36 protein-coding genes (2 of these 36 cut by a window edge) are annotated in these 57,671 nt (G+C 47.5%); 16 read left to right on the top strand and 20 right to left on the bottom strand.

Annotated features, from left to right (window positions below; genetic code table 11):
* The 13 genes from BUC01_RS02600 to dxs form a co-directional block, all read right to left on the bottom strand.
* Window positions 1-602, bottom strand: partial view of a complex I subunit 4 family protein gene (locus BUC01_RS02600; protein ID WP_073312629.1) — the beginning only. It extends 880 nt beyond the left edge of the window; the window shows 602 of its 1,482 coding nt (coding positions 1-602); it begins with the start codon at window positions 600-602; its stop codon lies beyond the left edge, outside the window.
* Window positions 603-651: 49 nt separating this feature from the next.
* Complete coding sequence (nuoL, locus tag BUC01_RS02595; RefSeq protein ID WP_025834893.1) at window positions 652-2,541, bottom strand: NADH-quinone oxidoreductase subunit L; 1,890 nt, start codon at window positions 2,539-2,541, stop codon at window positions 652-654.
* A gap of 78 nt (window positions 2,542-2,619) precedes the next feature.
* Window positions 2,620-2,928 carry an NADH-quinone oxidoreductase subunit NuoK gene (gene nuoK, locus BUC01_RS02590; RefSeq protein WP_025834892.1) on the bottom strand — a complete coding sequence of 103 codons (309 nt, stop codon included), beginning with the start codon at window positions 2,926-2,928 and terminating at the stop codon, window positions 2,620-2,622.
* Window positions 2,929-3,037: 109 nt separating this feature from the next.
* Window positions 3,038-3,553 carry an NADH-quinone oxidoreductase subunit J family protein gene (locus BUC01_RS02585; protein ID WP_025834890.1) on the bottom strand — a complete coding sequence of 172 codons (516 nt, stop codon included), beginning with the start codon at window positions 3,551-3,553 and terminating at the stop codon, window positions 3,038-3,040.
* Between the two features lie 179 nt (window positions 3,554-3,732).
* Window positions 3,733-4,221 (bottom strand): 4Fe-4S binding protein, encoded by a 489-nt coding sequence (locus tag BUC01_RS02580; protein WP_025834888.1) that lies wholly within the window; start codon window positions 4,219-4,221, stop codon window positions 3,733-3,735.
* An 89-nt stretch (window positions 4,222-4,310) separates the two neighbouring features.
* The gene (gene nuoH, locus BUC01_RS02575) at window positions 4,311-5,387 is read right to left on the bottom strand and encodes an NADH-quinone oxidoreductase subunit NuoH (protein WP_025834886.1); all 1,077 of its coding nucleotides are present in this window, start codon (window positions 5,385-5,387) and stop codon (window positions 4,311-4,313) included.
* Window positions 5,388-5,559: 172 nt separating this feature from the next.
* Window positions 5,560-7,152 carry an NADH-quinone oxidoreductase subunit D gene (locus tag BUC01_RS02570; RefSeq protein ID WP_025834885.1) on the bottom strand — a complete coding sequence of 531 codons (1,593 nt, stop codon included), beginning with the start codon at window positions 7,150-7,152 and terminating at the stop codon, window positions 5,560-5,562.
* Between the two features lie 7 nt (window positions 7,153-7,159).
* On the bottom strand, window positions 7,160-7,759 hold the full coding sequence (locus BUC01_RS02565) for an NADH-quinone oxidoreductase subunit B (RefSeq protein ID WP_009131728.1): 600 nt from the start codon (window positions 7,757-7,759) through the stop codon (window positions 7,160-7,162).
* Complete coding sequence (locus BUC01_RS02560) at window positions 7,750-8,100, bottom strand: NADH-quinone oxidoreductase subunit A (protein WP_007666958.1); 351 nt, start codon at window positions 8,098-8,100, stop codon at window positions 7,750-7,752. Before BUC01_RS02560 ends, BUC01_RS02565 begins: the two co-directional genes overlap by 10 nt.
* Window positions 8,101-8,214: 114 nt before the next feature.
* Entirely contained in the window at window positions 8,215-8,595 is a 381-nt protein-coding gene (locus tag BUC01_RS02555) for a hypothetical protein (protein WP_025834881.1), read from the bottom strand.
* Between the two features lie 102 nt (window positions 8,596-8,697).
* Window positions 8,698-10,149, bottom strand: a complete 1,452-nt coding sequence (locus BUC01_RS02550) for a TrkH family potassium uptake protein (RefSeq protein WP_025834879.1) — start codon at window positions 10,147-10,149, stop codon at window positions 8,698-8,700.
* 7 nt (window positions 10,150-10,156) lie between these two features.
* Window positions 10,157-11,497 carry a Trk system potassium transporter TrkA gene (trkA, locus tag BUC01_RS02545; RefSeq protein WP_025834877.1) on the bottom strand — a complete coding sequence of 447 codons (1,341 nt, stop codon included), beginning with the start codon at window positions 11,495-11,497 and terminating at the stop codon, window positions 10,157-10,159.
* Between the two features lie 55 nt (window positions 11,498-11,552).
* Entirely contained in the window at window positions 11,553-13,451 is a 1,899-nt protein-coding gene (gene dxs / locus BUC01_RS02540; protein ID WP_073312674.1) for a 1-deoxy-D-xylulose-5-phosphate synthase, read from the bottom strand.
* 293 nt (window positions 13,452-13,744) lie between these two features.
* Here dxs and BUC01_RS02535 point away from each other — a divergent pair, with 293 nt between their 5' ends.
* The 6 genes from BUC01_RS02535 to BUC01_RS02510 all read left to right on the top strand — a co-directional run bounded on the left by BUC01_RS02535 (window position 13,745) and on the right by BUC01_RS02510 (window position 23,125).
* Window positions 13,745-14,413 carry a LexA family transcriptional regulator gene (locus tag BUC01_RS02535; RefSeq protein ID WP_025834876.1) on the top strand — a complete coding sequence of 223 codons (669 nt, stop codon included), beginning with the start codon at window positions 13,745-13,747 and terminating at the stop codon, window positions 14,411-14,413.
* Between the two features lie 10 nt (window positions 14,414-14,423).
* The gene (locus BUC01_RS02530) at window positions 14,424-15,407 is read left to right on the top strand and encodes a GSCFA domain-containing protein (RefSeq protein WP_073312627.1); all 984 of its coding nucleotides are present in this window, start codon (window positions 14,424-14,426) and stop codon (window positions 15,405-15,407) included.
* A complete protein-coding gene (locus BUC01_RS02525) occupies window positions 15,383-17,920 on the top strand; it encodes a bifunctional UDP-N-acetylmuramoyl-tripeptide:D-alanyl-D-alanine ligase/alanine racemase (protein ID WP_073312625.1) in 2,538 nt (845 codons plus the stop codon). The genes BUC01_RS02530 and BUC01_RS02525 overlap by 25 nt, the downstream gene beginning before the upstream one ends.
* A 134-nt stretch (window positions 17,921-18,054) precedes the next feature.
* Window positions 18,055-18,273 (top strand): Sec-independent protein translocase subunit TatA/TatB, encoded by a 219-nt coding sequence (locus tag BUC01_RS02520; protein ID WP_025834874.1) that lies wholly within the window; start codon window positions 18,055-18,057, stop codon window positions 18,271-18,273.
* Window positions 18,274-18,854: 581 nt separating this feature from the next.
* Window positions 18,855-19,676, top strand: coding sequence for a twin-arginine translocase subunit TatC (gene tatC, locus BUC01_RS02515; RefSeq protein WP_025830860.1), 822 nt, complete (start codon window positions 18,855-18,857; stop codon window positions 19,674-19,676).
* Window positions 19,673-23,125, top strand: coding sequence for an AAA domain-containing protein (locus BUC01_RS02510; protein ID WP_394363896.1), 3,453 nt, complete (start codon window positions 19,673-19,675; stop codon window positions 23,123-23,125). The genes tatC and BUC01_RS02510 overlap by 4 nt, the downstream gene beginning before the upstream one ends.
* Window positions 23,126-23,512: 387 nt before the next feature.
* Here the strand turns inward: BUC01_RS02510 and BUC01_RS02505 are convergent, their stop codons facing one another.
* Window positions 23,513-25,030, bottom strand: coding sequence for an MFS transporter (locus BUC01_RS02505; protein ID WP_073312623.1), 1,518 nt, complete (start codon window positions 25,028-25,030; stop codon window positions 23,513-23,515).
* Window positions 25,031-25,331: 301 nt separating this feature from the next.
* On the opposite strand from BUC01_RS02505, the gene BUC01_RS02500 reads away from it, so the two are divergent.
* From BUC01_RS02500 to BUC01_RS02470, 7 genes are all read left to right on the top strand, one after another.
* Window positions 25,332-26,552 (top strand): glycoside hydrolase family 88/105 protein, encoded by a 1,221-nt coding sequence (locus tag BUC01_RS02500; RefSeq protein WP_073312621.1) that lies wholly within the window; start codon window positions 25,332-25,334, stop codon window positions 26,550-26,552.
* 4 nt (window positions 26,553-26,556) lie between these two features.
* Window positions 26,557-27,525, top strand: coding sequence for a pectinesterase family protein (locus tag BUC01_RS02495; RefSeq protein ID WP_025830862.1), 969 nt, complete (start codon window positions 26,557-26,559; stop codon window positions 27,523-27,525).
* Between the two features lie 214 nt (window positions 27,526-27,739).
* Window positions 27,740-29,506 carry a pectinesterase family protein gene (locus BUC01_RS02490; RefSeq protein WP_073312619.1) on the top strand — a complete coding sequence of 589 codons (1,767 nt, stop codon included), beginning with the start codon at window positions 27,740-27,742 and terminating at the stop codon, window positions 29,504-29,506.
* Between the two features lie 43 nt (window positions 29,507-29,549).
* Entirely contained in the window at window positions 29,550-30,866 is a 1,317-nt protein-coding gene (locus BUC01_RS02485; protein ID WP_025830863.1) for an acetylxylan esterase, read from the top strand.
* 282 nt (window positions 30,867-31,148) lie between these two features.
* Window positions 31,149-34,490: a SusC/RagA family TonB-linked outer membrane protein gene (locus BUC01_RS02480; protein WP_073312617.1), complete on the top strand. Its 3,342-nt coding sequence runs from the start codon at window positions 31,149-31,151 to the stop codon at window positions 34,488-34,490.
* 38 nt (window positions 34,491-34,528) lie between these two features.
* Window positions 34,529-36,658, top strand: a complete 2,130-nt coding sequence (locus tag BUC01_RS02475) for a RagB/SusD family nutrient uptake outer membrane protein (protein ID WP_073312615.1) — start codon at window positions 34,529-34,531, stop codon at window positions 36,656-36,658.
* 83 nt (window positions 36,659-36,741) lie between these two features.
* The gene (locus BUC01_RS02470) at window positions 36,742-37,887 is read left to right on the top strand and encodes a dienelactone hydrolase family protein (RefSeq protein ID WP_025830865.1); all 1,146 of its coding nucleotides are present in this window, start codon (window positions 36,742-36,744) and stop codon (window positions 37,885-37,887) included.
* Between the two features lie 160 nt (window positions 37,888-38,047).
* On the opposite strand, the gene BUC01_RS02465 is transcribed toward BUC01_RS02470, so the two are convergent.
* Both BUC01_RS02465 and BUC01_RS02460 read right to left on the bottom strand, forming a co-directional pair.
* Window positions 38,048-42,466 (bottom strand): hybrid sensor histidine kinase/response regulator transcription factor, encoded by a 4,419-nt coding sequence (locus BUC01_RS02465; protein WP_073312670.1) that lies wholly within the window; start codon window positions 42,464-42,466, stop codon window positions 38,048-38,050.
* Between the two features lie 21 nt (window positions 42,467-42,487).
* Complete coding sequence (locus tag BUC01_RS02460; RefSeq protein ID WP_025830866.1) at window positions 42,488-43,642, bottom strand: dienelactone hydrolase family protein; 1,155 nt, start codon at window positions 43,640-43,642, stop codon at window positions 42,488-42,490.
* Between the two features lie 85 nt (window positions 43,643-43,727).
* On the opposite strand from BUC01_RS02460, the gene BUC01_RS02455 reads away from it, so the two are divergent.
* A complete protein-coding gene (locus tag BUC01_RS02455) occupies window positions 43,728-48,182 on the top strand; it encodes a hybrid sensor histidine kinase/response regulator transcription factor (RefSeq protein ID WP_025830867.1) in 4,455 nt (1,484 codons plus the stop codon).
* A gap of 4 nt (window positions 48,183-48,186) precedes the next feature.
* Here the strand turns inward: BUC01_RS02455 and BUC01_RS02450 are convergent, their stop codons facing one another.
* A complete protein-coding gene (locus BUC01_RS02450; RefSeq protein WP_073312613.1) occupies window positions 48,187-49,779 on the bottom strand; it encodes a pectate lyase in 1,593 nt (530 codons plus the stop codon).
* A 6-nt stretch (window positions 49,780-49,785) separates the two neighbouring features.
* Complete coding sequence (locus BUC01_RS02445) at window positions 49,786-51,291, bottom strand: family 43 glycosylhydrolase (protein WP_025830868.1); 1,506 nt, start codon at window positions 51,289-51,291, stop codon at window positions 49,786-49,788.
* A 299-nt stretch (window positions 51,292-51,590) separates the two neighbouring features.
* On the opposite strand from BUC01_RS02445, the gene BUC01_RS02440 reads away from it, so the two are divergent.
* Window positions 51,591-51,938, top strand: coding sequence for a cupin domain-containing protein (locus tag BUC01_RS02440; protein WP_025830869.1), 348 nt, complete (start codon window positions 51,591-51,593; stop codon window positions 51,936-51,938).
* Between the two features lie 10 nt (window positions 51,939-51,948).
* A complete protein-coding gene (locus tag BUC01_RS02435; protein ID WP_025830870.1) occupies window positions 51,949-53,082 on the top strand; it encodes an aldose epimerase family protein in 1,134 nt (377 codons plus the stop codon).
* Window positions 53,083-53,275: 193 nt separating this feature from the next.
* Here the strand turns inward: BUC01_RS02435 and BUC01_RS02430 are convergent, their stop codons facing one another.
* Together BUC01_RS02430 and BUC01_RS02425 are read right to left on the bottom strand one after the other, a co-directional pair.
* Window positions 53,276-55,417: a RagB/SusD family nutrient uptake outer membrane protein gene (locus tag BUC01_RS02430; RefSeq protein WP_025830871.1), complete on the bottom strand. Its 2,142-nt coding sequence runs from the start codon at window positions 55,415-55,417 to the stop codon at window positions 53,276-53,278.
* 31 nt (window positions 55,418-55,448) lie between these two features.
* Window positions 55,449-57,671 carry the 3' portion of a SusC/RagA family TonB-linked outer membrane protein gene (locus tag BUC01_RS02425; protein ID WP_073312668.1) on the bottom strand. The gene runs 1,059 nt beyond the window's last position, so 2,223 of the gene's 3,282 nt are visible here — the last part of the coding sequence; its start codon lies beyond the right edge, outside the window; its stop codon occupies window positions 55,449-55,451.

The following is a 57,671-nucleotide window of genomic DNA, read 5'->3' as shown; positions in this document are numbered from 1 at the left end:
AATGCGGCAATGTCCAGCAGGTTCATGCTTGTGGCACCGGCACCGTAATAGATACCGAGGATGCCAATCAGCAGGAAGGCGGAACCACCCATCAGCATCAGCGTCAGTTTCATGGCTGAATATTCTTTGCGTCCGCTACCCCATACGCCGATAAGCAGGTACATCGGGATAAGCGCTACTTCATAGAACATGAACATGGTGAACAGGTCCGTGGAAATGAAGAAGCCGAATACTCCGAGGGAGAGCAGGGTGAACCAAAGGAAATATTCTTTCGTCAGCGGTTGCAGACGCCAGGAGGCAAATGTTCCGGTGAAGACGATGATGGCGGAAAGCAACAACATGGCTACTGAGATGCCGTCTACACCGACAGAATAATGTATGTTAAGTGCCGGATACCAGGGTACATCTGCGCGGAAAAGCATTTCGGCAGTGTCTCCGGCGGCACGGGCTTGCAGGTAGGCAATGGTCAGACCTACTGCGGCCAGCACCAGTGCCGATGCACCTACCACCATCACCGTGCGTATCTGCTTGAGATTGCGGCTCAGCCAAAGGCCAAGGAGCATCAGCAGGGGGATGAGAACAAAAATACTTAATATGTTCATCTTTATATTGCGTTTTTACTATTTACGAATTACGATTGACATTTCTCTACTACAGCACCAACAGCAGAATCAGTGCCAATGTACCCAACAGGAATACATAGGTGTATTGTTGAATCTGTCCGCTTTGCAAACCGCGTATCTCATCACTGGTGGCATTGGCACTCCAGGCAAGGAAGTTGAAGAAGCCGTCCACTACGTGGCGGTCGAACCAGGCGATGGGGCGGGAGATGCAACCGAAGATAATCTTGTGGGTGATGAACTGGTATATATCATCAATGTAGAAACGATGATAAGCAGCCGTCCACAACCCACGGAAGCGGCGGGCAAGTGCATTGGCAACGGGTTGTTTCGCCCGTGCATACATGGCCGTGGCAATCGCGATGGAGACAACGGCTACGGCAATACTGGTACCCGCTACCGCCCAATCGAGATGAATCTCGTAGGCTGTGCCGTTGGAAGAAATGAACTTTCCGAAGGGGATAAAACCTGCCACGATAGTTACAACGGCAAGGAACATCAACGGGAAAGTCATCGCTAACGGGCTTTCATGGGGCGTGTGCTCAGCATGGAGTTCCTTGTTCTCTTTACCCCAGAAGATACCGTAGTAAAGACGGAACATATAGAACGCCGTCATTGCCGCAATCACTGTCATAATCCAACCCATGACAGGGCTGAACTGGAAGCATGCCGTCAATATCTCATCTTTGGAGAAGAAACCGGAGAACGGGGGAATACCTGCAATGGCAAGACACGCAATCAGGAACGTGATGTGTGTCACAGGCATGTACTTGCGCAGCCCACCCATAGCAGACATCTCGTTGCTGTGTACCGCATGGATAATGCTACCTGCACCGAGGAAGAGCAACGCCTTGAACATGGCATGTGTAAATAGGTGGAACATCCCCGCCATATATCCCAAACCTCCATGATGCGGATCGGCAGAAGTACAAACTCCCAGTGCCACCATCATGAAACCAATCTGTGAGATTGTAGAGAATGCAAGCACCCGCTTGATGTCACTCTGCACGCAGGCTACCGAAGCGGCATAAAATGCCGTGAATGCTCCGATGTAAGCCACCAAATGCAGCACATCCGGTGCATAACCGATGAACAGCGGGAACATCCGCGCCACCAGGTAAACTCCGGCCACTACCATTGTAGCCGCATGAATCAATGCGCTGACAGGCGTAGGACCTTCCATAGCATCCGGCAACCAGATGTGCAACGGGAACATCGCACTCTTTCCGGCACCACCGATGAACATCAGCCCGAGGGCCAGGGGAATCATCGCTGCGCCACCTTTCAGCAATGCCATTTCGCTGGGCTGGAAGGTATATGTGCCGGCATAATAACCGTAAACAAGGATACCGATCAGGAAGCCCAGGTCGGCAAAGCGGGTAACGATGAACGCCTTTTTGCTTGCCGCAACAGCGGACGGCTTCGTATAGTAGAAACCGATGAGCAGATAGGATGAAACACCCACCAACTCCCAAAACAGGTACATCTGGAAGATATTAGTAGCCACCACCAGACCAAGCATAGACATGGTGAACAGGCTGAGGAATGCATAATAACGTTGGAACCCGCGTTCACCCTTCATATAGCCGAAAGAGTAGACATGTACCATCAGCGATACGGTGGAGATGACAATAAGCATCATCACTGAAATAGGGTCGAGCAAAATACCCAGGTCGATGCTCAGCGTCTCGGTGAAAGGCAGCCACGTCACATTATAAGGCATAAGTGTGTCGAAGGTACCATCCGCCAGGCGCGGAGCGGAGAAATATTGCCAGGCAGTGGCATAACTCAATACGGTCACCACAGCCAATACCGTGGTACCGATGATGCCTGCCGTCCGGTGCGTCATCCATTTGCCACCGATTCCCAACGTGAGGAAGGAGAGCAAGGGGAGGAGCAGGATTAGAATTGTATATTCCATATATACTTTATTTTATCAGTTATTATTCTTGTTATCTGACGGTCATCGCGTCAGGAGGTGTAACACGCCGCTCACAAACTACCACTTCAACTCGTCCAGTTTGCCGACCTGGATGCTTCGTATATTACGGTAGATGTTAATCATAATCGCGATAGCTACTGCCGTTTCGGCTGCTGAGATGGCAATGGAGAACAGGGCAAAGAAATACCCTTCCAGTCCGCCGGGGAAAAGGAAACGGTTGAACACTGCGAAATTGATGTCAGTAGCGTTCAGTATCAACTCGATGCTGATCAGTATGGCCAGTGTGTTGCGGCGGGTGAAGAACCCGTAGATACCGGCGAAAAACATGATAGCCGAAACTATCAGATAATATTCCATGTGTATCATGTAAAACTGCGTTTTAAATTAATAATTAATAATTAAAGAATTAAAGCGGTGCGATGATGCTGCATCGGCCTTTCATTCTTTCATTATTCATTCTTTCATTTGCTTGTCATCACCGTTTACGTGCAATCACCAGTCCGCCTACGATACATGCCAGCAGCAGGATACTGATGGCCTCGAAGGGAAGTAGATAACCATATTTATCACTACTCAGCATGGCGTTTCCAATGGTTTTAATATTGGTTTCCAACGGTGCAAGGTCGGTGGTGACGATAAACTTATGTTTCAGCGTGATAAACACTACGATGATGGCTCCCACCACGGTGGCACCCAGGCCGGCCAGCAGTTTGCTACGCTTCAACTTGTCGATAGTACGGTCTCCTTCGCCACTGGTCAGCAGGATGGAGAAGACGTAGAGTACAACTATACCGCCGGCATAAACCATGATTTGTACCGATCCCAGGAATGTGTAGCCCAGCAGGAAGTAGATGCCTGCCGTGCCGAAAAGCGTGAACAGCAGATACGTTGCCGAGCGTACCATATGGCGTGTGGTCACGGTGAGAATGGAACACGCGGTGATGAACACTGCCAGAAAGTAGAATACTACGGTTTCAAGGGTTATTTCCATATTCTTTTAACTTTATTATTTCTTAATTCTATCTCCGTTCTCCTCCTTCAGGGAGGAGGAGTACCCGAAGGGGGAGGTGGTAGGAAGGGAAGTTCTTTTTAAAGAATGATTTATCTTTATGTTTCTACCTACCACCCCGCCCTGTGGGCACCCCTCCTCCCTGGAGGAGGGGAATGGAGTTACTCCGGTTTCTTTTTCTCTACAACGTGACTGCCCGGATGATTCAGTGTCTTCACTAATTTCGTGCGGTCGAACACCGCATGTTCAAAGCCGGTATCGAACGTAATCGCATCGTGCGGGCAAGCTGTGACACAGAGCTGGCAGAACATGCACGAACCGAGGTCGTATTCATACTTTGCCAATATCTTCTTTTTCTTGCCGTCTTCAGTCTCTATCATTTCACTCGTCACCGTGATGGTATCGTTGGGGCATGCCATCTGGCACAGTCCGCACGCTACGCAGCGATGCTCGTTCTGGTCGTTATGAGGCATGGTCAGCGAACCACGGAAGCGGTCGAACATCTTCAATGTCGCACGGTTCTCGGGGTATTGCTCCGTCACTTTCCGGCGGCAGAAGACGGTCATGGTAGTTTTCATACCCGTCAGCAAGGAGCCGATGCCATGCACCAGTCCGCCCAAATAACTATATGTTTCGTTCTTATCTTTCATTATCTCTTTATATTTAATTTATCCGAAGGGAAATCCTGCCCCGGCGCTACGCCGGTCCGAAAGGAAACCCTGCCCCGGCGCTACGTCGGCTAAAAGTGTAGTTTAAATACAACAATCAGTACCATGATGATGAGGTTCACCATTGAAATAGGTACCAGGTACTTCCATTCCAGCGCCAGAATCTGGTCGATACGCAAGCGGGGGAATGTCCACTTAATCCACATCAGCAGGAACACTACGAAGAATGCCTTACCAAAGAACCAGACAAAGCCCGGAATATAATCCATTACAGCGTTGAAGCCATCCAGTCCTGCAATGTGCAACGGCATCCAGCCGCCCAGGAAGATGGTGGCAGCCACACTGGCCACGATGAACAGGTTCAGGTATTCGGCCAGATAGAAGAAACCGAAGTGCATACCGCTATATTCGGTGTGGTACCCAGCCGTCAATTCGCTTTCTGCTTCCGGCAAGTCGAACGGTCCACGGTTACATTCAGCGTTTCCGGCAATCAGGTAGATGATAAAGGCAATCACTGCCGGGATATGTCCCTTGAAGATGAACCAGCCGTCGGCCTGTCCTTCAACGATTTCGGAGAACTGCATGGTTCCCATCAGCACTACCATCGTCAATATGCTCAATCCTACGGACAATTCATACGAGATGATCTGTGCTCCGCTTCGCATGGCACCGATAAGAGAGAACTTGTTGTTGGAACTCCAGCCTGCCAGCAAAATACCTAATACACCGATGCTGGATGCTGCCAGCAGGAAAAACACACCTACATTGAAGTCCAGCACTTCCATACCCTTATTGACAGGCAGACAGGCGAACGTCAGGAACGAGGCGATAATCACCATGAACGGCGCCAGGTTATAGAGGAAACGGTCGGCTTCCTTCGGAGTGAAGATCTCTTTGGTGAGCATCTTCAACACGTCGCAGATGACCTGGATGCTCCCCCATTTACCCACACGGTTCGGACCGAGGCGGCATTGGAAGAAAGCACATATCTTGCGCTCCATATAAATAAGAATGATGGCGAGTACGGCATACATCAGAATGATGCATACGCCTATCACTACACATTCGAGGAATATCGCCAGACCTTCCGGCATGAAGGAAGTCAGCGTCTGGTGAATCCAGTTGGTTACTATACTAAAGTCAAACACGTTGTTTAAATTAAGAATTAATAATGAAGAATGAAGAATTACCATGCGGATGATGGCGTATTCATTCTTTTATTTAATTATTTATCAGACTTACGAATTAAGAGGTAGAAAATTGTGCTGTATTGTTGCACTCTTTAATTCTTCATTCTTAATTCATCATTCTTCATTTACACTACCTATCAATATCCGGAACTACATAGTCCAGCGTTCCACCTATGGCAATCAGGTCGGCAATCTTTGCCCCGCGACAGATGGTATCTACGGCGCTCACCAATGGCAATCCCGTGGAGCGGAAGTGCAGGCGGTAAGGCGTTTTGTCACCGTGACTTTCCAGGAAGACGCCGAACTCGCCACGGCTACCCTCTACGGCAGTGTAATACTGTCCTTCCGGTACGCGGATAATGGGTTTCATCTTCTCTTGGTAGGGACCTTCGGGGATGTTGTCGATGAGTTGCTCGATGATATTCATGCTTTCCATGATTTCGTCCATACGAACCATGTAGCGTGCCCATGAGTCGCCTTCGGTGTAGACAATTTCCTTGAAGTCCACCTTGTCATATACTCCGTACGGATGACGTTTGCGCACGTCGCAAGCCCAGCCGCTGGCACGTCCTGTGCCGCCCGTAGCTCCGAAGGCGATGGCATCTTCGCGGCTCAGCAGACCTACGCCTTTCAGACGTTGCTGGGCGATGATGTTGCCGGTGAACACCAAGTGATATTCGTGGATGATACCACGCAGGTAAGGGATAAACTCTTTCACCCGTTTCTGGAAGTTGGGATGCAGGTCGGCCTGCACACCACCGATGGTGTTGTAGTTCATGATGAGGCGTCCGCCACAGGTTTCCTCAAAGATGTCGAGTATCTTCTCGCGGTCGCGGAAACCGTAGAAGAAAGCGGTCAAGGCACCGAGGTCCATTGCCAGACAAGAGTAGAACAGCAAGTGCGAGTCGATACGTTGCAACTCGTCCATGATGGTGCGGATGTACTTCACGCGGTCGCTCACTTCAATACCCATTGCCTGCTCGATGCACGAACACAGGGCATGGCGATTCTGATGAGCGCCCAAATAATCAAGGCGGTCGGTCAGTGCCAGCGTCTGCGGGTAGGTAAGGCTTTCGCACATCTTTTCGATACCCCGGTGGATGTATCCACAGTTGGCATCTATCTTATCAATGGTTTCACCCTCCAATGATACACGGAAACGCATTACACCGTGTGTTGCGGGGTGCTGCGGACCGATGTTCACCACATATTCTTCGTCGCCGAAGAGTATGAGCTCTTTATTCTTCACCGTACCGTCCGGGTTCAGTTCCAGTTCGGTGGTGGTATCTATGGTTTCTTCATTGTCCATGCGCAGCGGATTATCCTTTTCGGGGTCATTATCTTTACGCATGGGGTAGCCTACCCAGTCGTTACGCAGGTAGAGGCGGCGCATATCGGGATGTCCTATGAAGACGATGCCGTAAAAGTCATATACTTCACGCTCATTGAAGTCTGCTGCCTTCCAGATGTCGCTGACACTGGGCAATTCAGGATTTTCGCGGTCCAGGGTGGCGGTGCGCACTGCTGCCTGTTTGCCGGTGACGGTGGATTCCAGCAGGTAGACAATACCCAGTCCACGTGGAGTGTCCGGTGCATCACCCTCGGCGGGTTCTCCCCAATCCATACCACTCAGGCATTTCAGGAAGTCCATCTGCTCTTCGCGACGCAAACGGAGCATTTCGGCATGTAAGTCCGCAGGTTTTATAAATCGTATATTATCCATATTCTGATTATTTTTCTGTCTCCTCTTTCGGTTTGGGTTCTTTTCTATTCACTCCGCCGAAGAATTTCTCTATCTTCACTTTGCGTTGCAACTGCATCATACCGTAATAGAATGCTTCCGGACGAGGCGGGCATCCCGGGATGTATACATCCACCGGCAAAACCTTGTCAACCCCGTTCACCACATGGTATGATTTCTTGAACGGTCCGCCACTGACGGCGCATCCCCCCACGGCAACCACGTATTTCGGGTCGGGCATCTGGTCGTACAAACGTTTCAGTACAGGTGCCATCTTATTCGTAATAGTTCCGCACACCATAATCATATCTGCCTGTCGCGGACTGGCACGGGCTACTTCAAATCCGAAGCGCGCCATGTCATAGCGCGCGGCACCCAGTGCCATGAACTCGATACCGCAACAACTTGTTGCAAACGTAAGCGGCCACAGCGAATTGCTGCGTCCCCAGTTGATGAAGTCGTCCAGCACACCGAGGGCAACGTTTGCACCTCCGGCATTAAGTTCGCGAACGAGTTTCTCCAACGTTTCATTATCCGTAAATTCTTCATACGGGATAGATTTTATTTTTGGCTTTTTCTTTATTTCCATTCCAATGCTCCTTTCCGCCATGCATAGGCAAGTCCTAATACGAGGATGAGTAAGAAAAATAAGATACTGAGTAATCCCGCTATTCCCAGGTCACGGGCTATAACCGCCCACGGGAACAGGAATACTGTTTCCACATCGAACATCAGAAACAGGATGGCAAACAGGTAGTAACCCACCCGGAATTGCATCCATGATTTACCACGGGTAGGAATACCGCACTCGTACGCTTCCATCTTCTGTGGATTGTACGAACGGGGTGATATCGCCTTGGACAGTGCGATAACAATACCCACGAAAGCAATTGCCGTCAGCAAGACGACTACTAACAAAGTAAAATTCATAAATCTAATTATCTTTTAGATGTATATAATAGGATAGTTGGCCGAAAGGAGCAATCCCTCTGAATCGCCTTCGACGGACTTTGGCAAACTTTGCAGTCTGCCCGACTTATTTTATCAAATGATTATCTTTCTCAGCCCGAAGACATAGTAAGAGAGCGGATCGGGCACAGGATAGAAAGAGGCATGCAACAATGAACCACAGGCTGGAGACTCCGCCAGCCAACGCATCCGGAAGTAATTCAGTAATAGCAGGACGCTCTTGTTGCCGGGCACTTGCGTACTGTCCACATTATCTATATAAAGAGATGTGGAAAGGAAACGGTTATAGATGTTACGGATGTTCTGTTGATGTGAAGTAGGGGCTTGAGACAAGATACAGCGCTCATCGTCATTGTTGCGTATGAAAGTGCATGATATACCCGCCGCTTGCGCTGCACCGTCGTACAGCAATACGCCGAGTAAGAGGATCATGAGGTATTTTATACACTGTTTCATACAACTACTTTTTCATTCGGCTGCAAATGTATAACAATTATTGGCTATTTTGTTATACAGAGATGTCAAAATGTTCATTTTTTAGCACTTTTTGACCTTCCATCAACTCCTCTTCCAGAATTCGGGGGTGAAAAGCAGCAATACGGTGAACAGTTCGAGGCGTCCCAGGAGCATGAGGAAAGCCAGCAGCCATTTCGCCATATCGGGCAATGCATTCCATGAAAAAGCAGGACCCGTTTCTCCCAGACCGGGACCCATATTGCCGATACTGGAAACCACGCAGCCCACGGATTCTACAAATCCGATGCCCAGTCCCATCATAATCAGTACGCTGATAATGATGATTACCGCATATATAAAGCAGAAAGCCAGCACGGTAGATTGCACGGAAGGTGAAATCACCTGTTTGTTGAGCCGTACCGGCAATATCGCATTCGGGTGAAGGATATGCTTGAACTCATTGCGGGCCACTTTGCCGAGGATAACCATACGGATACATTTTAAACCGCCCGTCGTACTGCCCGCACAGGCACCCATTAGCATGACGATGGTCAGCAGTCCCCACGTCACAGCAGGCCATAGCATATAGTCGGCAGTAGCAAATCCGGTGGAGGTATGCAGTGAAATCACTTGGAACAGTGATTGGCGGAACGACTCTTCCATTCCCATAGGTTTGGAATAATAAAGTATCACGGCGATTACTCCGGTGAACAGCACCACCGACCAGAAGTACCATTTCAATTCGGCATCATTGATGACCTTCTTGAATTTTCGGTTGACGAAGAACAGCAGCAATGTGAAGTTGATGCCCGAAATAAACATGAAGATGGATATGACGTATTCGATATACGGAGAGTTATAATAGGCTACACTGGCCTGTTTGGTTGAAAATCCACCCGTTCCGGTAGTGGCGAAGGCGTGGCAAACACTATCGAACCAATTCATTCCGCCCAGCATCAACAGGGCAACGAGAATACAGGTGATACCTGCGTAGATACTCCAAATCCATTTGGCGGTGATGCCGATGCGCGGGTGTACCTTGTCGTGTGTCGGACCACTGGCTTCGGCGGCGAATACCTGCAAACCGCTGACACCGAATATCGGAAGTATGGCGATGGTGAACATGATAATTCCCAAACCACCTATCCATTGCGTCATGCTGCGCCAGAAGAGCAGTCCGTGAGGCAATGCTTCAATATCGTCCAGTATCGTGGCACCTGTGCTGCTGAAACCGGACATGGTTTCAAAGAAAGCGTTGGTAATGCTGGGGATATATCCGCTGATATAGAACGGCAGCATGCCGAAAAGAGAAAATGCCACCCAGGCGAAGCTGACAAGTACATAGCCATCTCTGCGTGTCAATTGGCGGTTACCGCCCTTGCCCATGATTGCCAGAAGCAGCCCGACACCTGCTGTAATACCTGCCGACACCCAAAAGTCCACCAGAGCTTCATCCTGATAATAGAATGAAACCCCCGAGCAAATCAACAGCATCACTGTCTCCAGCAACAGGAGGATGCCGATAATCCGTATAACCGTTTTGAAATTAATCAACTCTCAACTAATTAAAGTATTTCTCAATCTTTTTAATCATCATATTCAGGCAGAATACCACCACATGGTCGCCCGGCAATATCTGTGTATTACCCATCACCACGACACCTTCGCCCTGGCGGATTAATCCTCCGATAGTGGTTCCCTTTGGCAGTCCGAGGTCTTTCACCTGATGTTTGGTGATTTTGGAACCGGCTTTCACGGTGAATTCCGCAACGTCGGCATTGGCAAATGTCAGGCACTTCACGTTGCTGACGTCAGCATCCAGCATCATCTGATAGATGTGGCTGGCGGTAATCATTTTCTTGTTGATTACCGTACCGATGTCGAGGCTTTCCGCCATACCTATATAATCTATGTTTTCCACTTCCGCCACCGTCTTGCTGACGCCCATGCGCTTGGCGGCAAGGCAGGAGAGAATGTTAGTTTCCGAATTGTCCGTCAGGGCAACAAAAGCCTCCGTATTTTTCAGACCTTCTTCGATTAGTAAGTCCATGTCCCGTCCGTCGCCGTTGATAATCATTACTTTGTCGTCAAGAATTTCCGTCAGACGGTTGCAACGGTTCAGGTCGTTATCTATAATCTTCACCTGCATATAGTCGGGCACATATTGTGCGGTGCGCACGGCAATGCGGCTTCCGCCCATAATCATCACGTTGCGCACGTCGGCATAATCTTCTTTACCGGCTATCTTACGTATATAAGGTACGTACTTGCGGGTGGTGGTGAAGTAAACAATGTCGTGCAGTTTGATAACATCGTCACCCCGGGGGATGAGTGTTTCATTGCCGCGTTTGATGGCTACCACGTGGTAGGGCTTATCCGTTCCGGCGAGCTGGTGCAAGGGAATATCCAGTATCTCCGCCTTTTCGCGCATCTTGGTACCGATCAGTATCAGTGACCCGCCGCAGAACTCCCACCACTGGCGCACCCAACTCATGCGTATGGAAGATACGATTTCTTTGGCGGCAAGCATTTCGGGATAAATCAGCGAGTCAACGCCCAGTTTCTGGAAGAACTCCTTATTCTTGGGCAGGAGATATTCATAATTGTCGATGCGGGCAACGGTTTTCTTCGCACCCAGATTGGTGGCGAGCATACAGGCAGTTATGTTACGGCTTTCATCAGGAGTGACGGCTATGAACAAGTCCGCCTCTTTAGCCCCTACCTCCTTCAATCCCTGAATGGAAGTGGGTGATGCCGTAACCGTCATCAAGTCAAAGTTGGAACTGAGCGTACTCAACCTTTCCTCGTTGTCGTCCATCAGTATGATGTCCTGTTTCTCGCGGGACAGCAATTTTGCCAAGTGTGTGCCTACTGCGCCGGCACCGGCAATAATAATCTTCATTGCTTTTCTATTACTCTTTCAACTGGCAACAAATTGTAGCCATTTTATGTTCTTTTTACTTACTGATCGTAGCCATTATCCCTTCTTCATCCATTCCGCACACGTGATATAATTGCTGTACCGTTCCGTGCTCGATGAATTGGTCCGGTACACCTATGCGTTCCACATGTGGTGTATATCCATTATCCGACATAAATTCCAGAATGGCAGTCCCCATGCCGCCTTTTCGTATGCCGTCTTCAATGGTGACGATGCGGGAAAATGAGCGTCCTATTTCGTGCAGCATCTCCTCATCCAAAGGCTTGAGGAAACGCAGGTCATAATGTGCTATTGAGATATTCTTTTCTTTTTCTGCCTGTTCTATGGCCTTTGAGGCTACATTACCTATTGGGCCGAGGGTGATGACAGCAAGGTCTTTACCCTCTTTCAGCTTGCGTCCTTTGCCTACGGGTATTTCTTCCAGCGGGCATTGCCAGTCCGTCAGCACACCCCGTCCACGCGGGTAACGGATGACGAACGGACCCTTGTCCGGCAGTTGCGCCGTGTACATCAGGCGGCGCAACTCGTGCTCGTTCATGGGTGAGGATATGGTCAGGTTGGGTACGGGGCGGAAGTATGCCAGGTCGAACACACCGTGGTGTGTCGGTCCGTCTTCACCTACCAGTCCGGCGCGGTCAAGGCAGAGCACGACGGGAAGTTTGAGAATGGCAATATCGTGAATTACATTGTCGTAAGCGCGCTGCATGAACGAGGAATAGATGTTGCAGAACGGTTGCATTCCTTCCTTCGCCATACCACCCGAGAAGGTGGCGGCATGTCCTTCGGCAATGCCTACGTCGAAAGCGCGGTCGGGCATTGCTTGCATCAGCATGTTCATGGAGCAGCCTGTAGGCATGGCAGGGGTGACACCGACAATGCGTGGATTCTGTTTGGCGAGTTCCACAAGGGTTTCGCCGAACACGTCCTGAAAGAGTGGGGGCAGGTTGTGTGTATCTGCCATGAAGCGTTCGCCGGTTTCGGGATCGAACTTGCCCGGTGCATGCCAGATGCCCGGTGCTATTTCGGCGGGTTTGAAACCTTTTCCTTTGATGGTGTGCAGATGCAGGATTTTCGGGCCTTTCATATCCTTTATATCCCGCAGAATCCGTGCGATATTTACTACATCGTGTCCGTTGATAGGACCGAAGTAGCGGATATTCATTCCTTCGAAAATATTCTGTTGTTGGGCAGCTATCGATTTCAGGCTATTGCCAAAGCGAATCAGTGCCTTGCGGCGGTTCTCGTTGAGGATACCTACCTTGAAGAGCATTTTTGATATTCTGAAACGCAACTGGTTATAGCGGTTGGAAGTCGTCAGATTGAACAAATACTGTTTCATGCCACCTACACTGCGGTCAATCGCCATGTCATTATCGTTGAGGATAATGAGGAGATTGTTTGATGTGGTGGAGGCGTTGTTCAAACCCTCGAAAGCCAGACCGCCGCTCATCGAACCATCGCCGATTATGGCGACCACATGGCGGTCTTCTTCGCCCTTTTCGGCGGCGGCCACTGCCATGCCCAGCGCAGCTGAAATGGAATTGGATGCATGTCCGCAAGTGAAAGTGTCATAGTCACTTTCGTCGGGAGAGGGGAATGGACGTATACCTTTGAATTTCCGGTTTGTAGAGAATGTTTCCCTGCGTCCGGTCAGTATCTTGTGTCCATAAGCCTGATGGCCTACGTCCCACACAATGCGGTCGTAGGGGGTATTGAACACATAGTGCAGGGCGACGGTCAGTTCTACCGTCCCCAGACTGGCTGCAAAGTGTCCCGGGTTGCACGAAACTTCTTTTATAATGTCTTGCCGCAATTCTTTGCAAACTTCCGGAAGTTGCTCAACACTAAGTTTACGCAGGTCTTCGGGGTTGAAAATGGAATTCAGCAAGTTATATGTTGTTGTCTCTGTCTTCATCTCTGTTCTGAGGATTACAAATTGCAAAATTAGTAAAAGAAAACGGAAGGTATTTCCTTTTTCTCCAAAAAAAACTCAATCCCCGGCTCTTTAACTTCTTCGGAGTTTTGCGGATGAGGACATTTTGCCGATTTTCTTCTATTCTGATTGGGCTATGAAAGAAGTTCATACTGCTTTTTCGTAACTTTCATACTTTTGTTTGTTTGTTTAGAAACAAATTGATTAGTTTTGCTGCGGCAAATATAAATTGGATTTTCGTATAGAAAACGCATGCCTTTAGAACTTGATTTAAAATGGAAAAAGAAAAAGATCTCTTGTTTAATGTAGCAGACATTGTGAAGCGCGCCAAACGTGTATTGAACTTTAAAACCGATGCTGACCTGGCTGCTTATCTGGGGGTGTCGCGTTCTACACTTAGTAACTGGGTTGCGCGAAATAGTATAGACTTTCCGTTGTTACTGAGTAAATTGAAAGATGTGGACTATAACTGGCTATTGCTGGGAAAGAAGCCCCTCATCCCTCAGTCGGAAACTTCCGATGCGCTGAAAGACCGCACTGTGATGCTGTATGATATCGCCGCTGCCGCTAACCTGCGGACCTTGCTTGCCAACAAGCAGCAGTACGTGGTAGGTAAAATACAAATTCCCAGTATTCCCGTGTGCGACGGTGCGGTCTACATCAGCGGAGACAGCATGTATCCCATCCTGAAGTCGGGAGACATCGTAGGTTTCAAGGAAATCAACAGCTTCGGAAATGTCATTTATGGTGAAATGTATCTGGTTTCATTCTGTATTGATGGCGACGAGTATCTGACAGTGAAATACGTGAATCGTTCCGACATAGAAGGGTATATCAGGCTGGTGAGTTACAATCCGCACCACGAACCGATGGATGTTCCTTTCTCTTCCATTCAGGCAATGGCTATTGTGAAATTCTCTATCCGGAAAAATATGATGATGTAAACAGAGAATTATGAACTTTTTTACTCCCGTTGAATTACCTTCCGGCCTGCCCCGTTTCGTCCAGTCGGACGAACTTCTGCTGATGGGGTCTTGCTTTGCCACCCATATCGGTGCATTGCTGGCAGACGCCAAGTTTCGTCCGGATGTGAATCCTTTTGGAGTCCTTTACAATCCACTGTCGGTTTCGGCAGCTTTGCGCGAGGTGGTGTCGGGCCGGATTTATACGGAAGAAGATTTGTTCTTCTTCCGTGAATGCTGGCACAGTCCGATGCATCACGGAGATTTCTCTTCCACTTCGGCAGAAGAAACTTTGCGGCGCATCAACACCCGTTTGCAAGCGGCGCATACCCGCATCCACCAGCTGAACTGTCTGCTGCTGACTTTCGGCACATCGTGGGTGTACGAACAAACAGGACGCGTTGTGGCAAACTGTCATAAACAACCGGAGTCTGTCTTTACCCGTCGCCGCCTTAGCGTGCAAGAAATAGTATCGGACTATACTTCCCTGTTCTCCGGCCTGATAGCCCGGAATCCGAAGCTGAAAGTCATCCTTACCGTCAGCCCTATCCGGCATGTACGCGACGGAATGCATGCCAACCAACTGAGCAAAGCTGCGCTTCTGCTTGCCATAGACCAGCTGCACGCTGCTTTTCCCGAACATGTCTTTTATTTTCCGGCCTACGAACTCTTGCTCGACGAGCTGCGCGACTACCGTTTTTATGCCGACGACATGGTGCACCCATCCCCCCAAGCGGTGCGCTACGTATGGGAGAAGTTTGTGCAGACCTGCCTCTCTGAGGATGCGTTAGAGATTATGCAGGAAAGTGAAAATATCAATAAAGCGTTATCTCACAAGCCTTTTCATCCGGAGTCAGACGAGCATAAGCGTTTTTTAGGACAAATTGTGTTAAAAATAGACCGACTTAACAAAAAATACCCGTACTTAGATTTCCAAAACGAGAAAGAAATATGTCATATACAATTGAAACAATAGCCGAACGCATCGGTGCACGGCGTGTGGGGGACGCGCCGGCAACCATAGACTGGTTACTGACCGACAGCCGTTCCTTGAGTTTCCCCGAAGAAACGCTGTTTTTTGCTTTGGCCACCAAACGCAACGACGGCGCCCGCTATATCCCTGATTTATACTCCCGAGGCGTCCGCAACTTTGTGGTCACCCAAGAAACCCTTAAAGCAATTGACAATGGACAATTGACAATTGACAATTCTATGCAGCGTGACGGTGCGCAGCCCATTGTCAATTGTCAATTGTCAATTGTCAATTTTTTAGTGGTTTCCGATCCCCTAAAGGCCTTGCAGAAGTTGGCAGAGCAACATCGGGAGCAGTTCCAGATACCGGTAATCGGCATTACGGGCAGCAACGGAAAAACCATTGTGAAAGAGTGGCTTCATCAATTGCTCAGTCCTGAACGGGTGATTGTCCGTTCACCACGCAGTTATAACTCGCAGATTGGCGTTCCTTTGTCTGTTTGGCAGATGAACGAACAATCCGAACTTGCTATCTTTGAAGCAGGCATTTCGGAAATGGGAGAGATGCGTGCCTTACAGAATATCATCAAGCCTACTATTGGCATACTGACCAATATTGGTGGTGCTCATCAGGAGAATTTCTTCTCTCTACAAGAGAAATGTATGGAGAAACTGACGTTGTTCAAAAACTGTGATGTGGTTATTTATAACGGAGACGATGAATTCATCAGTAACTGCGTGGCGAAATCCATGCTCAGTGCCCGTGAGATAGCGTGGAGCCGGAAGGATATGGAGCGTCCTCTATTTATTAGTAAGGTGGAGAAGAAGGAGGATTGCACGGTCATCTCTTACCGCTATCTGGAGATGGACAATACGTTTATGCTGCCTTTCATTGACGATGCTTCTATTGAGAACTCTCTGAACTGTCTGGCGGCCTGCCTCTATCTGATGCTTCCTGCCGGGAAGATTACGGAGCGTATGACGACTCTGGAGCCGGTGGCTATGCGTCTGGAAGTGAAGGAAGGCAAAAATGGTTGCCTGCTGATAAATGATAGCTATAACAGCGACCTTGCTTCGCTGGACATTGCGCTCGATTTTCTGTACCGCCGTTCGCAGAGCAACGGATTGAAACGTACACTGATCCTTTCAGATATACTGGAGACAGGGCAGAATGCACCGACGCTTTACCGGAAGGTTTCGCAACTGGTGGGCAGCCGTGGTATCGAGCGTATCATAGGGGTGGGGAGTGAGATTTCTTCGTGTGCTGCACGGTTTGATATCGAAAAGGCTTTCTATCCTGATACGGAGGCATTGTTGCGCGCCATTTCGCGTGGAGACTTGCGACTGGAAAATGAGATTATATTGATAAAAGGCGCCCGTCAGTTCGGCTTCGACACTTTGACGGAAGAACTGGAGAAGAAGGTGCACGAGACGATTCTTGAGGTGAATCTTGGTGCCATGGTAGCCAACCTGAACTATTATCGCAGCCGGTTGAGGCCGGAGACAAAGATGGTATGTATGGTGAAAGCCTCTGCCTATGGTGCCGGTTCGTATGAGATTGCCAAAACGTTGCAGGAACATCATGTCGATTATCTGGCGGTGGCTGTGGCGGACGAAGGTTCCGAACTGCGTAAGGCGGGCATCACGGCAAGCATCATCATCATGAATCCCGAGATGACGGCGTTCAAGACCATGTTTGACTATAAACTGGAGCCGGAAGTGTATAGCTTTCATCTGTTGGATGCGCTGATCAAGGAAGCGGAGAAGGAAGGTATCACTAATTTCCCTATTCATATCAAACTGGATACGGGTATGCATCGCCTGGGATTCGCTGCCGACGATATGCCACGGCTTATTGAGCGTTTGAAAAGCCAGAATGCGGTGATCGCGCGTTCGGTGTTCTCTCACTTTGTGGGTAGTGATGCGGCACAGTTTGATGCGTTTACACGTGGGCAGATCGAGGCGTTTGAAGCGGCATCCATGCAATTGCAGGAGGCGTTTCCGCATAAGATACTGCGGCATATCTGCAACTCGGCAGGTATCGAGCGTTTCCCGGGGGCGCAGTTTGATATGGTGCGTCTGGGCATCGGTCTGTATGGTATCAGCCCGATTGACAACAGTATTATAAATAATGTGAGTACGCTGAAAACGACCATCCTGCAAATACGTGAAGTGCCCGAAGAAGATACGGTGGGATATAGCCGCAAGGGACACCTGACGCGTAATTCGCGCATTGCCGCATTGCCTATCGGGTATGCCGACGGGCTGAACCGCCATCTTGGTAACGGTCATGCTTATTGCCTGGTGAACGGGCAGCGTGCGCCTTATGTTGGCAATATCTGTATGGATGTCTGCATGATCGACGTGACGGATATAAACTGTAAGGAGGGCGATACGGTAGAGATATTCGGTGACCATCTGCCCATTACGGTGCTTTCTGATATACTCGAAACTATCCCTTACGAAGTGTTGACGAGTGTCTCGATGCGGGTGAAACGGGTGTATTATCAGGATTAGCCGTCCATCCGTGAGTTGTATGCTCTTCCCGGATATTCGGCTTGGCGCAGAAAGTTTTCGTTTTAATCAGTGTAAATCTGTGTAATCTGTAGTGAAACCATTATATTTGCATCAAATTAAAAAATACTACGGATATGACAAACTTACTCTTATTAGGCTTTTTGCCCAGTGGGTCCGAATGGGTCATCATTGCTTTGCTAATCCTGTTGTTGTTTGGTGGTAAGAAAATCCCCGAACTGATGAAGGGACTCGGAAAAGGCGTGAAGAGCTTCAAGGAAGGTGTGAACGAAGCAAAAGAAGAAATCAATAAAACCAAGGAAGATATAGACGAGCCGGTTTCAAAGGAGAAATGATAATTTAGTGTTCTGCTTTTGATAGTCGGTAGTATCTGTCATCCTTTGACAAGCTCAGGATGACAGATAGTCCGTATATCTAAACCATACACCCCTCTGAATTATCTTTTCCTTATAGTATAAACTAAGTTATGCGAATCAGGAGTTGAATTTAGCTCCTGATTATTAGGATATGAATCAAATGGGTACGCGGATAACGCGGATAAGGCGGATGAACGCGGACTTTAATTTCTTAATAGTATAGCGCAGCTTAAGCTTGAAAGGCTTTCATCTTATAGCCCAGGGCAACGCCCTGGGAATGAACCGTACCACACAATCTTACGCCCTGTAAGGGCATAATACCACATACGGGCTTTTGCCCTTACAGGGCAAAGATACATACATACCAATCCCCAGGGCGTTGCCCTGGGCTATAAGATGAAAGGCTTTCAGCCTTAGGCTGCGCAAAATTATCGTCTATCTCATTCCTTATTTGCTTCATTTCTGTACCGTTATGAATCTGTTTCAACTCCTGATTCGCATTAATTATGAGTGAGTACTTATCTTTTATACTTTGTAGTCTGTAGCTTTTTCACTCAATTATGGCGGATAAAGAACTAACTTTTTGGGATCATTTGGACGAATTGCGCCGTGTGCTGTTTCGCGTACTCGGCGTATGGTTTGTGTTGGCTGTCGGTTACTTCATTGCGATGCCGTGGCTGTTTGATAATGTAGTGTTGGCACCTTGTCACAATGATTTTATCTTTTATGACGTATTGCGTTATGTAGGTAAAGTCTTCGATCTTCACGATGATTTCTTTACACAGGATTTCCATGTCAAACTTATTAATATCAATCTGGCAGCCCCCTTCTTTATACATATGTCCACCGCTTTCTGGATGTCGGTGGTGACGGCTACACCTTATATTTTCTTTGAAATATGGAAATTTATCAGTCCCGCACTCTATCCCAATGAGCGCCGTGGGGTAAAGAAAGCCTTGTGCATCGGTACGGTGATGTTTTTCCTCGGCGTGCTGCTGGGCTATTTCATGGTTTATCCGTTGACGTTGCGTTTCCTTTCCACTTATCAATTGAGCGCGGCTATCGAGAATCAGATTTCCCTGAACTCCTATATAGACAATTTCATGATGCTGGTGCTTTGCATGGGCCTTGCCTTTGAGTTGCCATTGGTGACCTGGCTGCTTTCATTGCTGGGACTGGTGCACAAATCTTTCCTGCGTAAGTATCGCCGTCATGCACTGGTGATTATCGTAATTGTCGCAGCTATCATTACCCCGACGGGCGACCCTTTCACTCTGACCGTGGTTTCCGTTCCGCTTTATCTGCTCTATGAGTTGAGTATCTTGATGATTAAGGACAAGAAGACCGACGCGGACGAGACTGATGAAGACAAGGAGGAATGATGGAAGAAGACGTACACGAATACTATCACTTTTTACTTACCGTCTGCCGAGATGAAGATATCCCGCTGACGGCGGCTTACCGCCAGCTCCGTGAGTTTCTGGAACGCCTTTGCCGTACACAGATGCCGGATGGCAGCTTGCAAATGACCGATCTCTCCGCACGCATCAGTTTCGTAGCGTCCAAAGCCGGACTATCTGTCGTAGAACAAAATCGTCTGCATACTTTCCGTCTGACTTCCAATGCCGTACTGAACCGGCAGGCTGAACCCTCGCGTGAGAACCTCTTACGGGATGTCAAGACACTGGCTTTCTTTGTGAAACGGCTTACGGGAGACGAAATTCCTGCCGTGCTCTATCGCCTGTTACCTCGTGCAGATGCCACTTATATCGTTTCTCCACCCGCCAGGGAACGGATAAGACGGATGCGTGTCTGTTTCCAGTATGCCGATGAGGCCTTTTTATATGTATCTCCTGTAGACACCGTTGCCGACGAACCGTTGCGGGTGCGTTATAATGTGCCGCAGGTGAATGAAGAGTTTGCCGAAACCTGTCGGCTGCTGTGGCGTCATGCGCAAGTCAACTTGCTGGATGTGGCTGTGGATGAAGCAGGCATCCTGACGCCTTCCTTTATCATATTGGAGCCTGATTATCTGTTGGATATCAGTTCTCTTGCAGAATGTTTCAAAGATTACGGGCATCATCCCGCCAATTATCTGCTGGCGCGCTTGCAGTCGCCCGATAATACACGTCCTCTCTTGCTTGGTAACATCGCCAATCTTTTTCTGGATGAATGGATTTACGCTAAGGAAGAACCCGACTATCTGGCTTGTATGAAGAAAGCCTTCCGTATCTATTCCATTGAACTGGCTGCCTGTGCTGATTTACTGGACAGGGAGAAGGAAAAAGAGTTTTTTGCGGATTGTAAGCGGCACTTCGACCATATCCGGCAAACGGTGACGGAGACATTCCGCGCTCCCGGTTATGAACTGGACAAGGCGGATGCGGTGTTGGAACCTACCTATATTTGTGAAGCCCTGGGCTTGCAAGGACGTTTGGACTATATGCAGCGTGACATGTCGTCTTTCATAGAAATGAAGTCGGGCAAAGCGGATGAATACTCTATCCGGGGCAAAGTGGAACCAAAGGAAAATAACAAAGTACAGATGCTGCTCTATCAGGCTGTGCTGGAATATTCTATGGGGATGGATCACCGCAAAGTGAAGGCGTATCTGCTGTATACCCGTTACCCGTTGTTATATCCTGCCCGCCCATCCTGGGCGATGGTGCGGCGTGTAATGGATGTACGTAACCGGATTGTGGCAAATGAATACGGCATGCAGTTGCGCAACAGCCCGCACTACACCGCGGAACGGTTGAAGGATATCAATCCGGATACGTTGAACGAGCGTCATCTGGACAATACTTTGTGGAAACGCTATCTTTGCCCGTCCATTGATGCTGTGACGCAGCGTATCTGTAAGCTTACTCCGCTGGAACAGTGTTATTTCCATACGCTCTATAACTTTATAACCAAAGAATTATATACTTCCAAATCGGGAGATGTTGACTATGAAGGCCGTACAGGTGCCGCTGCGTTGTGGCTGTCTACGCTTGAAGAAAAGTGCGAGGCGGGCGAGATTTTGTATGACCTGACCATCAAGGAGAACCATGCGGCGGATCTGCATAAGGCGTATCTTGTGTTGCTGCGGGCGAATGATGATTCGCCCCTGCAAGGTGAACATAATGCTTGTGGGGGCGAATCATCATTCGCCCGTCCTTCACAGGCTTTACCGAATTTCCGCGAAGGTGATGCCGTCGTCCTGTATCAACGTAATAACGCCGCGGATAATGTAACCAATAAAATGGTATTCAAAGGAAATATCGAACGGATCACCGACCGGGATATCCGTGTCCGCCTCCGTGCTTCTCAGCAAAACACCTCTGTGCTTCCTCTTGACAGCCGCTATGCCATTGAGCACGACTATATGGATACTTCTTTCCGCAGTATGTATCTGGGGCTTTCCGCTTTTCTTTCCGCGAACAAGGATCGCCGGGATTTATTATTATTCCAGCGTGAACCGGAATTCGACCCTTCTTTTGATGCTTGCATTGCGGCTGCTCCGGATGATTTCTCCCGTATCACCCTGAAAGCTCAGGCAGCAAAGGATTATTTCCTTCTGGTCGGCCCTCCGGGTACGGGAAAAACTTCCCGCGCTTTGCGTGGTATGGTGGAAGCTTTCTATCGTGAGGGAAAACAGATATTACTGCTTTCGTATACGAACCGTGCAGTAGATGAAATATGCAAGACGCTCTCTGCTATAACGCCCGGGATTGATTTTATCCGTATCGGGAGTGAACTTTCCTGTGATACTTCTTTCCGCTCACATCTGATAGAGAATGTGTTGGAACCTTGTTCCACACGTCGTGAAGTGCATGCCCGGATAGAACGTTGCCGTGTTTTCGTAGGTACAGTCTCCACATTCTCTTCCAAGACCGAACTTTTCCGTCTGAAGACTTTCGATGTGGCTATTGTGGATGAAGCCACCCAGATACTGGAACCGCAATTGTTGGGACTTCTCTGTGCCCGGAACGTGGCTGGCGGAAATGCCATCGGTAAGTTCATCCTCATAGGTGACCATAAGCAATTGCCTGCGGTCGTACTTCAATCGGAATCTCAATCGGAGGTCTGCGAGGATTGTCTGCACAGCATCGGACTGCATAACCTGAAAGATTCTTTTTTCGAACGTCTCTACCGTAAACTTGCCTGCACTGCTAATCACTTACCGCTAACCATGAATCATTTCCATGACATGCTTTGCCGCCAGGGACGCATGAACGTGGAAGTAGCGCGGTTTCCGAACCGTGCCTTCTATGGTGGGTTACTGGAAACAGTCGGCTTGCCGCATCAGCAAGGCGAACTTGTACTTGCTCCGGAACTTGAAGGAGATGAGTTTGCAGATATATTGGTACGTCGCGTGGCGTTTCTTCCTTCCGAACCGGAAGCTGCATCACAATCGGCAAAGATTAATCATTTTGAAGCACAGCTTGTGGCCCGGCTGGCTACTGCTGTCTATCGGCAATACGAGGCTGGCGGTCCGGGCTTCCAGCCTGCCCTGACTTTGGGGATCATCACCCCTTATCGTAGTCAGATAGCCCTCATTAAAAGCGAAATAGCGGCTTTGGGAATCCCGGCCTTGAACGACATCCTGGTAGATACCGTCGAACGTTTTCAGGGAAGCGAGCGCGATGTGATCATTTATTCCTTCTGTGTGAATCGTACTTACCAGCTAAAGTTCCTTGCCAATCTTACGGAAGAGAGAGGAGTGTGGATTGACCGTAAACTGAACGTAGCTCTTACCCGTGCCCGCAAGCAATTGTTTATGACAGGAGTGCCCCATTTGTTACAACAAAACCCTATCTATGCGGACTTGTTAGATACGGTTCTCTAAGGCTTCGTCGCCCTCATTTAGCAAATCTTAAACGTTCCTCTTTTCTTTATATATTTTATTAGTATTTCTGAATGAGATAAACCCCTATATTTGTCGCACGTTTTTTTCATAGAGATTTAGATTTAAGGTTAGAAGAATTGTGGAAGTCGTGAGACTTCCCTTTTTTTCACCTTGAAGTTTTGCGCTCCCGTATCTCTCATGGACCGTTTGAAGGTAAAATTGCTAAAGTATACTGAGGTTCACGTTTTTCACGGGAGAGAGCAGAAGAGAGTCGCTTCGTGAGAAGGGGCTTTTTTTGTGTCTGTACTTTTCCTATATATACTAAAAAAGGTGCCCCCTGCAAAGAGAGCACCTTTTTCGTTATTTGTTTATACTATGATTCCGGTATTATTCCAATACGATAGGTTTGTATTTCGGAACCAACGCCTTCATTACAACCCAACCAATCAAATAAGCTACTGCACATACGCAGAAGATGATGAAGTATCCTGCGGGTTTACCGGAGAATCCCATAAATTCCATAGCAGGACGTACGAACTGTGCACCTTGCTCAAGTAAATCATGAGTCATTTCCACTTCTTTTCCATCTACCATTGTGCTTCCGGATGAATATACGAACAAGTTACCGGCTACTTTCTGGAGAATCATTGAGCCGAAACCACCGGCCATACCACCGATACCCGTAATACTTGCAATAGCTGCTCTCGGGAACATATCACTTACAGTAGAGAAGATGTTGGCAGACCAAGACTGGTGAGCTGCACCACCGATACCGATCATGATTACCGGCAACCACGGAGAAATCGTACCCAAAGGCTGTGCCAGCAATACTACCAGCGGGAAGAATGCGAAGATCAACATCGCACGCATACGTGCTGCATAGGGGTTCAAACCGGTCCTGTTGATAATAATGGTAGGCAATTTACCGCCATAGATAGAAAGCATCGTGATGGCATATAGAGTAAAGATCAATGCGATACCCAATCCTTCGGAGGTTTTGATACCGAACTGTGTGTTCAGATAAGAAGGAGTCCAGAACAAGAAGAACCACCATACACCATCAGTCATGAATTTACCGAAAGCGAATGCCCACGTCTGTTTGTAGCTGAAGCATTGCCAGAATTTCATCTTCTTTTCGTCTTTCTCTTCTACAACGGGAGCTGCACCTTCTTCGTGCTTGTCTTGTTCGATGTATTCAAGCTCGGCTTTGTTCACGTGCTTGCTTTCAGAAGGTTTAGAGTACATGAATACCCAAAAGCCCATCCAGATAAATCCAAGACCACCAATTACGATGAAAGCCATTTCCCAACCCCATGCCTTGGCAAGCAAAGGAATAGTCAACGGAGCAACCAGGGCACCGATAGAAGCACCGGCATTGAAGATAGAAGTAGCATACGCGCGGTCTTTCTTAGGGAAATACTCAGCAGTCACTTTGATGGCTGCGGGGAAGTTACCCGCTTCACCAAGTGCCAGTACACAACGGGCTGCAAGGAAACAGTACATACTGATGGTGGCGATAGTTACCACTACATCACCTGTAGCGCCCATAAGTTCGGCTGCACTGTGCAGACCTACGAAATGTTCGGTTACAACACCGCAAAGAGCGTGAAGACAAGCACCTGCCGACCATACGCCGATAGCCCAGAGGAAACCTTTCTTAGTACCCATCCAGTCGATAAAACGACCGGCAAACAACATACATACTGCATAAACAATAGAGAAAACAGAAGTGATAGTTCCGTAATGTGATTCGTCCCAGTGGAATTCAGGTTTGATAAATTCATCCCACGTCAATGACAGCACCTGGCGGTCAAGGTAGTTTACTGTTGTCGCAAAAAATAACATGGCACAGATGGTCCACCTGTAGTTGGTCATCTTTCCCATTGCATTTTGATTTAAACTCATGATACGTTGATTTAAAATTATTAATTCTTATTTCTGGGGCCAAAAATACACATTATTTGATGTAAATCAATACATTTTTCGTCTAATTTCCTGCAATTTTTGTTTCAAGTGCAAATAAATGGCAAAAAAACTCGTTATCGTGCACGAAAACACTCGTTCTCGTACACGAAAAACTAACTTTACGGAGGGCAAAAATAAATAATGCACCTTTTCAGTCGAAAAGTACACAACGTTTTAGGTGAGAACCGCTATCTTTGTCACATTACTTAATATAATCTATATACCTAAAAACAAGAACAGAATGATGAACAATCTACTTTGTAAAACTTTTGTTATGGGAGCATTGATTTGCTCCACCCAGTTAGCTGCTCAGAAGGTAAGCGATAAGCAACCGTGGTCGGTACGTATGGTAGAGTCGGAAATGATTCGTTGCCCGGAATCATGGCAATTGGATTTCCAACCGAAATTGAAATGGGATTATTGCCACGGACTGGAATTGCAGGCCATGCTGGATGTATATGATGCGTATGGAGATCAGAAAATGTTCGACTATGCCCTGGCCTATGCAGACACAATGATACACAAAGACGGAAGTATTGAAACCTATAAACTGCATGAATATAATATTGACCGTCTGAACTCAGGAAAGTTCCTGTTCCGTATCTACGAACAGACGAAAGACGAGAAATATAAAAAAGCGATTGACTTGCTACGCAGCCAGCTTGATACCCATCCGCGTAATGATGATGGCGGTTTCTGGCATAAGAAGGTTTATCCGAACCAAATGTGGCTGGATGGCCTCTATATGGGAGCGCCTTTCTATGCCGAATATGCTTTCCGCAACAATCGTGTACAGGATTATAAGGATATTGTCAATCAGTTCATTACAGTGACCCAACATACATACGACCCGAAGAACGGACTCTATCGTCATGCTTGCGATGTAAGCCGCAAGGAGCGTTGGGCAGACCCCGTTACAGGACAATCGCAACACAGCTGGGGGCGTGCTATGGGCTGGTATGCTATGGCATTTGTTGATGCACTTGACTTTATCCCGAAGCATGAGGCCGGACGTGATTCGATGTTGGTTATCCTTAATAATATTGCTGCACAAGTGAAGCGTATACAAGATCCGAAGACAGGATTGTGGTATCAGGTGTTGGACAAGAGCGGTGAGAAGGGGAACTATCTGGAGTCTTCTTGCTCTACTATGTTCGTATATGCATTGTTCAAAGCTGTTCGTAAAGGTTATATTGATAAATCTTATCTGAAAGTAGCGCTGAAAGGTTATCAAGGTATTCTCGATAACTTCATCGAAGTGGATAAAAACGGTGTGGTGACTATAACCAAGGCTTGTGCGGTTGCCGGTTTGGGCGGTAAGAACTACCGTATGGGCGACTACACCTATTATATAAATGAAACAATCCGTAGTAATGACCCCAAAGCGGTAGGTCCGTTTATCATGGCAAGCCTGGAGTGGGAGCGCCTGCAACAAGTTAAGGAAATCGTAAATCAGAAATAAGACAATGAAACGACTGACCTATTATTTATGTGGTATCGCCCTCTTGCTCGTGGGCATCATGCCGATGTCGGCACAGTCCCAATATAAGGATACGATTGTAGTAGCCCGCGACGGTTCGGGTGACTATCGTACGCTGACAGAAGCAATGGAAGGCATTCGCGCCTTTATGGACTATAAGGTAACGGTGCTGGTGAAGAATGGCGTTTATAAGGAGAAAGTAATTATCCCGTCCTGGGTTCAGAATGTGGATTTCATTGGTGAAAGCGCGGAAAAAACGATTATCACTTATGATGACCATGCCAATATCAATAAGATGGGAACTTTCCGTACCTATACAGTGAAAGTGCAGGGCAACAACATCACTTTCAAGAATCTGACTATAGAGAACAATGCTGCCAGGCTGGGACAAGCTGTTGCACTCCATACGGAGGGGGACAAGCTGGTGTTCATAAACTGCCGCTTTCTGGGAAACCAGGATACTATCTATACAGGTGCCGCAGGCACACGCCTGTATTTCGTGGATTGCTACATCGAAGGAACCACCGATTTTATTTTCGGCCCTTCTACCGCCTTATTTGAGAATTGCGAAATTCGTAGCAAAACCAATTCTTACGTGACGGCAGCTTCTACCCCCGAAGATATTGCAGTAGGCTATGTTTTCAAAAGTTGCAGGCTGACTGCCGAACCGGGAGTGGATAAAGTATATCTGGGACGTCCCTGGAGACCATACGCCGCTACCGTATTCATCAATTGTGAGATGGGCAAGCACATTCGTCCCGAAGGATGGCATAACTGGGGCAAAGCGGAAAATGAACGGACGGCTCGCTACGCTGAGTATGGAAGTAAGGGGGACGGTGCTTCGGTGACCGGTCGTGTGAAATGGGCGCAGCAGCTGACCAAGAAGGAGGCAGTCCAATACGATGACCTGAATTATATCTATAGAATGTGCAGTGACTGGAAGCCTGTGAATTAGGTACTTAGCTTCCTGCCTACAAGAAGTTAACTTCTTGTCGACAGGAAGCTAACTCTTTGTTGACAGGAAGTTAACTTCTTGTTGACAAGGTATTGGTTTTATCGCAAATATTAATTATTCTACCGATTGCGGCATTTTTTACACTTCAAAACCTCTGTTTTTGGGTAATATTGCACCCGGAAAATTAAGAATACTATTTTATAAATAATGAACCATGAAACATAAGTTGACATTACTGTTGGGCTTGTTCTTTCTGCTCTCCGCTTTCAGAGCCGATAAACCTGTGATTACTATTTTTATGATTGGTGACTCTACAATGGCCAATAAACCGTTGACGGGTGGAAACCCCGAACGTGGCTGGGGACAGATGTTGCCCGGTTATCTTTCCGAAGAAATTCGCGTGGACAATCATGCTGTGAACGGGCGCAGTTCCAAGAGCTTCATTGATGAAGGACGCTGGGAGAAAGTCATTTCGCAGGTGAAGAAAGGAGACTACGTATTTATCCAGTTCGGACACAATGATGAGAAGTCGGACCCGAAACGTTATACCTCTCCGGGCGGCACCTTTGATGGGAATCTGAAACGATTTGTGAACGAGACACGTGCCAAAGGCGGCATTCCGGTCTTGTTTAACTCTATCGTGCGCCGTAACTTCGGGACGGCAAACGGAAATGTGGTGGCTCAGGCCATCAGCCAGGATGACATACAGAAAGGAGTGAATCCGGATGCGAGGCGGGAGGCTTCGGAACAACCTGCAGCCGCAGAAAGTGATAAACTGATTGATACGCATGGTGCTTATCTGGACTCTCCGCGAAATGTTGCGAAAGAGCTTGGAGTGGCATTTGTGGATATGAATAAGGTTACGCATGAGCTGGTGGAGGGTATGGGACCCGTAGAATCGAAGAAACTGTTCATGTGGGTACCTGCCAATCAGGTTGCCGCCCTGCCTAAGGGTCGTGAAGATAATACTCATCTGAATGTTTATGGGGGCCGTATAGTGGCCGGTCTGGCTATGGATGCAATAGCTAAGGAAGTGCCGGAACTGGCGAAATATGTCCGTCATTATGATTATGTGGTGGCGCAAGATGGTAGCGGAGATTTCTTTACGGTGCAGGAGGCTATTGATGCCGTTCCCGATTTCCGTAAGAATGTACGCACTACGATATTGGTTCGCAAAGGCGTGTATAAGGAGAAAATCGTGGTTCCGGAAAGTAAAATCAATGTTTCATTGATCGGGCAAGACGGAGCTGTGCTTTCCTACGACGATTATGCACAGAAAAAGAATTGTTTTGGTGAGGAAAAGGGAACTTCCGGTTCGTCTTCCTGCTATATTTATGCTCCCGATTTTTATGCGGAGAATATCACGTTTGAAAACTCTTCCGGCCCGGTGGGGCAGGCTGTGGCTTGTTTTGTCAGTGCCGACCGTGTTTACTTCAAGAACTGCCGTTTTCTCGGTTGCCAGGATACACTCTATACCTATGGGAAAGGTTGCCGCCAATATTATGAAGATTGCTACATAGAAGGTACGGTCGATTTCATTTTCGGCTGGTCGACGGCGGTATTCAACCGTTGCCATATCCATAGTAAAAGAGGTGGTTATGTGACGGCACCTTCCACCGACCAGGGACAGAAGTATGGTTATGTATTCTATGACTGCCGGTTGACGGCTGACGACGGTGTGGACGATGTGTATCTTTCACGTCCCTGGCGTCCGTATGCGCAGGCGGTCTTTATCCGTTGCAATTTAGGTAAACACATTATTCCCGCCGGTTGGAATAACTGGGGAAATAAGGAAGCCGAGAAGACCGTATTTTATGCTGAATACGAAAGTACAGGTGAAGGAGCTAATCCGAAAGTACGTGCTCCTTTCTCCCGTCAGTTGAAAAACATCAAAGGCTATGAGCCCGAAACTGTACTTGCCGGAGTAGACGGATGGAATCCGTTGAAAAACGGGAATGAGTTATTGGTAATAAAACGCTGATAAGAACTGAAAATAAATAAGAACTGAAAAACATTAAAACACAATGATGAAAAAGAACCTGTTTGTATTGCTGTTTGCTTTGTTACTTCCGCTGTCGTTTGCATCTGCGGAGAATTATCCGTACCGGAGCGATGTCCTTTGGGTGACCGTACCCAATCATGCCGACTGGATTTATAAGACCGGAGAGAAAGCTACGGTTGAAGTACAATTCTATAAATATGGTATTCCACGGGATGGTGTGACCGTATCTTATGAGATAGGTGGAGATATGATGCCTGCCGAAACGTCCGGTTCTGTCACCTTGAAACAAGGCAAGGCTGTGATTACCATCGGAACCATGAAGGAACCGGGATTCCGTGATTGCCGGATGACGGCAACTGTGGATGGAAAGAGCTATAAGCACCACGTAAAAGTCGGTTTCTCTCCGGAGAATATCAAGCCTTATACGCAGATGCCCAAAGACTTTAAAGAATTCTGGGATAACAATAAAGCGGAAGCCGCCAAATATCCGCTGACTTACACGAAGGAACTGGCAAAAGAATACTGCACTGATAAGGTGGACTGTTACCTTGTCAAATTGATGCTGAATAGTCGTGGACAAAGTATCTACGGTTATCTTTTCTATCCGAAGAATGCAGCGAAAGGTTCTTGTCCGGTTGTGCTTTGCCCACCGGGAGCGGGCATCAAGACCATCAAGGAACCTTTGCGCCATAAATATTATGCAGAAGAGGGATGCATCCGTTTTGAAATCGAGATACACGGGCTGAACCCGACAATGACCGCAGAAGAATTCAAGGAAATCAGCGATGCCTTCAACGGCAGGGAAAACGGCTATCTGAACAATGGTTTGGACAATCGTGATAATTATTATATGAAACGTGTCTATCTGGCTTGTGTACGCAGCATCGACTTGCTTACTTCCCTGCCGGAATGGGACGGACGGAATGTTATTGTCCAGGGTGGCAGCCAGGGTGGAGCTTTGGCTCTGATTACGACAGGTCTGGACAATCGCGTCAGTGCTTGTGTGGCCAATCATCCCGCTTTGAGCGATATGGCCGGTTATAAGGCCGGGCGTGCCGGTGGTTATCCCCACTTCTTCCGCACGGCGGGGATGGATACACCCGATAAGCTCAAGACAATGGCTTATTATGATGTAGTGAACTTCGCCCGGCTGATAAAGGTGCCTACTTATATAACCTGGGGATACAACGACGATGTATGTCCGCCGACCACCAGCTATGCTGTTTATAACACGCTGGATTGTCCGAAAGAAGCCTTGATTACCCCGATTAATGAACACTGGACTTCCAATGATACGGAATATGGGCAGTTGAAGTGGATATTGAAACATCTGAAATAAACGGAAAGCACTTGATTGTTTATCCCCCCGGCTTCACTCTTGCATGAAAGAGTAAATCCGGGGGGATTTTTTGTGTCTGTATTGTGAGATTTTCCCCCTTATCCCATCTACAGCATATTTAGGATGGGGTAAGGTGATTTTTACACCGAATCAAGCATATTTTTCACCTGAAATAAATATATATTCCACTACTTTGCAAGTGCAAGGTACAGCCTATGGCACCTTGTTCATTAACCAAAATGAAGAGAATATATCTAAGTTTAATCAAAAAATCATTTACTTATGAATTACAGGAAAAAAGTCATGCTAATGCTCGGGGTTTTATCCTATCTCAATCTGGGGACTTTTTCTCAGGCTGCTCCGGCAGCGGTGGGAGGCACATCTATCCCAGGTGTGCAACAAGCTTCTAATGACAAAAAAGCAATTAAGATTTCCGGTTTGGTAAAAGATGCCGCCGGTGAACCTATTATTGGTGCTACCATTCTGGAAAAAGGAACCTCCAACGGGGTTGTTTCTGATATGGATGGTAACTTTACTATGAATGTGTCTGCTAATGCAGTGCTGCATATTTCATATATAGGTTATGTAGACCAGGATATAGCCGTAGCAGGCAAGAGTGTTTTCAATATTCAGTTGGACGAAGACACGGAGGTTTTGGATGAGGTAGTGGTTATCGGTTACGGTACGGTGAAACGTCGCGACCTGACCGGAGCGATAGCTTCGGTGAAAGGAGATGAAGTTGCAGCCAATCCCGTTTCGAATGTTGCACAGGCATTGCAAGGGCGTCTACCAGGTGTGAATGTGATATCACAGGACGGTCGTCCGGGCGCTACCATCTCGGTGCGTGTACGTGGCGGTGGTTCTATCACACAGTCCAATGACCCTCTTTATGTGGTCGATGGTTTCCCGGTGAGCAATATCAGTGACATACCGGCTTCGGAAATAGAATCAATCGACGTATTGAAGGATGCATCGTCCACCGCTATTTATGGTGCACGCGGTGCGAATGGTGTAATCCTTGTCACAACCAAGAGTGCCAAAGAGGGACGGGTTAAAGTCAGCTACGACGGCTATGTACAGGTAAAGAATGTATCGAAGACGCTTGAAACCCTTTCTGCACAGGAATATGTTCTTCATAACTGGAGCTATGCGGCCTCACGCGGTACGGCCAATCAGGATGCTGTTGAGAAGTATTTCGGTTTGGGAAGCAAATACGGAAACCATTATGCAGACTATGCAAACGTGAAAGCACATGACTATACGGACGATGTGCTGCGTACCGCATTGACGCATAATCATAACGTAAACATCTCGGGCGGTACGGATAAAACGAAAGTGATATTCTCATTGGGTTATATCAATGATGAAGGTATCAAAATAAACTCTGATTACAACCGTCTGAATGCTTCTTTCAAGATTCGCCAGCAGTTGGCGAAGACACTCGACCTGGATGTTGATTTCCGCTATACGGAGTCCAACATGAACGGGCAGGAAGGAGTCACGAACGGTAAAGGTTCCAATGTGTCGGGAGCTTATCGTTACCGTCCTATTGACAATCCGCTGGGTGGAGTTTCTTACTCGGAAGTAGCATCGGGCTTCAGCTTCGGTGTGGCGAATATAGATGATAAACACAATCCGGTGGAACTGATCAACGACATCACGAACAAGTCCTATTCGCGTTCGTTAAGAGGATCGGCCGCTCTGTCCTGGGAGATTGTCAAGGGACTCGTAGCCCGTAGCGAATTGTCGCTTACACGCAGTTCGTCGAAGAGTACGTACTATGAGAACGGATATACCAACGGAGATAAGCGCGCTACTCTCAACCGCGGCATGGGAGACGGCTTGCGTTCGGTATCTACTCTTAACTATAATTTCGAACTTGGCAAGAACAACTCATTCTCAGTGCTTCTTGGTAACGAAATCTTGAAATCGGATTCTGAATCTTCTCAAATCACCGGTCGTGGCTATCCCGGCACGTTTGACTATGATACTACAATGGGATTGATTCATACGGCGACTACTTCTTTTTCCGCTACTAACTCTTATAGTGTCCCCGCCCGTACGGTATCATATTTCGGCCGTCTGAGCTATACGTTTATGGACCGTTACCTTTTCACCGGAACATTCCGTGCCGATGGTTCTTCAAAGTTTGCGCCGGATAATCGTTGGGGATATTTTCCCGCAGGTGCTTTTGCATGGCGCCTTTCGGAAGAGCCTTTCATGAGTGGAACAAAGGACTGGCTCTCCAACCTGAAACTTCGTCTGTCTTACGGTACTTCGGGTAGTGACAATATCAGTTCTAATCTGTGGCGTGAAACCTGGTCGAGCCTGGGTTCGGGCAGTAACCATACACCTATTAACGGTGAGCTTGGCTCGTTCTATCGTCCGGATGGTTTGCTGGCCAATTCCAAACTGAAATGGGAGACCACTATTTCCCGCAATCTGGGTGTTGACTTCGGATTCCTGAACAATCGTATCAATGGTAGCCTGGAAGTATACTGGAATACTACTAAAGACTTGTTGATGGCTGTGCCTGTGGATAATACGACAGGATATTCCTATCAGTTCCAGAACTTCGGAAAAACTTCCAACCGCGGAATTGAACTTTCGGTGAATGTGGATGTGATAAACAAGGGTGATTTCCGCTTCAATGTGGGCGCTATCTATAACTATAACCGCAATAAGCTGGATGAACTGCCCAATGCAGACCAGTATCTCTATTCTTCATACTGGGGTTCTTCCTCTTTGGTTCCTACCAACGATTATATGTTCGTCGAAGGAAAAGCAATCGGCCTGGTACGCGGATTTGTCAGCGAAGGATATTATACGGTGGATGACTTTAATTATACTAACGGCCAATATGTCTTGAAAGAAGGTGTGCCCGACATCACGAAAGCGCTGACGGCTACCTATATGCATCCTTACGACCTTCCTTCCGGACAGACTGCTTTCCCCGGTGCAGCCAAGTTCCGCGATGTGGATGAAAGCGGCACGGTTGACCTGGACGACGCTACTTGCCTGGGCGAGGTGATGCCCCGCCATACAGGAAGTTTCCAGTTGAATTTCAACTATAAGAATTTCGACCTTTCCACTAACTTCAACTGGACGGCCGGAGGTAAAATATACAATGTGGCCGCCATGATCAATGCATCCGGACAAGAGTTTGACGGTATCGGTGCGCAACGTGCATCGTGGGTGGCTGATGCCTTTAAGGTTTACAATGTGAATGCTGCGGGTGACTTATATGCGGTTACCAATCCTGATGAACTGAGAGCTTTGAATGCCAATGCCAAATATCACTTGCCTTACCACCAAAGCGGCATCACCTCATCAGAATGGCTGGAAGATGGTTCATATCTTCGTTTGCAGACGTTGACTTTCGGTTACACGTTGCCCAAAAACTTGCTGGCTAAAGTGAAAATAAATAAAGTACGCCTGTATCTCACGGCAACCAATCTGTTCACTATTACCGGCTACTCGGGCATAGACCCTGAGGTGAATGCCACTCCTACCGGGCAAAGCGGATTCTACAGTAATCTGAGAATCTTCCCGACACTCAATATGGACTTTGGTACCTATCCCCGTGCGCGTACATTCACTTTCGGTGCTAACATCACTTTCTAAACCGTCATTCAGTAATTGAAAAATAATAGAGAAAAAATATGAAAAAGATATTGAATATAGCTCTTGCAACAGTAGTCACATTTGCGATGAGCGGCTGTCAGGATTTCCTCGACACTTCGTCTCCGAGTGTAGTAGACCGCGATTTTGTTTTCTCAAATGAAGAGTCAGCGCGCGGTGCATTGTATTATGGTTATGAAACCCTTCGGGCAAACAGAAGTCTTCACAATGTAGGGTTCTTCTGGCATCCGGTCTGGGGGTCTGATATCGAAGATTCCCAGGACATCTATGACGAAGGTAGTGCCGGAATCTGTGAGAAATGGTTTTATCCCGGTGGTACGGGCTCTTATAACATCGACTCCGGAGAGGGTACGGAAGTGTTCACCAAGATTTACGAAACAATATCCGTGGCAAACTCTCTGATATCCAGCTTTGAAGCGCTTGATAACTTCCAGGAAATCATGACGGGGGAGCCAAACAATCTTTCGGACATTTACGGACAGGCCGTAGCTCTGCGCGCCACTTGCTATTGGGAGTTGTGCCGTTGGTATGGAGATGTGCCTCATGCGTTGAAAGCCGGTGAAAAAGCACAAGGGCTGACTTCCCGTTATGCCATCTATGATTATCATATCCGGAAGCTTCGGGAAGTGGAGCCCCATATGTATCGTCCGGGCGAAGGAACAACAAGGGCAGATGTGATGAACCGCACGTATGTTCAGGGACTTATAGCACGCCTTTGCCTTTACAATGGTGGCTATGCAACTCGCCGCACAGACCTTGGCGCTGATTTCTATGTAGACGGCGATGGTAAAACACTCTCCTTTGACGATTGGAGTGTAGAAAAGAATGGTGCCGTCTATGGCCGCCGTAGCGACTGGAAGAATCTGTATTCGATAGCCAAAGAATATCTCCAGGCTATTTATATGAATCCGGGTTCGGTGGTAATGCGTACGACAGACCCCCGTTCCACCGGCAAGAATGGACAGGAATATAATAATCCTTATCAGTACACATTCCAGCAGATGCATGCCGCTGACAACATAACGCTTGCTGATGAGTCTATTTACGAACTTCCTCATGAGTATAACGGTGGTTCTTCACGCCCTGCCTATATAGGCCGTCCGTCAACGGGTGGTAATGGACAGGCACCTTGTGTGGCTTGCGGACAGGATCGCATACAGGCACACTTCTATTATGGTTGGTTCGACAACAATGATATGCGTCGTGACGCTTCGGTTACAGTGACGGGCAGTACCGGCGGAGGCCAGGAGCTGATACAGTCATTCGACCGCAGTGCTTGGGGTAAAGGATGCGGTCCGGGTACTAATAAATGGGACTGGAACCGTATGACCTCACCTGACACACAGACTTATGGTAATTCCGGCATCAATTTCTCTTATATGCGTATTTCCGATGCTTATCTTATGCTGGCCGAAGTGTGTGCGGCATTGGGAGATGACGGTAATGCGAAGACCTATCTTGCTCTTGTTCATAACCGGGCATTCCCCGGCAATAACGACCCGAACTTCGAACAGTATATCTCAGATTGCGGTTCTGTCTACAATGCGGTACTGAAAGAGCGTGCTTTGGAGTTCAGTGGTGAAGGTGTGCGCCGTTTCGATATTATCCGTACAGGTATTCTTCCGGAAGTTGCCGTTGAAAATAGAAAAGTGATGAGTGCCATCATTGACGGTATTCGTAAAGATGGTTACTATACTTTTGATAACGGTAACCAGATACCTGCCTATATCTGGACAAAGATGGTTGACGCCAAATCCGAGTACGGATATAGGCTGACATCGCAAACTCCGGCAGACAAACAGGACGACCCTGTATTGTTCCCCGGCTGGCGTGGGCAACATGATGATTGGGGAAGTCTGGTTCCTGCTTATGCAGGCGTAACAATGACAAATGTTGCAATAAAAGGCTTGTTTGAGTACATAGCGCCGGGTTCGGCTGAGGCACAGGCTTTGGAGGCTGACGGATACGTACAGACTCCTTGGGCGATAGATATGTTGAAGTATGAAGATTCCTATGCGAAGAAACTTTTTGCCGGATATACGGATGAGGATTATGCGGCAAAGAATCCGCCTATACATTTATTGCCTAATGTTTATCAGGTATTGCTGAATTCGGGGATTACGAATGGCTACGGGTTTAAGCAACAATAGGTATAAAGAGTTGCCTAAACTCAATTACTGATTCGTATTATTCATTAATTTTGTATTTGAATGACAAACGTACATCAAATAATATGGTAAAAAGATTTGTTCTTTGCATGTTGTTAGGGTTGGCTACTTCGGTAGCCGCCCTTTCTCAGCAATTATCCGGTTATGAACTGGAAAGAGAAATGCCGGTCTTTTTGGACCAGCTGAAAAAAGAGCTGACCTACCCCATGGCTTGGGGAAACAGTTCCATTAAGAACTTTAAGAAGTGGCGTCGCCAGGCACGCAATACTGTGCTGGATGCAATGTTGGCTCCGCCGCCCCGTACCACAGACTATCAGGTTGAAGTAATTGCAGAAGAGCAGCGTGACGGATATAAAGCCCGGAAGTTGTGTTTTAACCTGACGGGGTATTCCCGGGTGAATGCTTATATGCTGGTGCCCGATGGGGAAGGGCCTTTCCCGGCTGTCGTATTGTTGCATGATCATGGAGGCCATTATACGATTGGTAAGGAGAAGATGATTCGTCCCTTTGGAGTGTCTTCGGAAGTATTGGCGGATGCTGATGGCTGGGCCAAACAGTGTTATGGCGGACAATACGTGGGCGATTATCTGGCATCTCACGGCTATGTGGTCATCTCTGTAGATGCTCTCTACTGGGGCGAACGGGGACGAAAGGAGGGTGCTGACGGCAGTAAATATGCCGATAATGCCGGAAACTTTATGATGCTGGGGCGTAGTTTGAGTGCCTTTATGAACTATGAAGATATGTATACGACTGATTTCTTGGCGACTCTGCCGGAAGTGGATTCCAAACGTATTGCCTGTATGGGCTTTTCGATGGGGGCATACCGTGCTTGGATGCTTTCGGCTCTGTCTGATAGGATTCAGGCTGGAGTTTCCGTTTGCTGGATGGTTACTACGGACTGTCAGCTTTCGTGGGAGTACGGCAGGGAACGGGGTGGGTTTGCCAACCAGTTGCCGGGCATCCGCCGTTATCTGGATTATCCGCATATAGCGTCCATTGCCTGTCCCAAACCGATGTTCTTTCTTAACGGGGAACATGACAAACTGTTTCCTCCTGTTGGGGTGAACGCAGCTTTTGCGGAGATGCGTAAAGTTTGGGAGAGTCGTTCGGCAGGCGATAAACTCGTTACGGAGTTATGGGATATGCCGCATGATTGCGGGATAAAAGTACAGGAAGCGATTTTAGCTTTTTTGAATAAAAACCTGTAAACTGTACAAAAATGAATTATTTCACCACAGATTACACAGATTAGCACAGAATTAATTTGTTAATAATCAGAGATATCTTCCCTAATCTGTGTAAATCTGTGTAATCTGTGGTGCATCAAAACCGCTACGGAAATGAATCAAAGCAAATTCTTGATTTGCATTAGTTACTAATTACCTGTTTCCGCTTTTCCTTATACTCCGTCGGGGTCATACCATACTGTTGCTTAAAGCATTTACTAAAGTAGTGGGAATCATTTAGTCCCACCATATAGGCTATCTGAGCCATATTATATTCTTCTGTTTCTATCAACTGGGCTGCCCGTTTCATACGAATCTCTCTCAGAAACTCAACAGGTGACAATCCGGTCAGCGTTTTCAGCTTTTTAAAGAATACGGAGCGGCTCATGTTCACTTCACCGGCAATATCTTCGACTGTGAGGTCGCCGTTATCCAGATGTTTTTCAATGGTTTCCATGACTTTATCCATGAACTTCCGGTCGTTGGGAGAGAGGGCAGGGGCTGTCACTTTTTCCGTTCCTTCCGGTTGTTGTTCGGCGGGAGAAGTCAATAGACTGGCACAATACAGTGCCTGCAACTTCTTGCGTTGCTCAAGCAGATTGAATATACGCGCTTTCAGATATGCGGCACTGAAAGGTTTGGTAATGTAATCGTCCACTCCTAGCTCCATTCCTTCTATCTTGCTTTCGATGGTTGATTTGGCAGTCAGCATAACGATGGGAATATGGCTGGTGGTCATTCCCTCCCTGAGTTCACGTGCCATTTCGATGCCGTCTTTTTCCGGCATCATTACGTCGCTGATGATGATGTCCGGCATATACTTCTTACTTTTCTCCAGTCCGGTATTTCCGTTCTCAGCCTCTATCACATTAAAGTATTGGGTAAAGATGGTTCTTATGAAAAAGCGTAGTTCCTGGTTGTCTTCCACTATCAGAATGGTTTCCCTTTCGCTGTTCAGGTTTTCTTCTTCGTTTCCGGTGAAAGAAGAAAGTGGGCTGCCGATGTGTGCTGTTGCAGTATCGTCGATTACATAATCGGACAGGATAAACTCGACAGTCTGGTCGAAGTGCTCTTTTCCTTTAGGCAATCGGACGGTGAAGCAGCTGCCCTCTCCAAGTTTGCTCCGAATGCTGATTGTGCCGTGGTGCATATCAATCAGTTCTTTCACAAGCGACAATCCAATGCCGGTGCTGGCCTGGTTGAAAAGATTCTTATCTACCAGGTTTTCAAACCGGACGAACAGGGATTTCTGTTTATTCTCGGCAATGCCGATGCCTTGGTCTTCTACTGCAATGTTCACATCATTCCCGTCTTCCTGCACGGTTACCTGAATCTGCTTGCCTTGGGGAGTGTATTTGAAAGCATTTGACAACAGGTTGAATAGTATCTTCTCCAGTTTGTCGGAATCTGCCCATATCTTGAGGGAAGAATTTGGCGTGCTCAGCCCGAAATCTATCTGATGTTCATCTGCCAGGCTATGGAAGTTCTCCATGATATGACGGATGAAAGGGATAAGGTCGATTTGCTGTACCCGCATCTTCATCTTTTTGTTTTGTATTTTGCGGAAGTCCAGAATCTGATTTACCAGGCGTAGCATGCGGTTGGTGTTTCGTTCCACTAAAACCAGCTGTTCCCGCTCTTCATTATTCAGTTTGCCGTGTTGCAGTACTTGCTCTATCGGGCCGGCAATCAGCGTCAACGGAGTACGTAGCTCATGCGATATATTCGTGAAGAAGCGTAATTTGATATCGGATATCTCCTGCTCCACGAACACTTTATGTTTGAGCCGGAAGATGGTGAAGAGGATATAAGTTGCTGTGAAAATGACTAATAAGATGAATAGTACATAAAGCGAATATGCCCACGGAGTTTCCCAAAAGGAGGGGAGCACGGTTATCTCTAATGTACGCGTATTTTCCACCCATATACCGTCACTGTTTGTGGAGCGGACTTTCAGGGTGTAGTGTCCTTTGGGCAGGTTGGTGTAGGTAGCGGTTCGCTGGTTGCCGATGTCATTCCAGTTATTCTCGAAGCCTTCCAACTTGTAGGAGTAGGAGATGTTTTCGGGATATTTCATGTCCAAGGCTGCAAATTGGATGCTGAAGCCGTTCTTGTCATGAGGTAGTGTCAGAAGTCGGGTATCGTCAATGTGAGTGGTGAGTATGCCGTCTTCTTCGGGGGGTACTGTCTTCTCGGCCTGCTGTAGCCGGGTGAAAATGATGGGAGGAATATAGGTACTGGTATTGATGGAGTCCGGGAAGAAGTAAAACGCTCCTTTCACCGTGTTAAACATCAAATAGTCGGATTCTGTCCGCAAGGCTACTCCTTCATTGAAATTGATTCGTTGCGGGAAAGTTCTGGAAGGATAGTTTATAATCTTGTCCGTGTCGGGAGTGAATTTGCATAATTCCTTCTCTGTGGCACACCACAAGTTGCCGTGTGTATCTTCCTGAATGGACAACAGGACATCCGACGGAAGTCCGTTTCTCATTGTATATGCCTGGAAGCGTGCCCGGTCTCCATCGAGTGAAAGCAGTTTGTTTAGTCCGCCTCCGAAAGTGGCGACATACATTTCTCCTTTCTTTGTGAAGAAAATGTTGTGCACATCGTTGTTGCTGAGGCTATTGGTATCTCCGGGTATGCGGCAATAACGCTGGAATTTTATTTCTTCCGGCTCGTTGAAGTTGCCTGAACACATCAGTAATCCCGTAGCGCTTCCTATCCAGATATTTTTCTGGGTATCGGATGTGATGAAGCGTGTACGGTAACATTGACTGATGGGATAGTTTTTCAGACGGTTCCGGTAGTTGATGAATCGGACGGGTTCTTGGTGGTTTCCCCGTTCCAGATAGTTTATGCCGCCCTCAAATGTGGCAATCCATATTCGTTGCCGGTGGTCTTCGTACAGGCTGTAAATCTCGTTGCCGCTCAGACTGTATATATCGTTTGTTTCAGCCGTATACTGGGTAAGGTGATAGTTCAATGGGTTATTCTGCGGTTTGGCGGCAAACAGTCCGTTGCCTTTGGTGCCTATCCACACTGTCCCTTCATGGTCCTGCATGATGGCGTAGGCATTACCAATTTCATCTGTACTGTGGGGAACAATCGTACCCTTTGTTGTAAGAACCCCCACATAATGACGGTTCTTGTCGTAGATACGTACTTTCTTATCTTTGTTTCCGGTCCAGATATATCCGTTCCGGTCCTGATAAATGGCACGGACATTGCTTCCCGGAAACTCCGGATCGTCCGGGGCAGCCGTGAGCAGATGGAAGTGATTGGTATTGAAGGATATTTTTTCCAGTCCGTTGCCGTATGAACCGAGCCATAAATTCCCCTGCTTGTCAGTAAAGACAGTGGTAACTTTGTTGTCTGCACTCCAGCCGGATTGCAGGGCGGGATTGTAAAACGGGCGGATGCGGTTGTTTTTCCGGTCATACCAGGCAAAACCGCCTCCGGAGGGGTGCAGCCATAGGGAACCGTTACTATCTTCGTATACGTACATTTCCGGACGGGAGTCCACGATATCTTTTCCGTACTTATCTTGCAGGATGAAGTAATCAAACTGCTCATTTTCAGGATTGAAGTGGGTAACTCCTTTAGTGTTGAGGCGTATCCATGCTTCACCGTTGCTGTCGATATATGCTGTTCTGATTTGCTTGTCTTTAAGAAAAGGGGTGCTGTAATGACGGTAACTCTTGTCCTTTTGTCCGTAAACGAAGAATCCGTCACGATCCGTACCGATAAATAATTTATCTTTTTTCAGTTGCCGGATAGTCCGGATAGAGGAGGATGTGGGAAATTCCTGCCTTGTAAACTGCCCGTTGTCCGGATGGTACTCGTATACGCATCCTTTTCTGGAAGTGAAATAGAGGGTATTGTCATTTTCCAGCACATCATAAAAAGGTTGCTTGTCATTTTCGGGAGGGGCAACGAAATAGGAGGAGAATTTCTCTTCACTGCCGTTATGGTTCAGTCTGTATAAACCGTTTTCGGTAAGAATCCACTGATTCCCCCGCTTATCCTGAAAGATAGAATTAATCTTTTCCGAATAGGGAACCTGATGGGATTTGAAGAAATCCGTTACATTCAATTCATAAGTTTCCGGGTGAGTGGTGATATGGAGAAGTTCGTTTTGGATGGTAACAATCCATATATCTCCGCATGGGAGAACATACATATCCAGAGACAGATAGTTGTTGTAAGGGATGGCCTGAAACTGCTCGAGCCGTGGATTGAAGCGATAAACCTGGTGGTTATAACTTTGCACCCAAATGTATCCGTATTTGTCTTCCTTAATGTTGTCCAGACGATTGTTGCTCAATCCGATACTGTCACCCGGATGGGCTTTATAGTTCTTGAAGGCATATCCATCGAATTTGTAGAGGCCATCCCAGGTAGCGAACCACATGAGCCCTTTATGATCCTGCAGAATGCTCATGATGGTGCTTTGGGAGAGCCCGTTTTCCGAAGTGTATTGGGTAAAGGTGTGCGGCAGTTGTCCGAAACAAAAGAGGGTGGTTACTATGTATAGGACAAGGGATATTCCGATTCTTTTCATGGTCAGTTTGTAGATCAATGGTTATTTTAGCCACTTATTGAAAAAGTCCAGTGTTTCCCGCTGCATTTCTTTACTAAAGAAGTGCTTCTCTTCCCATATTTTGGTTACCAGACGGTCGGAAGCTTTCTGACTCTGCCACACGGATTGCATGATACTATATGCGTCTTTTACTCCCTCAACAGGAAATAGTTTATCCCGTGTACCATTGAAAAATAGGGTAGGCTTGGGGCACGCGATACTTGCTGTATGCGGGTAATCCAGGTAGCGGCGCAGGCTGGGCAATAACATGGAAAATGCTGAACCGCCTTTATTCTGATTGTTCGTCAATGTCATCAGGTGTTCGGTGGTATTCATCCAGCAGATAGAAGCGGAGGCCTTTATGCAGTCGGTGATTACTGAAAGCATCCAGGAACGATAAGCGCCCATTGAGAAGCCGAGACAACCTACTTTGTTTTTATCAACAAACGGGAGTGACGCCAGGAATTCGGCGCTTCGCACATCATCCATGTTGATGAAGGCACCCCAGGAACTGCCCATTTGCAGGAAGTTGGAGGCCAAAGCCTGCTGCCCGTCATAGTCTACTCCTTCTTTCTGGCCACGTTCTCCCCAGAACAGGGCATCGATGGATAATACCACGTATCCGTGTTCGGCAAAATAGTCTCCTGTATATTGTCCGTCATAACAGCCTACGGCCCATTTATCGGCATCCGTCCTTATCTCGGGGGTTACTTCGAACGGACGTACCATTTTCTCTTTACCAATGGAGAAATGGGCACCGTGGTCATGCAGCATGACGACAGCCGGAAAAGGACCTTTACCATCCGGCACTAACAGGTATGCGGGAATCCGGCACCATTCTGATACATTGAACATTATCTTCCGGGCTTCGTATCCTTTGCGTTGTTCTGCGGCAACTACTGTCATATCATAATCGACAGGAGCAGGAGGTAGTATCTGCATGCACTCCAATAAAACGTCACGTGCCTGCGAACGCCATTTGTCGAACTTGCGGACAGGGGAGTTTCCCCATGCCATCGGATAAGTAAGTTGCTGTTTCAACTGTTCGTAGAAAACAGGCATGTTTTTGATGACGCCATAAGAAACAGTATCTGTTTGGGCGATGGAGGAGAGGTGTCCGGAAAGGACTACTAAAAGAATAATTGTAATGCGCTTCATAGCTTGTGGTTGTTAAAATGCAAACAAAGATACATGATTTTTATATGAATTCCGTATCTTTACCGCATAGAATAGGCGTGCTATGATGAAAAAAATCTTGTATCTAATAGTTGGGTTGGTATGTGCGGTGTCAGTAAAAGCGCAACCGGATTGTTTTTTCACCCATTATTCGTCTGAAGACGGACTCTCCCAAAATACAATAATGAGCATTCTGCAAGACCAAAAAGGGAATGTGTGGCTTGCTACGTGGGATGGCATTAATAAGTTCAACGGATATTCATTCAAAACGTATAAGGCAAGACTCGAAAATCGTCTTGTACTGAGCCATAACCGTGTGGACTATATGACCGAAGATAAACAGGGTTTTCTCTGGTTGCAGACTTATGACAATCATGCCTATCGTTTTGATCCCCGCACCGAAACGTTTGAGCGTGTGCCGGGGGAGAATGAAGGTGGTTCCGCAGCCAACATAACAAAGATAAAAGTGCTTCCGGGAGGAACCGTCTGGTTGTTGTCGGAAACAGAAGGGGCTGTCCGCGTGACGACTGATCCACAAGATTATAGTCTGACTTCACAATGGTTCCCCGCCCAATCGGGACAATTTGCCGCAACCCGCGTGTTTCATGTTTATGAGGATCGTTCAGGCAATGAATGGATATTGTCCGATAATGGATTAGGTATGCTGGCACCCGGAGAGAAAATGCCGGTGTTCTATTTCTCAGAAACCACGGAGCGGGAAAAGAAAGGCGGACAGGCTTTCTATTCTTGTCTGGAGCATGACTCGGAGATTTTTTTCGGTTCGGGCAACGGGCGCGTATGGCGTTATCAGAAGGGGAGCGGACAATTTTCATTATTAAGTTTACAGGCTTCTTCCCGTGTTGTGTCCATCGATGATATAGATGGGGAAGAGATGATATTTACGACTTCGAAAGATGGTTTTTTCTCCTGCAAGTTTAAGACAGAGGAGATGGAACACTTTCCGGCTTCCCGTTTTCCGAATGGTTCTATTTATTCAGTCTATGTGGATAGGGCATCTGAAGTTTGGTTCGAACAGCATACTCCGGGTTCAATCGTGCATTTCAATCCTCGTACGAGAGTCCTGAAACGCGAAGAAATTGCCGTGGAACCCACCAGTACCGACCGTTCGCGTCCGGCATTCCATGCCCACGAAGATGTCAACGGAGTATTGTGGGTGCATCCTTATGGTGGAGGATTCTCTTACTTTGACCGTGAGAGTAACAGCTTACGTCCCTTCTATAATAGCTTGTCGGGACACGACTGGCGTTTCTCCAATAAAATCCATACCGCTTTTTCCGACAGTCAGGGTAATTTATGGATGTGTACACACTCCAAAGGACTGGAGAAGATCACATTCCGTCCGTCTCAATTCCGGGTAATGACTCCGGTACCCCATAATTATGAATCGTTGAGCAATGAGGTACGTGCTCTTTGTGAGGATGTGGACAGGAATTTGTGGGTAGGTTTGAAAGATGGCAAATTGCGGGTGTATGACAAGAATCGTGCGAACCGGGGCTATCTGACGGAGTCCGGTAACGTGTCGCAAAGTGGTACTCCAATGCGTGGCAATGTGTATTTCGTTTTGCAGGACAGCAAACAGAACCTCTGGATTGCAACGAAAGGAGACGGACTGGTGAAAGCGGAAAAGACCAAGAATGCCTATCAGTATAAACTTATCCGTTACCAGCATCAGGAAGATGATATTTACAGCTTGAGCGATGACAACGTTTACTGTGTCTACGAGGACAATAAAGGGCGTATCTGGATTGCCACTTTTGCCGGTGGCATAAACTATATGGCCAATAACCAAGACGGAAAAGCAATCTTTGTGAATCACCGTAATAATCTGAAAGGCTATCCTATAGACTATTGTTCTAAAGCCCGCTTTATTACGGGTGACTATCAGGGGCATCTCTGGATCGGAACCACCGTCGGTGCATTGATGATTGATGAAAACTTCAAGAATCCCGAGGATGTGAAGTTTCATCATTTTCTGCGCATTCCGGACAATGAACACAGTCTGAGTAACAATGATGTACATTGGATTGTGTCGACTCAGAAGAAAGAACTTTTCATCGCTACTTTTGGCGGTGGACTGAACAAGCTGATATCTCTGGATAAAGAAGGTAATGCTGCGTTCAAATCTTATACGGTGTCTGACGGTCTTCCTTCAGATGTGTTACTTTCTATACGGGAGGACAAGAACGGTAGTTTGTGGTTGAGTTCGGAAAACGGCATAAGTAAGTTCGTTCCTTCTGAAGAAAGGTTCGAGAACTATGCGGATAAAGAAGTCTTTTTCCGGGCGCGTTTCAGTGAAGCCGCTTCGGAATACACAGCATCGGGCAATATCCTTTTCGGGGCTAACACAGGTATCTTTTCTTTTAACCCGGATTCCATTCGCAAGAGCAATTATATACCGCCGATTGTTTTCTCTAAATTGCTGGTTGCCAATAAGGACATACTGCCCGGACAGGGCTCTGTGCTGAAACAGGCTTTAGATGACACGAGGGAACTGGTGTTGTCGCACAGAGAGAATATTTTCACTATACAGTTCGCTGCACTTGATTATTCCGCACCTTCCGAAATCCAGTATGCTTATATTCTGGAGGGATTTGAAAAGGATTGGAACTCTGTAGGAAAACAACGTGCCGCGACTTATACCAATCTGCCGAAAGGCCACTATGTCTTTAAAGTCCGTTCGACCAATGGAGACGGGGTTTGGACTGAAAATATGCGCACGCTGGATATCGAGATTCTCCCTTCTTTCTGGGAGACTCCGTTCGCATATTTCTTGTATATACTTTTCTTTATTATGATTATAGTAGCGGCGGTATACATCCTGTTTACTATTTATCGTTTGAAGCATGAAGTCTCGGTAGAGCAGCAGGTGACAGACATGAAACTTCGTTTCTTTACTGATATATCTCACGAATTGCGCACTCCGTTGACTTTGATTTCCGGACCAGTGGAGTATGTTTTGGAAAATACGAAACTTCCGGACGATGCCCGTGAGCAATTGCAGGTTGTGGAACGGAATACGAACCGTATGCTGAGGCTTATCAATCAGATATTGGACTTCCGGAAGATACAGAACCGGAAGATGAAGATGCAGGTGCAACGCATTAATGTGGTCGCTTTCACCCGTAAGATTATGGAGAACTTCGAGTCTGTTGCCGAAGAACATCAGGTAGACTTCCTGTTCGAAACGGAGAAGGATGAATTGTATCTTTGGGTGGATGCGGATAAGTTTGAAAAGATAGTATTCAATCTGCTTTCCAATGCCTTTAAATACACTCCGAACGGGAAAATGATAACTGTATTTATCCGTGAAGATGAGAAAACGGTCTCCGTAGGTGTGGAAGATCAGGGAATAGGCATTGCCGATAATAAGAAAAAGTCATTGTTTGTCCGTTTTGAGAATCTGGTGGATCGTAACCTGTTCAACCAGTCAAGTACCGGTATCGGCTTGTCTTTGGTGAAGGAACTGGTGGAAATGCACAAAGCGGTTATTACGGTTGACAGTAAACTGGGTGAAGGCAGTTGCTTTAAAGTTGATTTTCAGAGAGGAAAGGAACATTATGATGAAACGGTAGAATTCTTGCAGGACGATGCTACTGTGGGTATGGAAGTTATAGAGCAGGTGACTGATATTGCAAATGAAGTGCCGGTTCAACCGGAAGGGGAGGGTACTTCGGAAGAAGAGGAAGAAGCTGCGGACTCTAAAGGAACCATGTTGCTTGTAGAAGACAATTCGGAACTCCGCCTGTTTCTGCGCAGTATCTTTGCATCGGAATATAGGGTTGTAGAAGCTGTGGATGGTATGCAGGGCTGGAGTAAAGCATTGAAATTTCTTCCGGATATCATCATCAGTGATGTTATGATGCCTGAGAAGGATGGCATTGCCATGACTCGTGAACTGCGTGCAGACATGACTACCAGTCACATTCCTATTGTTTTGCTGACGGCCAAGACCTCCATCGAAAGTAAACTGGAAGGTTTGGAATATGGTGCTGACGATTATATAACAAAACCGTTTAGTGCCACTTATCTGAAAGCTCGTGTAAAGAATCTGCTTACCCAACGTCAGAAGTTGCAGGGCATATACCGTGATAACCTGATGACGGGGAATTCAATCGTTGACTCTACGGCAGAAACTGTGGAAGAAAAAGGGCCGGAAATGTCTCCTAATGACCGTAAGTTCATGGATAAATTGGTGGATTTGATGGAGAAGAATATGGATAACGGTGATTTGGTAGTGGATGATTTGGTGCAGGAACTGGCTGTCAGCCGTTCCGTATTCTTTAAGAAACTGAAAACTCTGACGGGATTGGCCCCCATTGAGTTCATCAAGGAGATGCGCATAAACCGAGCCGTCCAGTTTATAGAAACCGGTGAATACTCCATGACGCAGATTGCTTATATGGTAGGTATCAATGATCCGCGCTATTTCAGCAAGTGCTTCAAACAGAAGATGGGAATGACGCCGACTGAGTATAGAGATAAGGTGATGAAGAAGGAGTAAGTAGCTACTCCTTCTGTAATGCGTGAATCAATGTTGTCATATTTTCGATGAAGATCCCGGTTGAGATTCCCATGATTTCTTTCTCCGGTGTATATGGTGATGTGTCATATTCATCTCCTACCATTGTTTCCATATACCGGGTATCATCACTTGCCGCCATCTCCGGGGCAGGCTTGTAGATATTTGAAATCTGCTTGATGGGGGACAACCAATAACCCTCTTTGGTCAGTGATTTCATCAGCATCTCTGCGGATGTACTCTTTCTGCCATACCGGCGGGGTTGATAGTAAAATTTGTCCAAAGAGATGCATGTGTCCTGTACGAACGGGGAGCTCTTCGTTGCTTCTTTCTTGGGTAAGGCTATCGTCCGGGCATAAGCTTCTTTCAAAGAACTGATATTGATATAGGTTGCCGAACTGTAATGCCCGATCGTTTTTTCTATGTTTTGGTCTATATAATATCCCCCGTTTGTCACGTTTGAACCTTTCCGATGCACGTATAGAGGCTTGCCACTCTCCGGATCGATGAAGCGGGGGACTAATATGGCATTGTCTCGTGCCGGCTGCTTCCATTTTTTTGCTTCCGATTCGGGTAACTTCATGGATTCCAGAAATTGGATGGCGGCGGGAATTCCTGATAGGAATTTGGTTTCGCCTGTCAGTCTGTAATAGTCCATCAACTTCATAACGATATGGGCGGTAGTACCGGTATTTATACTTCTCGGTTCATAAGAACGGGCGTGTGCCGGTTGCAGGTCGTTTACTGTGTATTGGTCTGCCCAGCCTGCATATGGTGCGCCTTGTTGCAAAATCAGTACACAATTCAAGGCACGCATGATGGGAGCTTTCAGATCTTGCATTCCCAATGTTTGATAGCATTGCACCAGGAAGTCGATGTTTTCGGGGATTACGTCATCATTCAGGGTGATGAAAGAGGAATAGTCCGGCTTCCCCTGGAAGGGATGGTCGTATTTCAACGGGTAGCGTTGTGGCCAGCCTCCTATCGGATATTGACTTTCCAGTACAAAACGGATTGTTTTTTCTAACGGTGCCCGATAGGCGGGATCGTACTTCTCCACATATAGGCGGAGAAGAAACTTGGCTGCTTGCATCGTACCTTCATCATCGAAGGTCGCATTGCCGTAATAATGTTGAAACTCTTCCAACCGCCAGGCACTTTTCCCGATGGTGGCATACCATTGTCTGATGGAATTCTCACCGGCAAAGTCGAACATATAGTTCCATCCCCCGCAGGGTAGTTGTCCCCAGATAAGGGCATTGGCGATCTTTTCGGCGCATTGATAGTAATATTCATCATGAGTGGCATGGTAAGCGTCGAGCATGAGATGTCCTACTGCCGGGGTGCCGGGAGGCTGAATCCATGCCATCGTTCGTTTGGCCTCCATTTCTCCCCATGTGCGGGACATATCGGGAAGATAACTCCATACGAAGCCACCTTTATAACTGGCTACATCCATCATATATCGGGTAGCCGTTTTCATAACTTGCAATACTTGTTGCTCTTTTTTTGTCTGCCCGTAAGTTCCTGGCAAAAGGATACAGGAAAGCAGCAGGCTCAATATCAGTTTCTTTTTCATACCTGCTTAATTGTTTAGTATGGTGAATTTAAAATCTTTGAACTCTGCCTGCCCGTTGCCGCATACAAACAACCCCGGCAGCACGCTTTGAAACTCATAAAGAGTGTTATGATGATACCCTGAGATATCCATGCCCCAGGTTTCCCTGTTCCATGTCACACCATCATAACTATATGCTCCTGTGATGATATGGCAATCGTTGCGTAGGCGCAACCATAAACTGGTGACAGGTTGTTTATGATTTCCACTGCCACGTTCTTCTCCTTTGCGATAGCGCACACGTTTCTCTTTGTTGAAACCCGTGCCCATGAAGAAACGGTCATTGTAGTAAAGCACTATTCCGGCGGTTACATCACCTTTTATTTCTATTCTTGTTTCTACTTCGTAAGCATGCTGTCCTGCTACAAACAGGATGGGAGGTGAGGTACGAATGTCTGTCCCTTTAGCCTTAAAGGTCAGCTTTTTGTCTTTTACGGTTATCCTTTCGGGTTCATAGGATTTATAGAATTTCCACTCCAATCCCACGCGGAACTCGTCCAGTCTGGCATATCGGTCATCGTTTGTCTGGGTTTTGACAGGACAGGGAATTGCTTTCTCAATATCAATATTGTCGTATGTCTTGAACCATCCGTCTTTCGTCAGCTCTACCGGTTCCATCAATGTTTGTCTGCCCAGATTGTAGAAACCATTTTCATAGGAATGGTAAACTACCATCCATTTGCCTTCGGGCGTATCAATCAATGAGCCGTGTCCTTTGGACCACCAGCGATCCGTATTTTTATAAGTATGCACCAAAGGGTTGTAGGGCGAGTTCTCCCACGGACCGTTAATAGATTTAGACCGTGCGACGGTTATCATGTGGCTGGTAGGCGGACCGGCTGTTCCCCCCTCTGCGTTGAGGTAATAATAATATTCTCCTATTCTCTTGAGTTTCGGACCTTCCAGACAGAAACCTTCTGTCACCCAATCATCGGGATATTGCCATCCCTGATAAACCACTTCTTCAGTGCCGGGCACAATGGCGAGTCCGTCGTCTGTCAGCCGTACCCTCTTTCCGGCGCTCATAAACATCCATCGGCTGCCATCTTCGCCTACCACGTGGCAAGGATCAATATTACCGATTTTTAAATCTACCGGGTCGCTCCAAGGTCCGTAGGGAGAGGAGGCATATGTGACGTAATTCTTGCGTCCTTTAGGGAAGGCTACGGTGAAATAGATATAGTATTTGTCTTTGTATTTGGAAATATCCGGTGCCCAAACAGAACCGAGATAGGTATTGAGGGCATGACTGATGGGTTTCCAATGCACGAGGTCACGCGAGTGGAAGACGGTTAGTCCCGGCTGGTAGTCGAAAGCTGAATGTGTCATGTAGTAATCATCTCCCTCACGCATGATGGTAGGGTCGGGATAATCTCCTCCCAGAATGGGATTGTGATAAACTTCTGCCTGTGAGAAGGCTTGCCAGGGAAGCATCAAAAACAGGAGATATAAAAGGGCGTGTTTTCTTTTCATGATATATCAATTTGGTATGCTGCAAAATAAGTGCTTTTCTTTCATTTAAGCAGACTGGGAACCTCTCATTTTAGAGGATTAATTGTTTTAAATAGTGGAAATATTGTTATTCGCCGGCAGATAGTGTTTCTGTTCCTGTTTTTAATCGTTATCTTTGGCTCAATTATTAACAGATTAATCTTTTTGATGCAATGAACTATTGTAAGTTGATTAGTGTTGCATGTTGCTTCTGCTTAATGACCTTTACGGGTGTGCAGGCACAGAACAAAAGTGAAAACAACTCTAAATGTAAACAAAACATGGAAAGAACAGGAAGTGAACCGTTTGTGTTCGGTAAAGATGCACCTTGGGAAGACCTTGGTGGAGGTGTAAAACGCCAGATTTTGGGTTATGACGGCCAATTAATGATGGTAAAAGTGGCATTTGAGAAAGGTGCAGTGGGAGCTCCCCATCATCATTATCAGAGCCAATGCACGTATGTGGCCAAAGGTAAGTTTGAGTTTACCATTGATGGAGTAACGAAAGTGGTGTCTGAAGGCGACTGCCTTTTCAAGACTCCCGACAAGCCGCACGGATGTGTCTGCCTGGAAGCGGGTACTCTGATTGATACTTTCAGTCCCATGCGCCCTGACTTCCTGAAGAAATAAGGGCTGAATCGTGAAACGTACATTCTACATTGTACTTACAACTGCGGGTCTTCTTTTGAGTTCTTGTGTCTCTGGAGATTTTGTCTCTTTGTCCGGGCTATCCTCGGATAACTTCCGGACGATGGTGGATCAAAAGAAGACCCGTCTGTATAGATTGCAGAATGCCGCAGGCATTGAAGTCTGTATCACCAACTACGGTGCCCGCGTGGTGTCCGTCATGACTCCCGACAGAGACGGGCAGCAGCAGGATATCGTCTGCGGCTTCGACAATATTAGTGACTACCGTCGGTATCGCCAGAATTTCGGTTCGGTCGTTGGCCGATATATCGGGCGGATATTGGGTGCCAAGTTTGCAATAGACGGAACCGTTTATAATCTCCAGGCCAGTGGCGGCGGACATTGTTCGCACGGTGGCTACCCTGGCTTTGCCGACCGGGTGTGGACGGTGAAGAAAAGTAACCGCCGTTGTCTGCAATTGCTATATGCATCTCCCGACGGTGAAAACGGCTTCCCGGGCAACCTTACGCTCTCCGTCACTTACCGGCTGACGGATGACAACGAGCTGTCCATCCTTTATGAAGCTGAAACCGACAAGCCTACCGTGTTGAATCCCTCCAATCATTCGTTTTTCAACCTTAGCGGCAAGCTCTCCCGCGACGTTCTTGACGAGGCGCTGTGGGTGGATGCCGACAGCATTGCCGAGTATGATGCGGACAAATGCGTGACTGGGCGTTTGCTTTCTGTGAAGGGCACGCCTTTCGATTTTACCTCTACCCGGCGGATTGGCGACCGGATAGACGAAACTGACCGCCAACTGGCAGTGACCAAAGGCTACGACCACACCTGGAAAATCAATCGCCTGAATGACAAACTGCATAGGGCAGCCCTGATTACGGATAAGGAAAGCGGGCGCACCATGGAAGTGCATACCACCGAGCCCGGCATCCATCTTTACACCGCCAACGGACACAACGGCAAGCTAAAGGGGAAGCAGGGGATAGCTTATCCGCACCGCAACGCCATCTGCTTTGAGACGATGCACTTTGCCGACAGCCCCAATAAACCGCAATTCCCTACTACGCTGTTAAGGCCCGGCGTGAAGTTTCGCTCAGAAACTGTTTTTAAGTTCGGAGTGGCGGAATAAGTATTTCTAAGAGGGGATACTGAATGTCATTCACTCGTATACTGAATTATTGAACATCGTAAGTTAGCATGTTTTGTAATGTTATATGTAGGCAAAAAAAAGAGGGTACAACATCGAACGTCGTACCCTCTTTCGCAAAGAATGTCTATCCTAAAATCTCGCGACCTCAATCATAGACCTATTCCTTGAATGCCTATTCGTTTCTGAATCCATATCCATTCGCAATCTTACCATTTGATGCCTTTACCGCTACCGAGGTGAAAGGGACAAAGTAGATAGGAGCCTCACCCTCTACGTAACCACAGAATACAGAAGAAGAGTAATCCTCTTTAAAGTCAACTATCGTCTTACCCCACTCCGTCTTTGTATATCCGTCAGCCTCCAGCACCTGAGCCTCAGCGCTGCCCGGCTCTATATGATTGAACAATCCCTTGATGGCAAGGTTTGTACCCGGATTGGCACCGTAAATACTGTTGCCGGACAATGCTTCCCAATCATCATACACACCTCTCCATCCCGGATACAGTACCGGGTCGTTTACGTCTGTACATTGAGTCGTCAAGCGATATCCTTTGCTGGCTTTTGCGTCTACACTCTTCACCCACACATAGTTGGAGATGGTGTTGCCGTTTTCGAATGTATAGTAACCCTGAGATTGCAACCCATTGACCATTGCCGCCAGTTCGGTTCTGATAGCCTTGATGGCTGCCGGGAACTCACCGGTACGGATTAAGTCATAGCGGCGTAAGCCTTCACCGCCGAACTCAAGTTTGCGTTCTTGGGCAATGGCGCCCTTTATGCCACCGTGTTTATTGATGAAACCGTCAAGATCGGCCAGTTCGGTAGTAGCGAATGCGCGGTTGTGTACTTTAGCCAATTCCAGTTTTGCAGTCATCTCGTCGCCCAGTTCCGCATATACCTCTGCCAGCATTAAAATGACGTCCGACATACGCATATACGGATTGTTGATGCCCGACTTGCGCTGACCTTCCCAGTAAGGATTCGGTTGGCGGTTTTCATCCCACTTATTGTTGGCTATACCGCCGCCATTGGCCTGCGAACCGGGAGTGAAAGGCAGCAGTTTCTCTATGCCCGAAGCGCCAACGGTGCCGGTCACTGTACAAGTCACGTCTCTACGCATATCGTTGGGATCAAAATCACCATAATAATAAGTAGGATGGAAACGGCTCTGCCCGTAGTTCTTACATGGATAGTTTTTCGAGCCGGAACCGCTGGCAGGACGACCGAAAGCATAAGGCCGTTCGGATGATGCACCCCGGGTTTCGGCTATTTCATACACACTTTCAGTAGAAAGCGTCAGATTCATATTCTGCTGGAAGACGTACTGGAAAGGGTTGTTGAATTTCTGTCCGCTACCGCTCTCGGCACGGGGATCATTCAGGCAGAGTGCGGCTGTTCCGGAATTGCCTGCGCAAGCCGACAGGTAAGTCTTGGCTATTTCATAGAACTTCAGATAGTCTGAGCGGCGCGCATAGATAGCATTGTTGGCTGTTCCCTGCACCTTCTTTTCCATAGATAGCACGTTGCCTTCCAAGTCTTTGTAGAAATCGGCACCCAAATCCGTACGGCGGGTAGAGTAACCTCCGGCATAGAGGCACATACGGCCTATCAGGCCTTGAGTATAGGTACGCGTCATCACAGTTGCGTCAGCCGTAGCGCTTTCGCCTAGGCGGAACATGTAAGGCTCCACTTCCCTCAACTTGTTGATGTGATACTCGTAAATCTGGTCGCGCGGAGTCAAGCCTTCGGCCTCTTTACCCGGCATCAGGTTGTGGGGCACGTCTCCCCAGAAGCGCAACAGTTCAAAATAGGCGGTGGCGCGCAATGTAACGGCTTGTCCGTACAGGTCGGTCAGCTCATTTGTGGTGGCAGTGCCGTTTTTGATGCCTGTATAGGTATCGGTACCTTCTACTGCATTGCACAAAGTGTTGCAGGTAGCAATAATGCTGTACAGCGCAGGCCATGCATTGACACCATTGTTGGCCTTACTGTCGTCAATATTGAACGAGGCGGTTCCGCCCAGATATAGGTTTTCGGGGATGTGGCGTGACTGGGCGGAGTATGTTTCGGGATGGCGTTCGGAGTCGGAACCGCTGACAACCAGGTCGTAGAATAATCCGTTGGCATGTACATAGGCTTTGCCGCGCCATTTTTCGTAGGCTTCCATCAAGGCGGCGCGAGCGGTTGTTGCATCAGAGAATACGAACTCCGGAGTAGCGTCCGAGGGGGATGAGGTTTCCAGGAAATCCTCGCATGAAGTGGTGCCGAGCAGCATAAGGCCTGCACCTATAAAGGTATATAATAACTTTTTCATTATCTTTTCGTTTTTACGGTTAATGGGCTGATTAGAATTCTATGTTTACACCGAAAGTGAAGGTACGGGCACGCGGATACGTTCCGTAGTCCATGCCCAACATCGGATATTTGCCTTTGTTGTTGGAGGTCGTACTCTTGTTCGGGTCTGCATTCACTTCAGGGTCAACGCCGGAGTATCCGGTGATGGTGAACAGGTTTCCGGCAGTGGCATAGAGGCGCGCTTTTTGCATGCCGACCTTCTTGCTCCATGTTTTCGGGAGGGTATATCCTATAGTCAACGTGTTGAGACGCAGGTAAGAAGCATCTTCAACGAAGGTAGAGTAAGCCACACCGTTCTCCATATAAGGTACTGAATACTTGGCGTTGGCGTTCAGCGCATTCAGTGCATCGGGAGTCGTTACAGGTATCAGTTCGCCATTCTGCACTTCGTACAACTGGTAGCAATTGTTGACGAAAGCGAGTTTGTTGGCTCCCAAACCGGTATCTTTGTTTCCGTACATATTGATCAGAGAGTTGACATTGTAAACATGTCCTCCTGCTGCCCAGGCAAAACCGGCGCTGACGTCAAAGCCTTTCCACGTGGCGTTCAGGTTGAAGCCACCGGTATGTTTTGGCATCACTTCACCCAAGTCTGTCACGTCGTCAGAGTCCACGAGGTTATCTTCTTCCGGATTCAGGTTGCGCAGCTTCAATGCGCCGGGGAATGCATTCTGACCGTCGGCAAGTTTGAATGGGCTGGGATAGTTGCCCGTGATGCTGGAAGCGATATCAGCCACTCCTTCTTTCAGTGTATAAACACCGGTAGAAGCGTCGTAGTTGAAGTCGTTGGTGGAATAGTAACCATCGCTGATGAATCCGCGGATTAAGCCAACCGGCGAGCCTTCCTTAAACAGATAGTCGTAGGCGGGCGAGGTAGAAGTGGAAGCCCATTGCGAACCATACTGCGCGATGATATTGCCGGACAACTTGTCAATGTTGTTATGATTGTAGTTGTAAGTGGCCGAGACGCCGAACGAGAAGTTCTTCGTGCGTACGATGTCGTAGTTCAGAGAGAGTTCTATACCTTTATTGGAGGTTTGTCCGATGTTCTGGTATTGGTAAGAGTAGCCGGTGGTTTCGTCGATAGGGACACACATCAGCAGGTCTTTGGTGGTGTTCCAATATACATCGATGCTACCGGCCAGGCGGTTGCCCATAAAGCCGAAGTCAATACCCAGATTTCGTGAAGTGGTAGTTTCCCACTTCAGGTCGGGGTTAGAGAGCATACCATTGGGCTTGTAGCCGGAGTAGGTGATACCATTGAAAGCTACGGTAGAAGAGGTCCATGTTTCCTTCCATAAGTTAGAGTCGATGTTGTCGGCGCCCGAAAGACCGTAAGATAGGCGCACCTTCAGGTTGTCCAGCCAGTCCTTGGCACTTTCCATGAATGGTTCATCGGATAAACGCCATGCGAAGGCGCCGGCGGGAAAGTAACCCCAGCGGTGGTTGGGAGAGAACTTGGAAGAACCGTCAGCACGGAACGTGGCGGTCAGCAAGTAGCGTCCCAGCAGTGAGTAGTTGGCGCGCCCGAAGAATGATACGGTCTTCTTAGGAGTGCCGATCGTATTCTTGAAGGCATCTTTGGCCAGTGATTTATCTGTCTGGTCAATCATGCCGAAGGTCTGGTCGAAGTCGAATCCCGCCGGATAACCTGCACCTATTATCTCAGAAGAGTTGGATTTGCTGATCAGTATCTCGTTACCTAATAAGAAAGAGAGACTGTGGTCCTCACTCAGTCCTTGAACCTGATAGTTTAGGGTAGTTACGCTGCGTATATTGTAACCGTTGCCTTTAGTCAGTTTGGCATACTTGTTTTTCTGCGTCAATCCGTCTTCATAATACTTTGTTTCGCTCCAGTTGCGACCGGCGCCTATTTCACTGCGTGCTGTCAATCCTTTGATTATGTCCCAGGAGATGGCGGCAGATGCTCTGAGGCTCTGTCGGTTGGCGATGTTCTTTATGTCATTGGTGTACTCTACGGGGCTGCCGTAAGCTGCGTCCACATTGTCTGCACCCAGCAGGAAACCGGAGAAGTCGGAGGCGTCACCTAGCGGCTCATCAATCGCTCTCCAACGATAAGCGCCGGAGAGAAGGGAACCTTTGCCATTGGTAGAAGATTCTTTACCGGTGGTTTCATCTTCCATATAGCGCAGGTCCAAGTCCAGATTCAGGTTCTTCTGCAACTCCTGTTTCAGTTTTAGGGAGGTGTTGAA

The sequence above is a fragment of the Bacteroides stercorirosoris genome (assembly GCF_900142015.1).
In the GTDB taxonomy this organism is placed as follows: domain Bacteria; phylum Bacteroidota; class Bacteroidia; order Bacteroidales; family Bacteroidaceae; genus Bacteroides; species Bacteroides stercorirosoris.
The sequence above is the reverse complement of the archived record's forward strand: the minus strand, read 5'-3'. Positions and strand labels throughout refer to the sequence as shown.

What these genes read in the sequence shown, in the direction of transcription:
- BUC01_RS02485 (WP_025830863.1), top strand. Translation starts at nt 29,550, where the DNA reads ATGATGAAAAAGAACCTGTTTGTATTGCTGTTTGCTTTGTTACTTCCG.
- BUC01_RS02475 (WP_073312615.1), top strand. Translation starts at nt 34,529, where the DNA reads ATGAAAAAGATATTGAATATAGCTCTTGCAACAGTAGTCACATTTGCG.
- trkA (WP_025834877.1), bottom strand. Translation starts at nt 11,497, where the DNA reads ATGAAGATTATTATTGCCGGTGCCGGCGCAGTAGGCACACACTTGGCA.
- BUC01_RS02450 (WP_073312613.1), bottom strand. Translation starts at nt 49,779, where the DNA reads ATGAAAAAGAAACTGATATTGAGCCTGCTGCTTTCCTGTATCCTTTTG.
- dxs (WP_073312674.1), bottom strand. Translation starts at nt 13,451, where the DNA reads ATGAAGACAGAGACAACAACATATAACTTGCTGAATTCCATTTTCAAC.
- BUC01_RS02565 (WP_009131728.1), bottom strand. Translation starts at nt 7,759, where the DNA reads ATGGAAATAAAGAAAAAGCCAAAAATAAAATCTATCCCGTATGAAGAA.
- BUC01_RS02555 (WP_025834881.1), bottom strand. Translation starts at nt 8,595, where the DNA reads ATGAAACAGTGTATAAAATACCTCATGATCCTCTTACTCGGCGTATTG.
- BUC01_RS02530 (WP_073312627.1), top strand. Translation starts at nt 14,424, where the DNA reads ATGAACTTTTTTACTCCCGTTGAATTACCTTCCGGCCTGCCCCGTTTC.
- BUC01_RS02535 (WP_025834876.1), top strand. Translation starts at nt 13,745, where the DNA reads ATGGAAAAAGAAAAAGATCTCTTGTTTAATGTAGCAGACATTGTGAAG.
- BUC01_RS02505 (WP_073312623.1), bottom strand. Translation starts at nt 25,030, where the DNA reads ATGAGTTTAAATCAAAATGCAATGGGAAAGATGACCAACTACAGGTGG.
- BUC01_RS02480 (WP_073312617.1), top strand. Translation starts at nt 31,149, where the DNA reads ATGAATTACAGGAAAAAAGTCATGCTAATGCTCGGGGTTTTATCCTAT.
- nuoK (WP_025834892.1), bottom strand. Translation starts at nt 2,928, where the DNA reads ATGATACACATGGAATATTATCTGATAGTTTCGGCTATCATGTTTTTC.
- BUC01_RS02460 (WP_025830866.1), bottom strand. Translation starts at nt 43,642, where the DNA reads ATGAAGCGCATTACAATTATTCTTTTAGTAGTCCTTTCCGGACACCTC.
- BUC01_RS02440 (WP_025830869.1), top strand. Translation starts at nt 51,591, where the DNA reads ATGGAAAGAACAGGAAGTGAACCGTTTGTGTTCGGTAAAGATGCACCT.
- BUC01_RS02525 (WP_073312625.1), top strand. Translation starts at nt 15,383, where the DNA reads ATGTCATATACAATTGAAACAATAGCCGAACGCATCGGTGCACGGCGT.
- BUC01_RS02500 (WP_073312621.1), top strand. Translation starts at nt 25,332, where the DNA reads ATGATGAACAATCTACTTTGTAAAACTTTTGTTATGGGAGCATTGATT.
- nuoL (WP_025834893.1), bottom strand. Translation starts at nt 2,541, where the DNA reads ATGGAATATACAATTCTAATCCTGCTCCTCCCCTTGCTCTCCTTCCTC.
- tatC (WP_025830860.1), top strand. Translation starts at nt 18,855, where the DNA reads ATGGCGGATAAAGAACTAACTTTTTGGGATCATTTGGACGAATTGCGC.
- BUC01_RS02445 (WP_025830868.1), bottom strand. Translation starts at nt 51,291, where the DNA reads ATGAAAAGAAAACACGCCCTTTTATATCTCCTGTTTTTGATGCTTCCC.
- BUC01_RS02570 (WP_025834885.1), bottom strand. Translation starts at nt 7,152, where the DNA reads ATGGATAATATACGATTTATAAAACCTGCGGACTTACATGCCGAAATG.
- BUC01_RS02580 (WP_025834888.1), bottom strand. Translation starts at nt 4,221, where the DNA reads ATGAAAGATAAGAACGAAACATATAGTTATTTGGGCGGACTGGTGCAT.
- BUC01_RS02495 (WP_025830862.1), top strand. Translation starts at nt 26,557, where the DNA reads ATGAAACGACTGACCTATTATTTATGTGGTATCGCCCTCTTGCTCGTG.
- BUC01_RS02430 (WP_025830871.1), bottom strand. Translation starts at nt 55,417, where the DNA reads ATGAAAAAGTTATTATATACCTTTATAGGTGCAGGCCTTATGCTGCTC.
- BUC01_RS02490 (WP_073312619.1), top strand. Translation starts at nt 27,740, where the DNA reads ATGAAACATAAGTTGACATTACTGTTGGGCTTGTTCTTTCTGCTCTCC.
- BUC01_RS02585 (WP_025834890.1), bottom strand. Translation starts at nt 3,553, where the DNA reads ATGGAAATAACCCTTGAAACCGTAGTATTCTACTTTCTGGCAGTGTTC.
- BUC01_RS02510 (WP_394363896.1), top strand. Translation starts at nt 19,673, where the DNA reads ATGATGGAAGAAGACGTACACGAATACTATCACTTTTTACTTACCGTC.
- BUC01_RS02560 (WP_007666958.1), bottom strand. Translation starts at nt 8,100, where the DNA reads ATGAATTTTACTTTGTTAGTAGTCGTCTTGCTGACGGCAATTGCTTTC.
- BUC01_RS02520 (WP_025834874.1), top strand. Translation starts at nt 18,055, where the DNA reads ATGACAAACTTACTCTTATTAGGCTTTTTGCCCAGTGGGTCCGAATGG.
- BUC01_RS02470 (WP_025830865.1), top strand. Translation starts at nt 36,742, where the DNA reads ATGGTAAAAAGATTTGTTCTTTGCATGTTGTTAGGGTTGGCTACTTCG.
- BUC01_RS02465 (WP_073312670.1), bottom strand. Translation starts at nt 42,466, where the DNA reads ATGAAAAGAATCGGAATATCCCTTGTCCTATACATAGTAACCACCCTC.
- BUC01_RS02455 (WP_025830867.1), top strand. Translation starts at nt 43,728, where the DNA reads ATGAAAAAAATCTTGTATCTAATAGTTGGGTTGGTATGTGCGGTGTCA.